General features: G+C 71.8%; 45 protein-coding genes and 2 pseudogenes (2 of these 47 running past the window's edge). 12 read left to right on the plus strand and 35 right to left on the minus strand.

All coding sequences use genetic code 11. From position 1 onward, the window contains the following. The 4 genes from pglY to ACGRHY_RS05990 all read right to left on the minus strand — a co-directional run. Nucleotides 1–1319: the start of a BREX-2 system ATPase PglY gene (gene pglY / locus ACGRHY_RS05975; protein WP_394634358.1), read on the minus strand. It extends 2569 nt beyond the left edge of the window; 1319 of the gene's 3888 nt are visible here — the first part of the coding sequence; the start codon lies at nucleotides 1317–1319; its stop codon lies off the left edge, out of view. 95 nt (nucleotides 1320–1414) lie between these two features. Then, nucleotides 1415–5035, minus strand: a complete 3621-nt coding sequence (pglX, locus tag ACGRHY_RS05980) for a BREX-2 system adenine-specific DNA-methyltransferase PglX (protein ID WP_394634359.1) — start codon at nucleotides 5033–5035, stop codon at nucleotides 1415–1417. Next, complete coding sequence (gene pglW / locus ACGRHY_RS05985) at nucleotides 5032–9738, minus strand: BREX system serine/threonine kinase PglW (RefSeq protein ID WP_394634360.1); 4707 nt, start codon at nucleotides 9736–9738, stop codon at nucleotides 5032–5034. The genes pglX and pglW overlap by 4 nt, the downstream gene beginning before the upstream one ends. 166 nt (nucleotides 9739–9904) lie before the next feature. After that, nucleotides 9905–10030: a hypothetical protein gene (locus ACGRHY_RS05990; RefSeq protein WP_394634361.1), complete on the minus strand. Its 126-nt coding sequence runs from the start codon at nucleotides 10028–10030 to the stop codon at nucleotides 9905–9907. 788 nt (nucleotides 10031–10818) lie between these two features. Between ACGRHY_RS05990 and ACGRHY_RS05995 the strand changes: the two genes are divergently transcribed. Beyond that, nucleotides 10819–11031 carry a hypothetical protein gene (locus ACGRHY_RS05995; RefSeq protein ID WP_394634362.1) on the plus strand — a complete coding sequence of 71 codons (213 nt, stop codon included), beginning with the start codon at nucleotides 10819–10821 and terminating at the stop codon, nucleotides 11029–11031. Nucleotides 11032–12248: 1217 nt separating this feature from the next. Here ACGRHY_RS05995 and ACGRHY_RS06000 read toward each other — a convergent pair. The 8 genes and pseudogenes from ACGRHY_RS06000 to ACGRHY_RS06035 all read right to left on the minus strand — a co-directional run. After that, nucleotides 12249–12506 (minus strand): annotated as a pseudogene (locus ACGRHY_RS06000) (integrase core domain-containing protein); the annotation flags it as partial. Nucleotides 12507–12549: 43 nt separating this feature from the next. Further along, a pseudogene (locus ACGRHY_RS06005) lies at nucleotides 12550–12888 on the minus strand (SUKH-3 domain-containing protein); the annotation flags it as partial. A 355-nt stretch (nucleotides 12889–13243) separates the two neighbouring features. Next, a complete protein-coding gene (locus ACGRHY_RS06010; RefSeq protein WP_394634363.1) occupies nucleotides 13244–13636 on the minus strand; it encodes a type II toxin-antitoxin system death-on-curing family toxin in 393 nt (130 codons plus the stop codon). Further along, a complete protein-coding gene (locus ACGRHY_RS06015; RefSeq protein ID WP_069170265.1) occupies nucleotides 13633–13827 on the minus strand; it encodes a ribbon-helix-helix protein, CopG family in 195 nt (64 codons plus the stop codon). The genes ACGRHY_RS06010 and ACGRHY_RS06015 overlap by 4 nt, the downstream gene beginning before the upstream one ends. A 152-nt stretch (nucleotides 13828–13979) precedes the next feature. After that, nucleotides 13980–14423 carry a PIN domain-containing protein gene (locus ACGRHY_RS06020; protein ID WP_394634364.1) on the minus strand — a complete coding sequence of 148 codons (444 nt, stop codon included), beginning with the start codon at nucleotides 14421–14423 and terminating at the stop codon, nucleotides 13980–13982. Continuing rightward, complete coding sequence (locus ACGRHY_RS06025; protein WP_394637937.1) at nucleotides 14420–14680, minus strand: ribbon-helix-helix domain-containing protein; 261 nt, start codon at nucleotides 14678–14680, stop codon at nucleotides 14420–14422. The genes ACGRHY_RS06020 and ACGRHY_RS06025 overlap by 4 nt, the downstream gene beginning before the upstream one ends. Before the next feature lie 488 nt (nucleotides 14681–15168). Beyond that, the gene (locus tag ACGRHY_RS06030; RefSeq protein WP_394634365.1) at nucleotides 15169–16548 is read right to left on the minus strand and encodes a class I SAM-dependent RNA methyltransferase; all 1380 of its coding nucleotides are present in this window, start codon (nucleotides 16546–16548) and stop codon (nucleotides 15169–15171) included. Between the two features lie 67 nt (nucleotides 16549–16615). Beyond that, nucleotides 16616–18673: an APC family permease gene (locus ACGRHY_RS06035; RefSeq protein ID WP_394634366.1), complete on the minus strand. Its 2058-nt coding sequence runs from the start codon at nucleotides 18671–18673 to the stop codon at nucleotides 16616–16618. A gap of 140 nt (nucleotides 18674–18813) precedes the next feature. Here ACGRHY_RS06035 and ACGRHY_RS06040 point away from each other — a divergent pair, with 140 nt between their 5' ends. Continuing rightward, nucleotides 18814–20526, plus strand: a complete 1713-nt coding sequence (locus ACGRHY_RS06040; protein ID WP_394634367.1) for an SDR family oxidoreductase — start codon at nucleotides 18814–18816, stop codon at nucleotides 20524–20526. Here ACGRHY_RS06040 and ACGRHY_RS06045 read toward each other — a convergent pair. Then, on the minus strand, nucleotides 20423–20965 hold the full coding sequence (locus tag ACGRHY_RS06045) for a MarR family winged helix-turn-helix transcriptional regulator (protein WP_394634368.1): 543 nt from the start codon (nucleotides 20963–20965) through the stop codon (nucleotides 20423–20425). The two genes, ACGRHY_RS06040 and ACGRHY_RS06045, sit on opposite strands and share 104 nt — an antisense overlap. 96 nt (nucleotides 20966–21061) lie before the next feature. Here ACGRHY_RS06045 and ACGRHY_RS06050 point away from each other — a divergent pair, with 96 nt between their 5' ends. From ACGRHY_RS06050 to ACGRHY_RS06060, 3 genes are all read left to right on the plus strand, one after another. Next, nucleotides 21062–23170, plus strand: coding sequence for an MMPL family transporter (locus ACGRHY_RS06050; protein WP_394634369.1), 2109 nt, complete (start codon nucleotides 21062–21064; stop codon nucleotides 23168–23170). Between the two features lie 147 nt (nucleotides 23171–23317). Next, a complete protein-coding gene (locus ACGRHY_RS06055; protein ID WP_394634370.1) occupies nucleotides 23318–23986 on the plus strand; it encodes a potassium channel family protein in 669 nt (222 codons plus the stop codon). Between the two features lie 207 nt (nucleotides 23987–24193). After that, entirely contained in the window at nucleotides 24194–24877 is a 684-nt protein-coding gene (locus tag ACGRHY_RS06060; protein WP_394634371.1) for a potassium channel family protein, read from the plus strand. A gap of 96 nt (nucleotides 24878–24973) precedes the next feature. Here ACGRHY_RS06060 and ACGRHY_RS06065 read toward each other — a convergent pair whose 3' ends face one another. The 8 genes from ACGRHY_RS06065 to ACGRHY_RS06100 form a co-directional block, all read right to left on the minus strand. Beyond that, nucleotides 24974–25747: a DUF3159 domain-containing protein gene (locus ACGRHY_RS06065; protein WP_394634372.1), complete on the minus strand. Its 774-nt coding sequence runs from the start codon at nucleotides 25745–25747 to the stop codon at nucleotides 24974–24976. Nucleotides 25748–25750: 3 nt separating this feature from the next. Next, complete coding sequence (locus tag ACGRHY_RS06070) at nucleotides 25751–26158, minus strand: OB-fold nucleic acid binding domain-containing protein (protein WP_394634373.1); 408 nt, start codon at nucleotides 26156–26158, stop codon at nucleotides 25751–25753. A 146-nt stretch (nucleotides 26159–26304) separates the two neighbouring features. After that, nucleotides 26305–27015 carry an ABC transporter ATP-binding protein gene (locus ACGRHY_RS06075; protein ID WP_394634374.1) on the minus strand — a complete coding sequence of 237 codons (711 nt, stop codon included), beginning with the start codon at nucleotides 27013–27015 and terminating at the stop codon, nucleotides 26305–26307. 76 nt (nucleotides 27016–27091) lie between these two features. Further along, nucleotides 27092–27691 (minus strand): hypothetical protein, encoded by a 600-nt coding sequence (locus tag ACGRHY_RS06080; RefSeq protein WP_394634375.1) that lies wholly within the window; start codon nucleotides 27689–27691, stop codon nucleotides 27092–27094. A gap of 12 nt (nucleotides 27692–27703) precedes the next feature. Beyond that, nucleotides 27704–27889, minus strand: a complete 186-nt coding sequence (locus ACGRHY_RS06085; RefSeq protein ID WP_394634376.1) for a hypothetical protein — start codon at nucleotides 27887–27889, stop codon at nucleotides 27704–27706. Between the two features lie 145 nt (nucleotides 27890–28034). After that, nucleotides 28035–28823 carry a DUF3710 domain-containing protein gene (locus tag ACGRHY_RS06090; protein WP_394634377.1) on the minus strand — a complete coding sequence of 263 codons (789 nt, stop codon included), beginning with the start codon at nucleotides 28821–28823 and terminating at the stop codon, nucleotides 28035–28037. A 1-nt stretch (nucleotide 28824) separates the two neighbouring features. Next, a complete protein-coding gene (dut, locus tag ACGRHY_RS06095; protein WP_394634378.1) occupies nucleotides 28825–29385 on the minus strand; it encodes a dUTP diphosphatase in 561 nt (186 codons plus the stop codon). Continuing rightward, nucleotides 29382–29966 (minus strand): PaaI family thioesterase, encoded by a 585-nt coding sequence (locus ACGRHY_RS06100; protein ID WP_394634379.1) that lies wholly within the window; start codon nucleotides 29964–29966, stop codon nucleotides 29382–29384. The genes dut and ACGRHY_RS06100 overlap by 4 nt, the downstream gene beginning before the upstream one ends. A gap of 58 nt (nucleotides 29967–30024) precedes the next feature. Here ACGRHY_RS06100 and ACGRHY_RS06105 point away from each other — a divergent pair, with 58 nt between their 5' ends. After that, on the plus strand, nucleotides 30025–30480 hold the full coding sequence (locus tag ACGRHY_RS06105; protein WP_394634380.1) for a DUF3093 domain-containing protein: 456 nt from the start codon (nucleotides 30025–30027) through the stop codon (nucleotides 30478–30480). 46 nt (nucleotides 30481–30526) lie between these two features. Here the strand turns inward: ACGRHY_RS06105 and ACGRHY_RS06110 are convergent, their stop codons facing one another. The 4 genes from ACGRHY_RS06110 to ACGRHY_RS06125 form a co-directional block, all read right to left on the minus strand. Then, nucleotides 30527–31363, minus strand: coding sequence for a hypothetical protein (locus tag ACGRHY_RS06110; RefSeq protein ID WP_394634381.1), 837 nt, complete (start codon nucleotides 31361–31363; stop codon nucleotides 30527–30529). A gap of 14 nt (nucleotides 31364–31377) precedes the next feature. Beyond that, on the minus strand, nucleotides 31378–31677 hold the full coding sequence (locus tag ACGRHY_RS06115) for a DUF4193 domain-containing protein (RefSeq protein WP_093662716.1): 300 nt from the start codon (nucleotides 31675–31677) through the stop codon (nucleotides 31378–31380). A gap of 453 nt (nucleotides 31678–32130) precedes the next feature. Then, nucleotides 32131–33408, minus strand: a complete 1278-nt coding sequence (locus tag ACGRHY_RS06120) for a sensor histidine kinase (protein WP_394634382.1) — start codon at nucleotides 33406–33408, stop codon at nucleotides 32131–32133. 7 nt (nucleotides 33409–33415) lie between these two features. After that, complete coding sequence (locus ACGRHY_RS06125; RefSeq protein ID WP_101255039.1) at nucleotides 33416–34069, minus strand: response regulator transcription factor; 654 nt, start codon at nucleotides 34067–34069, stop codon at nucleotides 33416–33418. 402 nt (nucleotides 34070–34471) lie between these two features. On the opposite strand from ACGRHY_RS06125, the gene ACGRHY_RS06130 reads away from it, so the two are divergent. After that, nucleotides 34472–34645, plus strand: coding sequence for a hypothetical protein (locus ACGRHY_RS06130; RefSeq protein WP_394634383.1), 174 nt, complete (start codon nucleotides 34472–34474; stop codon nucleotides 34643–34645). 101 nt (nucleotides 34646–34746) lie between these two features. On the opposite strand, the gene ACGRHY_RS06135 is transcribed toward ACGRHY_RS06130, so the two are convergent. Both ACGRHY_RS06135 and ACGRHY_RS06140 read right to left on the minus strand, forming a co-directional pair. Continuing rightward, nucleotides 34747–35547 (minus strand): inositol monophosphatase family protein, encoded by an 801-nt coding sequence (locus tag ACGRHY_RS06135; RefSeq protein WP_394637938.1) that lies wholly within the window; start codon nucleotides 35545–35547, stop codon nucleotides 34747–34749. A gap of 100 nt (nucleotides 35548–35647) precedes the next feature. Next, a complete protein-coding gene (locus ACGRHY_RS06140) occupies nucleotides 35648–36760 on the minus strand; it encodes a ferrochelatase (protein ID WP_394634384.1) in 1113 nt (370 codons plus the stop codon). Nucleotides 36761–36904: 144 nt separating this feature from the next. Between ACGRHY_RS06140 and ACGRHY_RS06145 the strand changes: the two genes are divergently transcribed. Together ACGRHY_RS06145 and sepH are read left to right on the plus strand one after the other, a co-directional pair. Continuing rightward, on the plus strand, nucleotides 36905–38248 hold the full coding sequence (locus tag ACGRHY_RS06145; RefSeq protein WP_394634385.1) for a D-arabinono-1,4-lactone oxidase: 1344 nt from the start codon (nucleotides 36905–36907) through the stop codon (nucleotides 38246–38248). Between the two features lie 426 nt (nucleotides 38249–38674). Then, a complete protein-coding gene (gene sepH, locus ACGRHY_RS06150; RefSeq protein ID WP_394634386.1) occupies nucleotides 38675–39736 on the plus strand; it encodes a septation protein SepH in 1062 nt (353 codons plus the stop codon). A gap of 76 nt (nucleotides 39737–39812) precedes the next feature. On the opposite strand, the gene ACGRHY_RS06155 is transcribed toward sepH, so the two are convergent. Next, complete coding sequence (locus tag ACGRHY_RS06155) at nucleotides 39813–40700, minus strand: sulfurtransferase (protein WP_394634387.1); 888 nt, start codon at nucleotides 40698–40700, stop codon at nucleotides 39813–39815. A 251-nt stretch (nucleotides 40701–40951) separates the two neighbouring features. Between ACGRHY_RS06155 and ACGRHY_RS06160 the strand changes: the two genes are divergently transcribed. The 3 genes from ACGRHY_RS06160 (at nucleotide 40952) to ACGRHY_RS06170 (ending at nucleotide 43416) form a co-directional block, all read left to right on the plus strand. Continuing rightward, nucleotides 40952–41764: a VOC family protein gene (locus tag ACGRHY_RS06160; RefSeq protein WP_394634388.1), complete on the plus strand. Its 813-nt coding sequence runs from the start codon at nucleotides 40952–40954 to the stop codon at nucleotides 41762–41764. Nucleotides 41765–42163: 399 nt separating this feature from the next. After that, nucleotides 42164–42688 carry an ATP-binding protein gene (locus ACGRHY_RS06165; protein ID WP_394634389.1) on the plus strand — a complete coding sequence of 175 codons (525 nt, stop codon included), beginning with the start codon at nucleotides 42164–42166 and terminating at the stop codon, nucleotides 42686–42688. A gap of 110 nt (nucleotides 42689–42798) precedes the next feature. Beyond that, complete coding sequence (locus tag ACGRHY_RS06170; protein ID WP_394634390.1) at nucleotides 42799–43416, plus strand: TetR/AcrR family transcriptional regulator; 618 nt, start codon at nucleotides 42799–42801, stop codon at nucleotides 43414–43416. Nucleotides 43417–43805: 389 nt separating this feature from the next. Here ACGRHY_RS06170 and ACGRHY_RS06175 read toward each other — a convergent pair whose 3' ends face one another. The 7 genes from ACGRHY_RS06175 to ACGRHY_RS06205 form a co-directional block, all read right to left on the minus strand. Further along, nucleotides 43806–50822 carry an RHS repeat-associated core domain-containing protein gene (locus tag ACGRHY_RS06175; RefSeq protein ID WP_394634391.1) on the minus strand — a complete coding sequence of 2339 codons (7017 nt, stop codon included), beginning with the start codon at nucleotides 50820–50822 and terminating at the stop codon, nucleotides 43806–43808. A gap of 206 nt (nucleotides 50823–51028) precedes the next feature. Further along, a complete protein-coding gene (locus ACGRHY_RS06180; protein WP_394634392.1) occupies nucleotides 51029–51562 on the minus strand; it encodes a COG4315 family predicted lipoprotein in 534 nt (177 codons plus the stop codon). 486 nt (nucleotides 51563–52048) lie between these two features. Further along, the gene (locus tag ACGRHY_RS06185) at nucleotides 52049–53170 is read right to left on the minus strand and encodes a methyltransferase domain-containing protein (RefSeq protein ID WP_394634393.1); all 1122 of its coding nucleotides are present in this window, start codon (nucleotides 53168–53170) and stop codon (nucleotides 52049–52051) included. Nucleotides 53171–54025: 855 nt separating this feature from the next. Further along, complete coding sequence (locus tag ACGRHY_RS06190) at nucleotides 54026–54676, minus strand: thymidine kinase (protein ID WP_394634394.1); 651 nt, start codon at nucleotides 54674–54676, stop codon at nucleotides 54026–54028. Nucleotides 54677–54781: 105 nt separating this feature from the next. Continuing rightward, entirely contained in the window at nucleotides 54782–55981 is a 1200-nt protein-coding gene (locus ACGRHY_RS06195) for an alkaline phosphatase family protein (protein ID WP_394634395.1), read from the minus strand. Continuing rightward, a complete protein-coding gene (locus ACGRHY_RS06200; RefSeq protein ID WP_093851244.1) occupies nucleotides 55981–56574 on the minus strand; it encodes a DUF5998 family protein in 594 nt (197 codons plus the stop codon). The genes ACGRHY_RS06195 and ACGRHY_RS06200 overlap by 1 nt, the downstream gene beginning before the upstream one ends. A 28-nt stretch (nucleotides 56575–56602) precedes the next feature. Then, nucleotides 56603–57671: the 3' end of a bifunctional acetate--CoA ligase family protein/GNAT family N-acetyltransferase gene (locus tag ACGRHY_RS06205; protein ID WP_394634396.1), read on the minus strand. It continues 1724 nt past the right edge of the window; the window shows 1069 of its 2793 coding nt (coding positions 1725–2793); its start codon lies beyond the right edge, outside the window — the gene reads right to left on this strand; its stop codon occupies nucleotides 56603–56605.

The raw sequence follows: 57671 nt of genomic DNA on the forward strand, positions 1-57671 counted from the left end.
GTGTCCATGAACGCCGGCGAGAAGGGGTACGTCAGCCGGAACGACTCCTCGTCCGCGCCGGTGGTGCCCTTGTCGGAGCCCAGGAGGGTGTCCCAGACCTGTGTGCCGGTCCTCTTGGTCTGCGCGAACGCCGCGTCGATCAGCCTGGCCGCCTCGTCGTCCCTGGGCTTCAGGAGGCGGGCGTGGGCGATCTGGGGGAGGTTGCGGTCCTCCAGGGTGATCTTGTCGAACCGGCCGGAGGCCAGGTTCAGGGTGTCCTGGATGGACGACTCCGCCGCGCCGGACACCTCCTCGCCGACCAGCTCGCGCAGGTCGCGCTGGCGGGCGATGAACGACACCACGGGGATGGCGCGACGGGCGTCGCCGCCCTCCACGAAGTTCGTGATCTTGCTGGCCTCGCGCGCCACGAACTTCTGGTCGTGGATGAGGGTGGCCAGCCACAGGATCAGCTCGTCCATGAACAGGATCAGCCCGTCGTAGCCGAGCGACTTGGCGTGCTCGGCGATCACGGACAGGCCGGCGTCCAGGGAGACGAAGCCGTGCTCGTCCTCGGCGGCGTTCCTGGCGAAGCCGGGCAGGAGGTTGGTGCTCGCGTCGTTGACCAGCTTGGCGCGCAGCTCGGCCGGGGCGGAGGGGTTCTTGAGGTTGAGCGGGGTCTCTCCCTCGTGGTCCTCCTCGGCGGCGAGCGCGGTTTCCAGCAGTTGCGGGGTCCAGGCGAAGCCCTCGCCCCACTCGTCCTCCTCGCCGTCGTCCGCGTCGCTGCCGCCCAGGCCGCGGATGACGGCCTCGTCGCCCATGTTGGCGCGCATGGCGCGGATGTCCTCGAAGAGGGAGTCGGTCCGGTACACCTGCGGGGTCGGCGCGTCCGGGTGCAGCTTCTTGACGTGGTGCACATAACCGCCGAGGACACGCTGCTCCAGGGCCTTCGCGCCGAGCATGTGGTACGGCACGAGCAGAAACCTCTTGCCGTCCGTGCTCAGCCACTCGTGCCGGGTCAGCACCGGGTCGAGCTCGGTGCGGGCGCGGGCGGCCGGGTCGCCGCTGAGCAGCGCGTAGAGGACGGCCATGAAGTGCGACTTACCGGAACCGAACGAGCCGTGCAGATACGCCGCCTTGGAGCGGTGGCCGTCCAGCGCGGACTTGATGAGGGCCAGCGCCTCGTCGAAGTTCTCCAGCAGCCGCTCGGTGACGACGTAGTCCTTGAGCGCGTTCTGGGCGCCCTCGGGCGTCGTCGCCTCGGCGAGGGACAGCACGAAGTCCGAGGTGGAGATGGACTCCTTGATGTCGATGACATCGCGGAGGAGGGGCTGCTGGGCCATTGCGGTTTCTCGCTCTCCTTGCGGACGTGCGGTGTGCGGCTGTGCGGTGTGCGGGCGGGCCGGGGCCGGAGGCCCCGGCCCGCTTTCGGTTTCTGCTACTTCTTCGCGGCGGTGCGGCGGCCCCGGGTGGCGGCCGGGGGCCGCCAGGCGCGCAGGTCGTCGTCGGTCAGGCCGTGCTCGCCCTGCTTCTGTTGCCGGTAGCCGGCGAAGAAGTCGGCCGGGGAGCCGCTGTAGAGCATGTCGAACTCGTTGTGCCACTGCTCCAGCCACGGCTGGAGCTCCAGCAGGCCCGCGAGGAAGGGGGTGATCTCCTCGGTGGACAGCGCGGTGTTGGTGAAATAGGTGGCCAGCGCTTGGGCCTGCTCGCGGTGGTCCCAGCCCGCCCAGCCGTACAGCTCGGGGGTGGCGGCGTTGGTCTGGGCGTAGGAGATGAACCGCTCCTTGGGCACGTCCAGCTTCCCGCGCGCCTTCCAGTAGGAGGGGCGCAGGAAGTCGGCCGAGGTGTACTTCGGCGGCACCGGGATGGAGTCGCGGATCTTCCGCTTGGCGGGCTCGTCCGGGGCGGCGTCCTCCCGGCGCTGGAGGTCCCACACATGCTCCCAGTCCGCGCGCTTCTTCAGGCCGCTGGGCTTGTAGCGCAGCGCGGCCAGGAACGGCACATGCTCGCCGCTGACCAGCTCCGCCACCACGGCCGGCAGCTCCTTGCGGGGGGCGTAGAGCTTGGCGACGGCGGTGAAGTCCTCATCACGGGAGAGGGCGTCGGTCAGCCGGGCCAGGGCGAGGAGGGCGGGCTGGCCGCTCTCGTCGAACCACAGCTCACGGGCCTCCATCCGGTCCAGCAGCCAGGCGCGCAGCGCCTTCTCCTGCATCGCGTCCCAGCCCTCGGTGGCCCACCGCCGCTTGTACTCCGGCCGCTCCACCATCCCGATCGCCCGGTTCGACTCGATGACCTCGATCCGCCGCTGCACCACCGCGCGGTAGGCGGCCGGCCAGTGGGCAGGGATCTCGGTAATCGGAGGGAACCGGTGGTTGTGGTGCTCGAACCAGGTCGTGGCGACCTCACCGCGGGCGACCTTGCGGGCCAGCACGATCGCGAAGGCACGCTCAGCGGGAGCGATCTCCGGGACCTCTTGGGCGGGTGCCGTGATCTCCTCGTCCAAGAGCCCGTAGAGGGCGTAGACCTGCCAGTCCAGCTCCTCCTGCAACGCGACCATCCGCGCCCGGGTGGATGCCCACTTCTCACGCCCGGCGCGCAGGGCGGCCGCGGTGGGCACCCCGGCGGACACGACGGCGGACGGGACGGCGGAGGCGAGTTCCCGGGCGAGGCCGTCCAGCGCGGTGCCGAGTTCCGTGGGGAAATCGGCCGGGAGCGGGAATTCCTCCAGCTTGGTTCCGGTGAACTCGAAGCGGTGCTCCCACGGCTCGTCGGCGCCCGCCACATCCGCACCGGGCCGCCCCTTGTCGTGACTGACCTGCCGGAGCCAGAAACCGGCCGTGGAGCTGTTGAGCAGCCCGAGCAGCCGCAGGTGCTCCTCCTCGCTCGCCCCCTCCCGCAGCTTGATCACCGGAGCGGACTGTTTGAACACCTTCCCGCCCCGGTCCAGCACGAAGTGATTGTGCGTGGCGACAAATGCGAACGGGATCGCCCACTGGTGCGCCCCCTGGTCCCTGGGAAGCTGGTGCCACTCCCACCACGGCCGGCCGTCCGTGAAATATTTTCCACCCGAGAATGTGGCACGATTTCCCAGTTCGGTCCGACGCGGCCATAGCCAAGTGGCCAGCCCGGGAAAAGCCTCCGGGTGCACCAATTCGTGTCGATCGTCATACGGATGAAAGGCGTCATCCCCGTCCGCAAACCGAAAGTCACGCACCTCGTCACCCACGACAAGGCGTCGGACGTATTGAGGCTCGGCGTTGACCATCTCAAAAGTACGGGGAACAGCACTCATAGCGTCGTCTGCCCCCATGATCCCGTAGAACCCGATCCGGTGCAGGTCACGCTTCAGAATTCCCTGACGGGCCGTGTTGATCTGCTCAAGCATCTCCTGGCCACCATCGGCGAGGACCCACGGCTGCCTGGCAAAGTACTTCTCGCGGTCCAGGTCATCCACAGACACCCACCGGCTCACCGAACCAGGCTTGTCGATCTGGTCCACGATCGCTTGCCAGACCAGGCCCTCTCCGGCCCTCTCCGGCGCTGTGGGTTCACCCTGCACACCGCGTACGGTTCGGATGACCGGCGATCGCTTGTCGCCACCTCGCCGCCTACCCACGAGAATGACCGTCGGGGTCCCGTGTCCGGGAATGTACGCACCGGAGGTGTCGATCACCTCGGTCAACTCCACCGCGTGCCCGAAGTATCCCTCGATGAGCTTCGCCCCGAACTCCCGCTTCATGAACGAATTGGCGGTGATCTGCCCGACCGTGCCGTATCCGCGCCCCTCAGCATCTCCGCGCCTGGCCAGCTCGAAGAACCGCTGGGCGAACGGCACGGACAGCGCATACTTTCCCGTGCACGCCGGATACAGATCCCGGTAAAGAGTATTTAGGGTCTTGTCCTTGACTGTGATGTACGGCGGGTTCCCCACCACCACGTGATACCGCCCCGGCCGCAAGATTTCCGGGTACTCGTGCACGTCCTCAGTGGCGTACTTGAACTCGGCCAACTCGTCTGCGAAGTCCTCGTCCGCCCCACCGAAAAGGTGGCCCTGCTGGGAGCGGCGGGACTTGATCAGCGAGTCACCGACTGCCAGGGACACCGGCCAGTCGTACCTCGCCGCCGCGGCCAGCGTCCGCACACCCGCAGCCGCCATGGCGGCGACCAGCAGGCGGAAGCGGGCGATGGCCACCGCGAAGGGGTTGATGTCCACCCCGTGCACCGAGTCCAGCGCGGCCCGCACCCGCTCGTGCACGTCCGTGCCCGGCCGCCTCTCGCCCCACAGCCGCACCAGTCGCCGGAAGGCGCCCAGTACGAAGTGGCCCGACCCGCAGGTGGGGTCGATCATCCTCAGGCCTTCGCAGCCGAACTCCCGGACCGCCGGGTCCATCGTGCGGTCGAGGATGAACTCCTCCACGAACTCCGGGGTTTGCAGCAGCGCGTACGTCTTCCGGGCCGCCTCGCTGAGGTCCTGGTACAGGTCGCCCAGGAAGCGGGTGTCCCACCCGGACGTGCCGTCCTCGCTGAGCGGGTCGGTGAAGTCGTGGACCAGCGCGCCGGCCTCATTCCTCCGGCGCCAGAACTCCACCAGCTCGCGCGCGCCGTCGTGGGAGAGCGGGATCTGGTACAGCGGGTTGTGCCGCCGGCCGAACAGGAGCCGGCCGGCCTGCCCGGCACCCAGCTCTCCGAAGGCGCTCTCCAGCCAGCCCCGGTAGGTGGGGTCGGCGTCCGTCTCCGCGTAGTGGTCGTAGCGGGTCTCGGCCAGCTCGCGCCGGCCGGCGTCCGGGCCCGTGACGTACGGCTCGGGGATCAGGCGGTTGTCCTCGCAGAACCGCACGAAGACCGTGCCCAGCACCCACGCCACCGCGACCTGCGTGACCCGCTCGTCCAGCCACGAGGTCCACGTCGCCGCCGTACGCCCGAGCTTGCGCGCCCGGTCGTACTCGGCCCGCAGTCGCGCGCCGACCTCGTCCAGCGCCCCCACCTGTCGCCCGAGGTCGGTCTCGACCGCCTTGACCTGCTGCTTGAGGTCGTCCAACAGAGTCTTGCGGTCGATCATCCGACGTCTCCCCCGACACCAATCGCCACGATCCCGCCGGACCCCCGGTGGGCGTTGCCCACCCACGTGTCCGGGAGCTGGATCCACTCCCCCAGACCGGCCTGGTACGGCACGGCCACCTGCCCGAGCCTCGGCTCGCGCGAGGGGTCGGCCTGCGGAACCAGGAGCCACAGGCCCCGCCCGCCCCGCCGGGCCGCCGACGCCAGCCGGTCCAGGACCCCCATCGCGTCGTACCGGGCGAACACCCCGGCCTCCGTCAGCAGGACGGGTCCGGCCGCGGCGCCGCCGCCGTCACCGCCGTCGCCCAGCAGTTCCACGATCCGGGGCTCGACGGACCCCCACGCCGTCCGCGCGTACTCCGCGAACCGCACCGCGCCCTTCGTGCCCGGCTCGGCGGCGTCCGCCTTGAGCAGGGTCTCCCAGGTCGGCTTGGTGCCCGGCGTGACCTGCCCGTGCAGGGCCTGGAGGAACAGCTCGGTCACCGACAGGACTCGCGCCCCCAGCCGTTCGGCGCCCAGCTCCCGCACCGCGTCCCGTACGAGCTGCTGCCGTACGGTCAGCACCCGGTAGCCGTCCCGGCGGGCCGAGGCGACGAGCCGTTCCTCCGCGCGCACCGCGCCCGCGAGCTGCGGGTCGTCCGCGTAACGGGTCACGGTGCCGACGCGGGTGGACTGCCGCCGGGCGCCCGTCGTGAGGTAGCTGGAGGTGTCGTCCACCCGCGTCGGCAGGTAGCGCAGCGTGCCCGTGTCCTCGCGTGTCTTGAGCGACAGCTCGAAGCCCGCGTCGCGCAGCGCCTTGGTGAGCGGACCACCGGTCGGCAGGTCGTGCGTCGTGCCGCCGCGCCCGTCCGGGACGACCAGCTCGGGGAAGCGGGCGCGGACCCGCTCGTGGACCTCCTCGCCGGTCAGGCCGGGCTGCCTGCCCTCGGGCACACCCGGGTTCCAGCGGACGAGCCCGGCCTGGGTCAGCCGCAGGGCGCGGACGAGCGGCAGGTCGCGCGGGTAGATCTCCAGGCGCGGGGTGGCGGCGGCGTTGACGGACGCGGCGGCGGCCAGTTCGACCATGCGCCGCTCGTCCCAGTCGACCGTGCCGGGCGGCACGGTCACCGCGCCCAGTTCGGCCAGCACGGTCGCGGCCGTCGGCAGGGTGTCCGGCCCGGTGAGCCGGTCGGCCGTCCTGCCCAGCCTGGCCGCGTAGTCCAGCAGACCGGGCGCGGTCGGGGTGTCCGGTGCGTCGTCCTCGCGCACGTCCAGGGCCAGCAGGCCCGCGCCGAGGGACTCCTCGGTGGCCTTGCGGTTGGGCTGGTGCTGGAACTCCGCCTCGTCGGGGGCGAGTTGCTCGGCCTCGACCACGGCGCGCACCGCCGCCAGCGCCAGCGCGCGCCGCTGCTCGCGCTCGGAGAGCTGGCTGCCGCGCCGCACCGCGAGGGCGTCGGCTATCTCGACGGCGGAGGCGACCCGCCCCATGCCCGCGAGGAGGTCGAGGATCTCGGCGCGCAGGGCGCGGACGGCCGGGTCGGCCTTCCAGCGCTTGCGCTCCTCCCTGAGTATCTGCGGGATGCGCCCGGCGCTGAGGCCCAGCACCTCGGCGACGTCCTTCTGCTTGGGCCACACCCCGATGTCCGGCAGGACGCCGCGCTCGTCGGGCAGGCGCAGCAGCAGCCGCACCATCTCGGCCTTGTTCCGGTTGGAGCCGTTGTTGTTGACGACCGGCACGAAGATCGTGGCGAGGGCGTCGAGGCTGACGGCGCGCAGGGCGCGGGCCGAGAGGCCGCCGCCGGCGTCGGTCGTCGCCAGGTCGCCCGCGAGGGCGGACTCGGCGGCGGTGAGCTGGTCCAGCTCCTCCTTCGCCTCCGCCCGGCCCTCGGGCGTGAGCGGCGAGACGGGCGTGCCGCGCAGCCTCTCGCCCCACTCCCGCTGCCGCCGCTGCACCTCGTTGCGGGTCTTGGCGCCCAGGCCCGGGGCGTTGACGAGCTTGCGGCGGCTGTAGTCGAGGAGCTCGCCGACGGTGCTGATGCCCAGGCCGTAGAGGAAGGACTGGGCCGCACCCGTGAGACCGGAGACGGTCAGGGGGGTGTCGCGGGTGACCTCGGCGGCGAGGCGGTCGCGCTGCTGCTCGGCGGTCTCCGGCTCGGCGTCCGCGATAACACCCCGGGGGGCCGCCTGCGCCGCGCCGGGGCCCGCGGCGGGACCGGCGCCGGCCGGGGCCGGGTGGCGGGTGCGGTGGCTGGAGGGGACGGTCTGCGAGGCGTCGAGGAAGACCTTGCGCCAGGCGTCCCGCATCGGCTTGAGCTCGGGGAACCGCTTGCCCACGTCGCGGTGCAGGGCCTTCCGGAAGAAGGCGACCAGCCCCTCGCGCACGGCCGGGTCGAACGCCTCGGCCGCGATGGTCGGGTACGGCCACTCCTCCGGGTCGGTCATGCGCGGCGGGACGCTGCCGTCGCCCCATCTGGGCAGCTCGCGGGAGGCCATCTGGTGCAGGGTGACGGCCACGGCGTACCGCTCGGCGTGGGAGTCGTAGCTGCCGCGCGTGATGACGTCGACGAACGGGTCGAGGTAGCCGTCGGTGCCCGCATCGGTGTTCTTCGCCGGGTATCCGGCGAGCGAGAAGTCGATGAGGACCAGTTCGCGGGTGCGGTTGGGGCGGATGCGGACGGCGATGTTGTCCGGCTTGATGTCGCGGTGCCAGACGCCCTCGCCCTCCAGGAAGTCGACCGCGCCGAAGAGGTAGTCGCCGTACGCCTCCAGCTGGTCGACCGGTAGCCGGCCGTCGTCGCGGAGCTGGCGGGCGACGGTCTCCTCGCGGCGGCGGGGCGCCTTCCGCTCGCCCGGCTCCCCGCCGTCGTCGCGCTCGTCGCCCACGTATTCCAGCGCGAGGACGGTGCGGCCCGCGATGCGCAGCGGCTCCGGTTCGACGAGGCGGATGATGCCGGAGTGTGGGCGCAGGCGGCCCATCACCTCGGCCTCGCGGACGAGGATGTCGCCCCGGCTGTCGGACAGGGCCACCTTCAGCACGGCCAGCGGGCGGGTCCTGCGTGTCCCGGCCCGGAGGTCGCGGACGAGGAAGGCGCGGCTGGTGGAGCCCGTGCCCAGCCGGCGGCGGACCTCCCAGCGGCCGTCGAGCACATCCCCGGGGACGGCCTCCAGCGGGTCCTTCCCGGGCGCACCGGCGGTCTCGGAAGCGGTGTCGGACGCGGCCTCGGAGGCGGGGGCTGTGAGGGAGTCCTCGACGACCTCCAGCATCTCCAGGAAGTCGTCGACGCCGGCCAGGCGCCGGTCCGGGCTGTAGGCCGTGGCCGCCTGCACCAGTTCGTCGACGTCCTCCGACAGGCCGTCCACCAGGGAGCTGGGCCGCAGCCCCTCCCCCGCCTCCAGGCGGGCCCGCAGCTCGCCCTGGCTGGCGGCCGGGGCCCGGTCGGTGACCAGCAGGTAGGTGAGGACGCCGAGGCCGTAGACGTCCAGGGAGACCGGGTCGGGGCGGAGCGCGGTCAGCTCGGGCGCGAGGTAGGGGTCCTCGTCGTCGGCCAGGTTCATCGCGGACAGGGCAGTCGGCGCCAGGCGCGTGGCGCCCCCGCCCGGGGAGGAGTCCGCGCTGCGCTGGGTGGCGATCTGCCAGTCGGAGATCTGCAGCCTCGGGCTGAGCCAGGCCGCCTCCTCGCCGACCGCCTTCCCCGGTCCGCCGTCAGGGCGGGGCAGGACGTGGACGGAGCGGGCGGCCAGGGCCCTGTGGTGGATGCGCCGGGCGTGCGCGGACCGCATGGTCTCGGCGAGCTGGCGGACCAGCGCCATCCGGCCGAGGATGTCCAGCTTCGCGCCGTACTGGACCAGGTACTCGTCCAGCTTCATCGTCCGCCGGTCGTAGTCGAAGACCAGCGCGGGGCCCGCCGGGTGCCCCGTCGGGAAGTACTGCCGGTAGGGGACGACGCCCGGATGCCGGAAGCGCTGCAGGACGGCCGCCTCGCGGCGGGCGGCGTTCTCCACGGACTGCCGCAGCGAGGAGTCCGAGCCGCGCTCGCTCAGATAGACGCGGACCCGGGCGCGCTCGGGCAGCTCGCTGTGGTGCGCCTCGTAGTCGGCCCAGGTCTGACCGGAGTCGAAGGGGCGGCGCTCCAGCTCGTACGGGCCGACCTTGTACTCGGCGTCGCTGCGGCGAATACCGGTCTTCTCCAGTGCGGCTCTGATCCGGCGGGAGTCGCCCGGGGAGATCCTGCTGCGCTCGTCACGCGGGGGCCGCTTGAGCAGCTCGACCAGCTCGGCGACCGTGTGGACGCCGTTGCGGTCGTGGGCGGGCAGCCGTACGCGCAGCGAGTCGTCGGTGAAGCAGACGGCCTCGCCGACCCAGATCCGCCTGCCGAGCCGTCCGGCCTGCCCGAGCAGTCCGGACAGCTCCTTGGCCTTCTTGTTGACCAGGTGCAGGGGGTTGGAGTGGGTGCGGCGGTGGCCGCCGGGCGTGGTCTGCACCCAGGTGCCGCCGGCGGAGGTGACCGAGCCGTGCCAGTCCTTCAGCTCGATCATGTAGACGCCGCCGGGGGCTGCGACGAGCAGGTCGACCTCGCGGACGTGCCCGGTGCCTGCGGTGAAGGTGAAGTTCGACCATGCCCGCCACGGATCGGCGTCCGGCAGTTTCTCCCGGATGGCCTCCAGGCCGCGGCGTTCGTGGTCGAACTCGGACTCGGTGACCGTGGTCCACCGGCCTTCCCGCATGTGCTGTCCTCGCTCGTCGTTTCCGCTCCCCCGGCCTGCCGGGGCCACCCGCCCCGCAGGCCGGTCCCCGGGCGGGATCCTAACGGGTCGGCCCGACATGGGTGGAGGAATCACGGATCACACCTATGAGACATTCGCCCTGGCCGGCAGGGGCGCCGGGCCGGGATCAGCGGCGGCGCCCGAGGGTGGGCAGCCCGCCCGAGACGGTCCGCACACTGCTGCCGCGCTCCGTGATGTCGCGGAGTTCCTCCCGGAACTCCTCGGCCGCGCGGTCGTCGCCGTACAGGAACACGCCGTCTCCCGGCGGGCGCACGGGGTACGACCGCTCCCCGCCCTGCCGGACCCCGGCCCCCGGGATCCGCCGGGCCACGACCGGCTGCTCCCGCCACCCCTTCCCCGGGGAGGGACAGGCGCATCCCATGCCGATCAGAAGCTCACACCGCGTGCACCTGGTTCCGCTCACTCGACCCCACCCCCGGGACGCCCCTTGACACCGACATCACGTCGACCGCCACCACCAGCCTACGCAGGCGCCCGCGAACGTCAATCCCTTTGACTGAGTTTTCACCCACCTTCTCGTCGGGTGTGCTCACCGCCTGGGGCGACGGCCGAGGCCGTCCCGACATGCCTGTGCGGCGGGGCCGGCCCGCCGTTCCGGAGCGTCCGGCTCCCCGTGGAACTCCAGAAGATGCCGACCGGCGCAACGGCGGAGCGTGCGGGTGCGGGATCTGAGGAGAAGGGTGTGGCCGGCGCCGACGAACGCTGGGCCCATCACCTCGCGGCCGAGCTCGCGCGTGGCGACATGGTCGATCTCCGCAAGCAGCAACGGTGTCCCACCGGACGTGGAGAGCTGCATGTCAGGCGCTGTTTCGAGGACTCTTCGGCGGGCGCTGCGGGCCCCTTGCGCATCACTGCCCGTGGTACATGCGGTGCAGGTCGACGAGCTCGACGTCGCCGCGCCGGTCGGCCTCGCGCCGAAGGTCGTCGGTGAAGCCGGAGCGGGCGAAGAGCAGCAGCTAGCGCACTGCCTCACAGGATCAGCCGGATCCGGCTGTGGCGGTCCTTCAGGACGGGCGTCACATGAGCGTCGAGATCCTGGACAATGCCTTCGTGCCGCGTCGGCACGAAGGCTGCTTCACCTCGAAAGTCCAGGTCGGGTCACCTCCGCAAGCGAAGTGGCCGTTCCACACAGTGGATGGCCGGAAACAGGTCGAACGTGATGCCCGGCTCGGTGAAACCGCAGGTCAGGAACGCTTCTCCGCAGGCTTGAGGATGGCGACGCACTCCACGTGATGGGTCATCGGAAAGGTGTCGGCCTGAGAGGGCATCGAAAAAACCAGCTCAGAGCCTGTTTCTCGGTCCCCTGGCCCGCGTGCGGGCGCCCAGAGCGTCAAACGAGCGTCACGACCAAAAGCCCACCCCCCTCCGGCTCGGGGCAGGGCATGCCACCAAGACCACGCCCCTGCACGAGTCCGCCCGCGTTCGCTCCGGACACCGGCTCCCACATCATGTCCCGCACCGCTTCTCCGGCCGCCACAATGGAACCAAGCCCTCCAGCACGCGGCGCCCCGCCTCCGTTCCGGAGAACCTCTCCGGAACGGAGGCGGGGCGGAGGCCCAGGACCTCACGCCATACCGGGGGAAGTTCCAGCGGCGTCTGCCAGAGTCGCTGGACGAGTTGCAGAGCCCCACTTCGGTTTCGGTGCTGCGCACCCTCGTCGGTCGCACCGTGCGCGTCGTGAAGGAGGACGCCTTCCGCCGGTTCGCCTCCCGCAGCAGCCGGGCAGCCGCGTGACGGACATGCCGGAGCTGCAACACACGGCTTCTGCCGGATGTGACCGCGTTCGGCTTCCCGTACTCCCCTGGTTCTTCCCCGTGGACACGCCGTGCGAGCGCACCGCCTCACGAACCGTCCCGGCCAAGACCTCGACGTCGCCAACGAGGGCCCGGCGCCCACAGCCGACACCGCAGCCACACTCCACAGCGGTATCGAAGCGCGGGGATGGCCGACGTACACACTGGAGACCGCCCCGCTGTCCGCCCGCTTCCCCGTGTCGGACCCGGCGACCGCAGGACTGCGAGGTCGACATTCTCAAGGGGATCTTGACCAGGGCGCGCTATCCGGCTCCGAAGCGTGTGCGGCGCCCTGCCACACGTCGCCGATGACGAACTGGCCTTGTCCACGAGAACGGACAGCCCTGCCCGGTGCTGTTCGATTGCGGCAGCTCCGGGAAGTGGAACCGGCACGCTCTCCGTCAGGCTAGAAAAGGCCGGTGCGCATGTGGTGCGTGAGGTTCTCGAGGGCCTCACGCAGCCACGGGCTACGGACGGCCGGCAACCGGGCCAGCGTGCGCTGGAAGGTCCCCGCGTCGCCCCGGAACAGGTGGCGGGGCGCGGCGGGGGCGGGTCGTCGCGGAGGACGCCGTCGGCCAGGGGTCCGGAGTCGGGGAGGTGGGGGTGCGACTCGGGGAAGGCCATCCACGGGCCTTGACCCCGAATCCTGGACACGGGTTATGCGGCTGGCGTCAGCGTAGTTGATGTGGTCCGGGACGCTGCTTCGTAGGCGATGGGGCTGCGGTGCCCGAGGCTGGAGTGGCGGCGTCGGGTGTTGTAGCGGTGCAGCCAGCGGAATGCGCCGAGGCGGGCCTCGCGCTCACCGGACCAGCTCTTTCGGCCCTGGAGGGTCTCGCGTTTGAACGTCGCGTTGAAGGACTCGGCGAGCGCGTTGTCCGCCGAGCTGCCGACCGCGCTCATGGACTGCCGGACGCCCGCTCCTGCGAAAGCGAGTCCTGGTCTACAGGTGACCGACGCGTCAGGGCGGCCATCCCTCTGGCTCATACCTCTCGTCGATTCGGCGAGGAGCCACGCCGAGAACCAAGCTCTCCATGGCGTAAGGCATCGGTCCGAAGCTCGCAACCCAGGTCTCAACGAGATGGATCACGCCTACTTCATCAATGCCCAGGAAGAATCGACCGTGGTCCAGTTCGCCGAGCGGGTACAGATGGCGCCCGATCTCCTCGCACCACTCCGTGAATCGGTCCTCCTCGCCCCAGACCAGCTCGGGGTTCAACTCGAACGGCGTGCGTGCGCAACTGACCCCTGGTCCGCTGACGTTCACGGTCAAACCGCCGAACTCTTGCAGGAAGGCTTCCGCAGCATCGTGCTTGGCGAGGCCGGCTGCTTAGAACATGGATCGCCAGCGGGTCGTGTCCACCTTCCGTTCAGGCGTCCATCCCGATGCCTCCAACACCTCATCCACCTCTGGCGACCAGCTACTCATCTGGGCCCGGACCCCTCAGCCATGGGTGAGCAGTGGTCATCTCGGCGACTGACGTCACTGAACAGTGTGTGACCGCTTCACGGAAAGCGAGCCAGAACCCGTTCTCGTGGACAAAGCCATCGAACCGACCAGTCAGCGTCTACATCCCGATTCCGGCCTGATCATGATGAGCTGGGCAATGCGTGAGGGCCGGGCGCGCGAGCGTCCGGCCCTCAGTCGTCGTGCGTCAGGAAACGGGGAACCAGGCCAACAGGCGCTTGGCGATGACCGGTACATCGATGTTGTCCTGCGCGACTTCCTCGACGAACGGGCCGGCGATGGAGACGTGCGGTGAAGGGATGCCGGCGCTGACACCGTTGAGCCGCAGGAAGACGCGCATGGCGAGCCAAGCGGTGCGCTTGTTGCCGTCGATCAACGCGTGATTGCGGGCAACGGAGTGCAGCAGGGCAGCCGCCTTGTCGTGCAGTGCGGGATACAACTCGGCCCCGAACACGTTGGTCCGGGGCCGTTCGATCGCCGAGACCAGTAGTCCCATGTCGCGTACGCAGTGCTCGGTACCGTTGGCCTTGCGAGCGATGGCCAGGATCTCGTCGATCTGGATGTAACGCACTTCGGTCACTTCAGGTAGTCCAGGATCTCCGCGTCGCTGTCCATGAGCTCGGCCAGAACGTCATCGACCCTCAGCTCGGCCCGGTCCTGGGCATCACGGATCGCCTCGATGGCGAGTTCCTGCTTGCTGCGGCCCTCACGACGAGCGCGCTCGGTGAGCTTTGCGTCAAGGTCGTCGGGGAGTCGGAGTGTCATCGCCATACGGCGATGATACCTGGATGGTATCCAGGCTGCGAGGCGGTACCAGCCACTCAAGACCTCGGACCACCTCTGCCGAGAACCCACCAGCACCGCGAGCGCCATACGGGCGTCATGGCCCACGGGATCGACGACACGGCCGACACCTTCCCGCGTCAGATCGGAAGGTCGTCGGGCAGGACCCGGAACGCCTTGAACCGGCCCAGCGGACGCACAGCCCGGAAATCACGACGATCGAGCGTGAGTACGGCATCGGTGTCGTACTCGGCGGCGAGGGCCACGTTCACCGCATCCGCGAGGTCCAGGCCCAGGTCGCGGTACCGGACACGCACCGACTGGGCGACATCCAGATGGTCTTCCGTGATCTCGGGCAGAGCGATACGGCCTCGACGCACCCAGTGCCGGATGTCGTCGACCGCACTGAGCGCCGCTCCACGGCCGAGCTCGCGAGTGGCGACGTGGTCCATCTCCGCGAGCAGCAGCGGGGACATCACCAGGAGCCCAGCTGCCATGATCGCCTCGTTCGACGCGTGGTGCTCGGGATGGGCTGAGTCGAGCGCCGCGAGGAACCCGGAGGTGTCCGCGATGACGATGATCACGCAGCGGTCCCGGACTCGGTCTCGCGACTCACGGCGTCGGCGACGGTGTCACGCACCTCACTCTTGCCGGGAGTACGGCCTGCCCCCCGGAAGGTACGGGAGAAGAGGGGCTCGTCCCAGACACGGTTGGCCATGGCCGCGAGATGGATGCCTTGGCGGATGATCTCGGCCTCGCTGATGCCGCGCCGCTTCGCGGCTTCCTTGATGATCGCGAGATCCTCTGGATCGGCGTAGACGTTGGTTCGCTTCATAGGCATGTACCACGAATAGCACATGTACCACAGCGGTGTATACATGCCGCGGTCGGCGCCTGTGCACGGCGCGACCGCCACGAACGACGTCATCATCTGCTCCGGCAGGCCAAGGACCTGGAGTCCGGAGAGCAGGTGCGCCGGTGTACTGCTCGGCCGCCCCCGCAGTGTGCGGGCCATTGCGTGTTCAATCTCAGTAGTCGAGATCGGCGGGGAGGGCCGTCGGCAACGAGTGCTGCGGAGCCGTCTCGGCGGCTCCGCAGCAAGGCCGTCGCGCACATCACGGCACGCCGCTTCCGTCGGCCCTGCCGTGGGGAGCCGGGCGTCATACGGGCGTCAGGATCCCGGGCGAGACCCTCGTACCACAGTGGGCACGAGGGGCGCTTCGCTACAGAACCGCAGGTCAGGTCGCTTTCGTGAGTGGAGCGGCCATTCCACCCGGTGCATGACCGGAAACAGGTCGAACGTGGTGCCCGGCTCAGCGGAACAGCAGGTCAGGGGCGCTTCGGGGCGGGCTTGAGGATGGCGACGCACTCCACGTGGTGGGTCATCGGGAACAGGTCGAAGGCCCGCAGGAAGTGCGGGACGTAGCCCTCCTCGCGGAAGTAGGCCAGGTCACGGGCGAGGGCGGCCGGGTCGCAGGCGACGTAGGCGATCCGGCGCGGGCCGAGGGAGGCCACCTGCCGCACCGTCTTGCGCCCGGCGCCGGAGCGGGGCGGGTCGAGGACGACGATGTCGGCCTCGGTGATGCCGGTGCGCGGCAGGATCTGCTCGACGTTGCCGCGCTCGACGCGGACGCGGTCGAGGTCGGCGAGGTTGTGGCGGGCGTCCTCCACCGCGCGCTTGGAGGATTCGATGCCGAGCACCGCACCCTTCTCCCCGACGCGCTCGGCCAGGGCTCCGGCGAACAGCCCGGCGCCGCAGTACAGGTCGAGGGCCATCTCGCCCCTGCGCGGCGTCAGGCCGGTCATCACGGCCTCGACCAGCAGTTCGGCGGCCCTGGGGTGGACTTGCCAGAAGCCGCCCGCGCTGATCCTCCAGGTGCGGCCGATGGCGCGCTCGCGGACGAAGGGGCGGCCGTGCACCCGGTGCACGGTCCGCTCGCCGCCGCGCTCCGCACCGCGTCCGCGGGGCTCCTCGCCCCGCAGCACCGACACCGGCCGGTCCAGTTCCACCAGGGGCAGGCGTCCGCCGGGGCGGGGGGTGAGCACGACCTGGCGGTCACCGGAGCCGGTGGCGGCGGTCGCGTCGACGGTGGCGATCTGCGGCCACCGGCGCTTCTCGACACCCAGTTCGCTCACCTCCGGCGCGGCGATCAGGCAGCGGTCGACCGGCTGCACCTCATGGGAGCGGTGGCGCAGCAGCCCCGCGCGGCCCTCGTCGTCCACGCTGTAGTGGACGCGGGTACGCCAGGCCGGGACCTCGCCCTTGGGTACCTTGTCGCCGGGGGCGGGCTCGACGGTGCCGTCCCAGCCGGCGTCCTCGGCCGTGATCCCCGCCAGCCGCGCAAGCTGCTCGGCGACGACGGAGGCCTTCAGCCGCCGCTGGGCTCCGGGGGCGGCGTGCTGCCAGTCGCAGCCGCCGCACAGGCCGGGGCCGGCGAACGGGCAGGGCGCCTCGACGCGGTCCTTGGAGGGGTCCAGGACCTCGACGGCGTCGGCGCGCAGGAAGCGGGAGTCCTCCCGGCCCTCGGTCACCTTCGCGACGACCCGCTCACCGGGCAGGGTGTGGCGCACGAACAGCACCCGCCCCTCCTCGGTGCGGGCGATGCAGTGGCCGCCGTGCGCGACGGGACCGATCTCGACCTCGTACTCCCGGCCCACCAGCGACGGGGCGGTTTCGGGGGACGCGGCGGGGGGTGTTGCGGGGGGCATGGGGAACGGCTCCAACGGACGGCGGGGCGCATGGACGGCAGTCCTCCAGCCTACCGGTCCGTCCGGGTCACTCCTCCCGCTCGTCGCCCTCCCCCCGGCCCGCGGGCCCGGCGGGGCCGCGGCGCACCGCGCCGGGCGCGCTCCACTCGGAGCGCCTGCGCGCCCTCAGCCCGGCGCGCTCGGAGGACTCCAACTGGTAGGGCACGGAGGTGACCATCACGCCGGGGGTGAACAGCAGGCGGCCCTTGAGTCGCAGGGCGCTCTGGTTGTGCAGCAACTGCTCGTACCAGTGGCCGACGACGTACTCGGGGATGTAGACGCTGACCACGGCACGCGGGCTGCTGCGGCGCAGGCCCTTGACGTACTCCACGACCGGCCGGGTGACCTCGCGGTAGGGGGAGTCCAGGGTCTTCAGCGGGATGTCGATGCCGCGCCGGTTCCACTCCTCGAACAGGGCGCGGGTCTCCTCGGGGTCGACGTTGACGCTGAGGGCCTCCAGGACGTCGGAGCGCATCATCTTGGCGTACGCCAGCGCCCGCAGCGTCGGCCGGTGGACCTTGGAGACCAGGACGATGGAGTGCACCCGCGAGGGCCTGGCCATCTCCTCCCGCCCTGCCTCGGCGGGCAGCGCCAGCTCCTCGGCGACCCGGTCGTAGTGGCGGCGGATGGCGGTCATCATCGCGTAGAAGACCGCCATGCCGATGAGTGCGACCCAGGCGCCGTGGCTGAACTTGGTGACCAGCACCACGACCAGGACGAGGCCGGTGAAGAAGGCTCCGAGGGCGTTGATGGCGCGTGAGCGCTTCATCCGGCGGCGGGCGGCGGAGTCGCTCTCCTGGGCGAGGTGGCGGTTCCAGTGCCGGACCATGCCGGTCTGGCTGAAGGTGAAGGAGACGAAGACGCCGACGATGTAGAGCTGGATCAGCCGGGTGGAGTCGGCGTCGTAGACGTGGACGAGCACGCCCGCGAAGACGGCCAGCAGCACGATGCCGTTGGAGAAGGCCAGCCGGTCGCCGCGGGTGTGCAGCTGGCGGGGCAGGCAGCGGTCCTGGGCGAGGATCGAGCCGAGGACGGGGAAGCCGTTGTAGGCGGTGTTGGCGGCCAGGAAGAGGATGAGCGCGGTGGCCGCGGCGACCAGGAGGAAGGGAAGCGACCCGTAGCCGAAGACGGCCGCGGAGACCTGGGCGATGATCGGGTCCTGGTGGTAGTCGGGGCCGGCCGGTCGGCCGTCGATGAGGATGTCGGTGGCGGGCGTCTCGGACATCTTCACGCCGGTGGCCAGGGCCAGGGCGACGATGCCGCCGAACATGGTGGCGGCCAGGCCGCCGAGCAGGGCCAGGGTGGTGGCGGCGTTTCGGCTCTTGGGGCGCCGGAAGGCGGGGACGCCGTTGCTGATGGCGCCGACGCCGGTGAGGGCGGCGCAGCCGGAGGAGAAGGCCCGCAGGAGCAGGAAGAGCAGGGCGAAGCCGGTCAGTTCGGCGGTCTCGGCGCTGACCTCGTATCCGGCGCTGGGGGCCGACATCTCGTCGCCCAGGACCAGGCCGCGGAAGGCGCCCCAGGCGATGGTGCCCAGTACGCAGGCGACGAAGAGGTAGGTGGGGACGGCGAATATCGTGCCGGACTCGCGTACGCCGCGCAGGTTCAGCACGGCCAGCAGCGCGATGACCGCCACCGCCGTGCCGGTCTTGTTCTCGGAGACGAACGGGATGGCCGAGGCGAGGTTCTCCACCCCGGCGGCGACCGACACGGCCACCGTCAGGACGTAGTCCACCAGCAGGGCGCCGGCGACGGTGAGCCCGGCACGGGGGCCGAGGTTGACGGTGGCCACCTCGTAGTCGCCGCCGCCGGAGGGGTAGGCGCGGACGTTCTGCCGGTACGACGCCACCACCACGAACAGGAGCACGACGACGGCGAGGGTGATCCACGGCCCGAAGCGGTAGGCGGAGAACCCGGCGATGGACAGCACCATCAGGACCTCGCCCGGGGCGTACGCGACCGACGACAGGGGGTCGGAGGCGAAGACCGGGAGGGCGATGCGCTTGGGCAGGAGCGTCTGGGTGATCCGGTCGCTGCGCAGCGCACTGCCGATCAGGATCCGTTTGGACACGTCGGTCAGCTTGGACACGCAGAGGATCGTAAGCCTCCCCCGGCCGGCCCACCCAACCGCCGCCGGGCCGGAGTGCGGCAGGCCACGGAGGGAAGGCGCAACCTGGGCGCTCGTCCCCGCGAGTTGCGGGAGGTGGGGGCGGGGCCAAGCATGGCCGTATGGCGGAGAGGACGGGCCGGCACATGGACGGCGGTACGGGCGGTACGGGCGGCACCGGCGGTACGGGCGGGAACGGGAACACCGGCGGGGAGGGAGGAGGGCGGACGGGCCGGCCACTGCGCTGCCTGGTCACCGGGGCCACCGGCTACATCGGCGGACGGCTGGTGCCAGAGCTGCTGGCGGCGGGCCACACCGTGCGCTGCCTGGCCCGCACCCCGGCCAAGCTGCGCGACCATCCCTGGAGCGGGCAGACGGAGGTGGTGCGCGGCGACGTCACCGACGCCGCGTCGGTGCGCGCGGCGATGGAGGGCGTGGACGTCGCCTACTACCTGGTGCACTCCATGGGCGGCGGCTCCCGCTTCGAGACCACCGACCGCGACGCCGCGAGGATCTTCGGCGAGCAGGCGCGGGCGGCCGGGGTGGGCCGGATCGTCTACCTGGGCGGGCTGACCCCGGCCGGGGTGCCCGAGGAGGAGCTCTCCCCGCATCTGCGCTCCCGCGCCGAGGTGGGGCGGCTGCTGCTGGCCTCCGGCGTGCCGACGGCCGTGCTGCGGGCGGCGGTGATCATCGGCTCGGGTTCGGCGTCGTTCGAGATGCTGCGCCATCTGACCGAGCGGCTGCCGGTGATGGTCACCCCGAGCTGGGTGCGCACCCGGCTCCAGCCGATCGCGGTGCGCGACGCGCTGCGCTACCTGGCCGGCTGCGCGTCGCTGCCGGCCGGGGTGAACCGGACCTTCGACATCGGCGGCCCGGAGGTCCTCACCTACCACGACATGATGCAGCGCTACGCCGCGGTGGCCGGGCTGCCCAGGCGGATCATCATCCCGGTGCCGGTCCTCTCCCCCACCCTGTCCAGCCACTGGATCGGTCTGATCACCCCCGTCCCGCGCGCACTGGCCCGGCCGCTGGCGGAGTCGCTGCGGCACGAGGTGGTCTGCGCCGAGCACGACATCGCCCGCTACGTCCCCGATCCGCCCGGCGGTCTGCTGGGCCTGGACCAGGCGCTGCGGCTGGCTCTGAAGCGGATCAAGAACGCGGAGGTGGCCACCCGCTGGTCCTCGGCGTCCGTCCCCGGCGCGCCCAGTGATTCGCTGCCCACCGACCCGAACTGGACCGGCGGCAGCCTCTACACCGACGAGCGTGAGCGCACCGTGGCCGCCTCACCGGAGGCGCTGTGGCGGGTGATCGAGGGCATCGGCGGCGAGAACGGCTGGTACTCCGCGCCGCTGGCCTGGGCGCTGCGCGGCTGGCTGGACCGGCTGGTGGGCGGGATCGGGCTGCAGCGGGGGCGGAGGGACGCCGAACGGCTGCGGGCGGGCGACTCGCTGGACTTCTGGCGGGTGGAGGAGATCGAGCCGGGGCGGCTGCTGCGGCTGCGGGCCGAGATGCGGCTGCCGGGCCTGGCCTGGCTGGAGCTGGTGGTGGACCGGGGGCCGGCCGGGGAGACCGTCTACCGGCAGCGGGCGCTGTTCCACCCCCACGGCCTGCTGGGGCAGGCGTACTGGTGGGGCGTTTCACCGTTCCACGCGGTGGTGTTCGGCGGGATGGCCCGCAACATCTCCTCGGCGGCCGAGGCGGGGGCCGGGGGTGTCGGGCGGCGGCGTGCGGTCACCTCCGGGGCGGGCTCGCGTCCGGGTGGTGGCGCAACGCGGCCATCTCCTCGTTCATGGCTGCCAGGAAGCGCACGACGGCGCGGAGTTCCGCGTCGCTGAAGCGCTGCCGCACGGTGTCGGTGGCATGTGCGAGGGGACGGAAGTACTCACGGGCCACCTCCCGGCCCCGGGGGGCGTAGTGGAGGTGGACGATCCTGCGGTCGGCCGAGTCCCGGTTGCGCCGGATGTGGCCGGCGCGCTCCAGGCGGTCCAGGCAGGCGGTGACCGCGCCGGAGGTGAGCTGGAGGCGTTCGCGCAGCAGCCCGGGGGTGACGGGCCCGTCCCGCTCGCCGTCCAGGATCTCCACCAGGGCCTGGACGTCGGTGGGGTGCAGGCCGTGGGAGTGGGCGAAGTCGTGCGCCATACGGCTGAACTCGCCGTTCATGCGCCGGAGCAGCACGGCGAACGCCTGGAGCCCGGCCGGATCGGCGTCGGGGCCGGCGAAGGGCTCGGTGGGGGCGCCGGCGGGTCCGCCGGCGGGGTCGTCTGAGTCGCGCACTCCCCCACGATATACAGTCTCGATCGCCAAGTTTCTCAACGAGAAAGATTTATGCCCGCACAGGCGGTGCCCACGTCCTTCGGTTCAGGGGAGTCAATGAAACCCACACCGCACGTCCTCAGGTGGCTGGTACCCGCCGCGCTGATCGTCGTCTGGCTGGCGGTCGGCGGCGCCTTCGGCCCGTACGCCGGGAAGATCGGCGAGGTCTCGACCAACGACCAGGCCTCCTTCCTGCCCGAGAGCGCCGAGTCGACCAGGGTGATCGAGGCGCAGGAGGACTTCAGAACCTCCGAGACCGTGCCCGCCATCGTCGTCTGGGAGGCCGACGAGGGCGGCATCGACGCCGAGCAGCGGCAGCAGGCCGGCCGGGCGCTGGCCGAACTGGCCCAGGCCCCCGGCGTCGCCGGCCGCCCCTCCCCCGTACAGCCCTCGGAGGACGGCGAGGCCCTGCAGGCCGTCCTCCCGCTCTCCTCCGACCTCGACGAGGGGATGGGCGATGTCGTCGACGCCATCCTGGAGACCGCCGGGCAGGTGGAGGGCACCGAGGCGTACGTCGCGGGCCCGGCCGCGACCCAGGCCGACCTGTCCGAGGCGTTCGCCGGGATCGACGGGCTGCTGCTGGGCGTGGCGCTCAGCGTGGTGCTGCTGATCCTGCTGCTGGTCTACCGCAGCGTGCTGCTGCCACTGGCGATCATCCTCGGCTCGGTGTTCGCCCTCGCGCTGGCCACCGCGATCGTCTACTTCCTGGCCGAACGGGACGTCGTACGGGTGGACGGCCAGGTGCAGGGCATCCTGTTCATCCTGGTCATCGGCGCCGCCACCGACTACGGGCTGCTGCTGTCGGCCCGCTTCCGCGAGGAGCTCGCCCACAGCGGCGACCGCATTGGCGCCGCGCGGACCGCGCTGCGCCGCTCCCTGGGCGCCATCGTCGCCAGCGGCTCCACCGTCGCCCTGGGCCTGCTGGCCCTGCTGCTGAGCGATCTGCGCAACAACCAGGCCCTGGGCCCGGTCGGCGCCATCGGCATCGGCTGCGCGATGCTCAGCGCCCTGACCTTCCTGCCCGCGGTGCTGGCGGTGCTCGGCCGGTCCGCGTACTGGCCCGCCCGGCCCAAGCCGCCCGCGGACCCGTCCGACCCGTCCTCCGCCCGGGGAGTGTGGGGCCGGGTGGCGGCCCTGGTGGACCGCTCCCCGCGCCGGGTGTGGGCGGTGTCGCTGGCGGGCCTGGCCGTCGCCGCCGCGTTCTTCCCGGCCCTGTCGTCCACCGGCGTGCCGACCAAGGAGATCTTCGTCGGCGGGGCCCAGTCCGTCACCGCCCAGGAGAGGCTCAACGAGCACTTCCCCGGCGGTTCCGGCAATCCTGCCGTGATCATCGCGGACGCCGGCCGGGTGCAGGAGGTCACCGCAGCCGCGCAGGACACCGAGGGGGTCGCCTCGGCCACCCCGGTCACCTCCTCGGGCCGCCCCGGCGGGGACGATCCCCTGGTCGTCGACGGCCGGGTGAGCGTCCAGGCCACTCTGTCGGCCGGGGCCGACTCCGACGAGGCCCTGGAGACCGTCGAGCGGCTGCGTGAGTCGGTGCAGGCGGTGGACGGCGCGGACGCCCTGGTCGGCGGCTACACCGCCCAGCAGCTCGACAGCCGCGACACCGCCCGGGAGGACCGCGCGCTGATCATCCCCGTCGTCCTGGTGATCATCCTGATCATCCTGATCGGGCTGCTGCGGTCGGTGGTGATGCCCGTGCTGCTGGTGGCGACCGTGGCCCTGAACTTCCTGGCCACCCTGGGCATCGCCGCCCTGGTCTTCGAGGGCCTCCTCGGCTACAGCGGCACCGACCCCTCCATCCCGCTGTACGGGTTCGTGTTCCTGGTCGCCCTCGGAGTGGACTACAACATCTTCCTGATGACCAGGGTCCGCGAGGAGACCCTGCTGCACGGCAACCGGATGGGTGTGCTCAAGGGCCTGACCGCCACCGGTGGAGTGATCACCTCGGCCGGGGTGGTGCTGGCCGCCACCTTCGCGGCGCTGGTGGTGATCCCGCTGTCCTTCCTGGTGCAGATCGCCTTCATCGTCGCCTTCGGCGTGCTCATGGACACCATCCTCGTGCGCTCCCTGCTCGTCCCGGCCCTCGCCAGGGACATCGGGCCGGCCGTGTGGTGGCCCAGCGCGCTGAGCCGCCGCGGCGAGGAGACGCGGACACGGCCCTGAGGGGACCGGGAGGGGCGCCCCGCGCCGGATGCCGGGTAGCGTTACGACGCAGGACAGATCGGCAGGTGCCCCGGCCGGGGCGGGAAGGACGACGCACGATGCGGGCCCGGGTCGTCATGGCACAGGAAGGCACGGGGTAGCGGCCTCATGCACATCGTCATCATGGGGTGCGGGCGCGTGGGCGCCGCGCTCGCCCGGACCCTGGAACAACGGGGTCACACGGTTGCGATCATCGACCGGGACGAGGCGGCCTTCCGCCGCCTTGGCTCGTCCTTCGGCGGGCGCCGGGTGGAGGGGATCGGCTTCGACCGCGACACCCTGCGCGAGGCGGGCATAGAGGAGGCCGGGGCGTTCGCCGCCGTCAGCAGCGGCGACAACTCCAACATCATCGCGGCTCGCGTGGCGCGCGAGATGTTCGGCGTGGAGAACGTGGCCGCCCGCATCTACGACCCCCGCCGCGCCGAGGTCTACCAGCGGCTGGGGATCCCGACCGTGGCCACGGTCCGCTGGACGGCCGACCAGATGCTGCGGCGGCTCCTGCCCTCGGGCGCGGAGCCGCTGTGGCTGGACCCGACCGGAGGTGTCCAGCTCGCCGAGGTGCACGCCTCCACCGCCTGGGTCGGGCACCGGGTGAGCCGCCTCCAGCAGGAGACGGGCACCCGGGTCGCCTTCATCACCAGGCTGGGCGAGGCGATGCTGCCCACCTCCGAAACGGTGATCCAGGAGGGTGATCTGGTGCATGTGATGATGCGCTGCGACCGGGTCGGCGACGTGGAGGCCGCGTTCTCGCGCGGCCCCGAGGGGGAGGCCCGATGAGCCGGGGGCACCTCCCGGCGGCAGCCGGGGGCGCACACGCGGCCACCGGGCCGCAGGAGACACACGAGGCCGCACCTCTTCACCGCGCGGGCGGAGAAGCGAACGAGGAGGCACCGTGAGCGACGCACACGCGGCCACCGGGCCGCAGGAGACACACGAGGCCGCACCTCTTCACCGCGCGGGCGGAGAAGCGAACGAGGAGGCACCGTGAGGGTAGCGATCGCCGGGGCCGGCGCGGTGGGCCGTTCCATCGCCGGAGAGCTGCTGGAGAACGGCCACGAGGTGCTGCTGGTCGACAAGGCGCCCGGCGCCATCTCGGTGGAGCAGGTACCGCAGGCCGAATGGCTGCTGGCCGACGCCTGCGAGATCACCTCGCTGGACGAGGCCGCGCTCCAGCGCTGCAACGTCGTGATCGCCGCGACCGGTGACGACAAGGTCAACCTCGTGGTCTCCCTGCTGGCCAAGACGGAGTACGCCGTACCGCGGGTCGTGGCGCGGGTGAACCATCCCAAGAACGAGTGGCTGTTCAACGAGTCCTGGGGGATCGACGTGGCCGTCTCGACCCCGCGGCTGATGTCCGCGCTGGTCGAGGAGGCCGTCAGCGTCGGCGATCTGGTGCGGCTGCTGCGCTTCAGCCAGGGCGACGCCAACCTGGTCGAGTTGACCCTGCCCCCCGAGTCGGCGCTGGCCGGCACGCGGGTGGGCGATGTGCGGTGGCCCGAGGACACCTCGCTGGTGACGATAATCCGCGGCAGCAGGGTCCTCACCCCGGGCCCCGAGGACTCCCTGGAGCCGGGCGACGAACTGCTGTTCGTCGCCGCCCAGTCCCGCGAGGAGCAACTGGAGGAGCTGCTGTCGGTGCGGCGGGAGCCGGAGGAGGAGTCCCGGTAGCGGCGGGCTCCGTACGAGGGCGGCGGCCCGGTCGGTGTCGACCGGGCCGCCGCCCTTGCCGTGTGCCGTACGGCCGCCGCGGGGACGTGAGGGGACTCAGGGGTCCGTCCGCGCCTCGCCCGCCACGCGCTCGCGTTCCCGCTCCTTCTTCCTCTCCGCCTCCGCGGCCTCTTCCGCCTCCAGCTCCGCGATCACGTCGATCGGCGGCGGAGCCTTGGCCAGGAAGACGTAGGTCAGATAGACGCACAGCAGCAGCGGCGGGATACCGAGCGCCACCTTCACCCAGCCGAGCTGGGTGGCGTCGCCCCAGAAGTAGATCGGGAAGAGGATGGCCGACTTGGCCAGCAGGACGGTGCCCCAGGCCCAGGTCGCCTTGGTGTAGGCCGCCAGGCGGCCGGGGTTGCGGGTGCGCCAGGAGAGGTTCTCGCGCATCAGCGGCCCGAGCAGCACACCGATCAGCGGGAAGCGCACCATCGCCGAGAGGCAGTACGCGACCGCCAGCCCCAGGGTGTAGAGCATGCCCGGCAGGTAGAAGTTCTTGGCGTCGCCCGACATCATCGCGAAGACCGCGCCGATCCCGACTCCGAAGACACCGCTGAAGGCGTGTTTGAGGGTCTCGCGCTGCACCAGTCGGGCCAGCGCGAGCAGGACGCTCAGGCCCAGGGCGGCGACGGCCGCGAGGTGGATGTCCCGCCTGATCGTGTAGACCAGCACGAAGACCAGCCCGGGCACGGTGGTGTCCACCATGCCCCGCACTCCGCCGAACGCCTCCATCAGCGCCTTGTCCGTGACCGTCGGACCGGGCGCGCCGGCCTCGGCCCCGGGCCCGGCCCCGTCCACGCCGGCGGCCGGCTTGTCGAGAGAGGTCACCCGCTACTCCTGTCCGCTGTCCTGTCCGATGGGTCGCAGCTCGTACTTGGGGTTGAACAGCACCGGACGGCCGCGGTTCATCGCGATCCGCCCGTGGGCGATCAGCCTGCGGCCCGGTTCTATGCCCGCGATGGACCGGCGGCCGAGCCACACGACGTCCAGCGGGGCGGACCCGTCGAACAGCTCCGCCTCCAGCGCGGGCACGCCCGCCCTGGGGCGCTGCGTCACCGTGCGCAGCGTACCGGTCACCGTGACGATCTGCCGGTCGCCGCAGTCGCAGATGCGGGTGCAGCCGCTCTCCTCGGCGTCCTGCCGGAGTTCGGCGGAGAGCAGATCCTCCTGGGAGGAGGCCAGACGCCCGAGGAGTCGCCGCAGCCGGCCGCCCTTCTCGAGTCGGGTAACGCCACTCATACGGCCAGCCTACCCGCGCCCGTCACCCCCCGTAATGCCCCGGAGGGCCCCGGAACCGGATGTGACCGAAGGCTCTCCCCCGATGTCCCCGGTGGCCCGGGTGTCCCCGGCGCCCCGCGACACACACCGGGCTCGCAACTCACAGCTCAGGGCCGGGCCGGCAGCGGACGGAGCTCCGGGCCGGCCTCGCGCAGCCGCCCGTCGCGCAGCTCCAGGACACGGTCGGAGCGGGACAGCAGCCAGGGGTCTCGGGTGGCGACCAGCGCGGTGGCGCCGCGGGCGCGAACGGCGGTGTGCAGCAGTTCCAGCACCCCGGCGGCCTCGCCGGGGCCGAGCAGTGCGGTGGGTTCGTCGGCGACGAGCAGCGCCGGCCGGATGGCCAGCGCGCGGGCGACGGCGACACGCCGACGCTGGGCGCCGTCGATCTCGTCGGGCCGCCGTCCGGCCAGCCCGGCGAGGCCGGCCTCGGCCAGCAGCCGCGAGACGCGTTCGACGCGCTCGTACACGGGCACGTTGCGCAGGCGCAGCGGAACGCCGATGTTCTCGGCGACGGTGAGGACCGGCAGCAGTCCCGGGGAGGGGAAGACGATGCCGATGCGGTCCCGGCGCAGCCTCAGCCGGTCCTGTTCCCCCAGTTCGTCCAGCCGCACGCCGTCGACGGTGATGCGGCCGGAGACGGGGGTGTCGAGTCCGCCGGCAAGGCCCAGGAAGGTGGTCCGGCCCGCACCGGGGAGCCCGGTGACGGCGACGAGCTCGCCGCGCCGGACGGTGAGCGACAGGCCGCGCAGTACGTGGACCGCAGCGGGTCCGTGGCCGTAGGAGTGGTGCAGATTCTCGGCGACTACCACGGCACTCATACGGCCTCCCCTTCCGGAAAGCTCCGGACGGTGCCGAGCCTAGCGCCCCCGCGGGCCGCTGCGGCCGGGCCGGGCGCTACTTCTCCCATGTGACGATGTCGGCCAGGTAACCGCTCGCCGTGCGCTGCTTGAGCCGGACGAAGGCGGTCCTGCCCTCGTCCGTCCGCGCGCAGAAGGAGGTGCCCTCCCCGGTCCACTCCCGGTCGCCGGCCTGAACGGCGAACCTGGAGAGGTACTCGTCGCACTGCGCCCGGGTGGGCTCGCGTTCCCCCTCCCACTGCGCCGTCGTCACCTTCGGCGCCACGCCGCTCATCGACCGGGGGTAGAAGTAGATGTCGACGTTGGGGGAGGTCAGGTAGCCCCCTGTGGCGTACCGCCCAGGCGGATCGGGGTCCAGGTCGAAGTACTCCCCGATCAGCGCGTCCCCCGAGAAGCGGACCGTCTCCGGCGCCTGGCCGCGCTCCTGTCCGCCGGCCTCCGTCCCGAACCCGCCGGGCAGGCCGCCCGGCCCCGTCCCGCCGTCCTGCTCACCGGCCTCACCGGCGCGCTCGCCGCCGAGGGCGTTGCGGTCGTTGTCATTCCCGCAGACGGCCGAGCCACTGCAGTTCGTGCAGCTCGCCAGGACCAGGCAGAACGGCACCAGGCAGGCGGCGGCCGCGGTTTTCGCTGAGAGCATGCCCGGATCCGCTCACTCGTCCGAGCCGGGCACGTTGACCGTGTTGTCGCGGTTGCCGTCACCGCAGACCGCTCCGCCGCTGCAGTTGTTGCTGCCGATGGTCTGCTGGACGGTGAAGATCCCCACGACCGCCAGCGCCACCGTCCCGACGACTCCGACGACGTACATCCACAACTTCCGTCGGTCGGCCCCGCTCATGGGCATGGTCTCCCCCAGTCCCCACAGATCCCACGAATTCTCGACGTGGGCTCATGGTGGCAAACCCCGCGGCCCGCCGGCAGGGGATCACCGGACGGCGCGGCCCTGCCGCTCCGCACAACGGCAGGGCTCCGTCCGGATCGGGTCAGCGGACCTCGGTGATCTCCGGGCCGCGCTGGAGCTTGTCGATGCCGCCGGCGAAGCGGGAGCCCTCCTGGGCCTCCTCCTGCTGGACGCCGTCGGGCACCATCTGCGCGTCGTCGGGGAGCTTGAGGACGATCGGGTCGCGGGGCGCCATCGGGGAGTCCCCGCGCACCACGACCGTGTCGCGGAAGATCTGCTCCAGCAGCCCGGCGGCCTGCGGCTGCACCGCGCCCTGGCCGGAGATGACACCGCGCAGGAACCAGCGGGGGCCGTCCACGCCGATGAAGCGCACGACCTGCATGCCGCTGTTGCCGTCGGGCAGCCTGACCGGCACCTGCGCGCGCAGCTCCCAGCCCAGGGAGCCCTCGACCTCGTCGATGATCCCGCCCTTCTGGGTGATGCCCGAGGCGATCTCCTCGCGCACCTCGTCCCAGATGCCCTCGCGCTTGGGGGCGGCGAACGCCTGGAGCTGGACGGCGCTGTCCTTGAGCACGATCGTCGCGGCGACGATGGCGTCCCCGGCGACCTCCACCCGCAGCTCCATGCCCGGCACTCCGGGCACGAACATGCCACCCAGGTCGACCCGGCCCTCGCCCGGGGCGTGCAGCTCGCTCACGTCCCAGGGGCCGTCCGGCCGGGGGGCCGGGGGGAGCTTGACCCGGGACTGCTCGCCACCGGTGCCGTCGGCGGACCCGCCCGACGCGTCGGTGCCCTCGTCGGACCGTTCCGTCTCGAACTCGTCCGAGGCGCCCTCGGGCCCTACCTTCTTCTTGCGACGACGTCCGAACACGTCACTGTCCCTTCAGGTCGGCAGCCTCGTCGGCCGCGACCGCAGCGTAATGGTTGTGCTGTGCAGCGTGGTCCTGTGCGGTGCCGTCCTGTGCGGCGTGGCCCCCCGTGGAGCCGAAGCCCCCCGCCGCTCGCGCCGATCCCGGCAGTTCCTCCACCTCGTGGAAGCGCACCTTCTCGACTTGCTGGACGACGAGCTGGGCGATGCGGTCGAACCGCTCGAACCGCACGCTCTCACGCGGATCCAGGTTGGCCACGATCACCCTGATCTCCCCACGGTACCCGGCATCGACGGTTCCGGGGGCATTCACGAGGCAGACCCCGCAGCGGGCCGCCAGACCGGAGCGCGGATGCACGAAGGCGGCGTACCCGTCGGGCAGTGCGATGGAAACCCCCGTGGGCAGAACGGCCCGTTCCCCGGGGGCCAGTTCGGCCGCCTCGGTGGTGACCAGATCACAGCCCGCGTCGCCGGGGTGCGCGTAGACGGGCAGCGGCACCCCGGGGTCGAGGCGGCGGATCAGCACCTCGACGGGCTCACGCCCGGGCAGGCCGGCGGGGCTCACGGGTTCACCTCGAAGGCGCGGGCCCGGCGGACGGTGTCGGGGTCGGCCATCGCCGCCTCGATCTCGTCCTTGCGGCCGTGATCGACGAAGTGCTCGACCTTGACCTCGATGAAGAGGGCGTCGGCACGCACCGCGAGGGGGCCGTCGGGGCCGCCGACGCGTCCGGTGGCGGTGCAGTAGATCTTGCGCCCGTGCCGGGCGGTGACCCGCGCCGTCAGGTGCAGCACGGAGTCCACGGGAACGGGCTGGAGGAAGTCGGTCTCCAGGCGCCCGGTGACCGAGATGGTGTGCATCAGCCAGTTCAGGGAGCCCAGGATCTCGTCCATGGCGGTGGCCAGCAGTCCGCCGTGGGCGAGGCCGGGGGCGCCCTGGTGCTCGGGGCGGACGGTGAACTCGGCGGTGACGCTGACCTCCTCGCCCGCCCGGGCGTCGATGTGCAGTCCGTGGGGCTGCTCGGTGCCGCAGCCGAAGCACTGCGCGTAGTGGGCGCCCAGCGGCTCTCCGGGGGCGGGGGCGTCGGGGTGACGCACCGGGGGAACGGCGTCGTCCGGCGGGGTCAGGGATGTCTTGGTGGCACTCACGGATGCTGACCTTACCGCCGGGTCAGTGAGCCGGTCGCGGGCGTGCCAAGCTGGGGACATGCTTCCTCCCGGCGTGCTGTACGACGAGCGGCTGACCGCACCCCGCCTGTGGTGGCTGATCGCCGCCCTGTCCGGGGTCTGCCTGGGCCTGATCCTGCTCCCCCTGGGCCTGATGCCCCTGCTGGGTGGTCTGGTGGTGGGCACGGCGCTGGGCACGGTGGCGGTGAGCGCCTACGGCTCGGCCCGTATCCGCGTGGTCGCGGACTCGCTGGTCGCGGGGGACGCCCGGGTGCCGGTCTCCGCGCTGGGCGGGACGCATGTCCTGGACGAGGAGGAGGCCCGTGCCTGGCGCACCCACCGCGCCGATCCGCGCGCCTACATGCTGCTGCGCGGCTATGTCCCCACGGCGCTGCGCGTGGAGGTCACCGATCCAGCGGATCCCACGCCGTACCTGTACCTGTCCACGCGGCGCCCGCGGGCGCTGGCCGACGCACTGGAGACCGCGCGCCGGTAGTGCGGCCGGGGCCCGGCCGTACCGGGCGGGCCGGGAGCGGCGGGCGTCAGCCGTCCTCTTCCGGGGCACGCTGGAGCTGCGAGGGGATGACCTTCCCCGGGCGGTCCTCCAGGGGGACGGCGTCCCAGGGGATCCGCCGTCTTCTCAGGTCGCCGCGGATCGTCTCCGCCAGCTTCCTGGTGTCGTGCCGGTTCATCAGGGCGCCCACAGCCGCGCCGATCATGAAAGGCGTGAGGTTGGGAAGGTTGCGCATGGTGCGTTTGAGGAGATTCTGGCGCAGCTGCCGTCTCATGTGGCTGCCGAACGCCGCGCCGAACGTCGCGGGCGCGGCCAGTTCTATCCCGCGCTCCTGGGTCCACTCGGTGAGGTACGCGGCGGCCCGCTCCCGGGCGTTGCCGGGCGGGCGCAGCCCGTAGACCTCGTGCAGCTCGGCGATGAGCTTGAGCTCCACCGCGGCCACCCCGACGACCTCGGCGGCCAGCTCGGCGGGCATCGCCGGCGGTACGGGGAGCATCGCCGAGGCGCCCACCCCGGCGCCGACGGTCGCGCTGCCCCTGATGGCGCCCGATATCAGCCTGTCGGCCACCTCCTCGGGGCCCAGGCCCGGGAACTGCCGGCGGAGCGTGGCCAGGTCCCTCACCGGGATCCTGGGAGCGAGGTCGACGATACGGTCGGCCACCACCCCCAGGAACGCCCTGACCGTGCCGCGCTCACGCGGCTCCTGCGCACTCCCCTCGCCCGCGCCGTCCGGCCGGCGCGGGCGGAGCCGCCGCAGCCCGCGGCCGAGGGCGGCTGCGGGCGCGGATCTGGGTGCGGGTACGGGCGCGAGCGAGGCCTCCCCGTCCTGGCCCCGCTCGGCGTCGCGTGCTTCCTCGGCCGTCATCAGCCGGCCCCGGCTCAGGCCGCGCAGTCGCGGCAGATGGGGTGGCCGTTCTTCTCCGCCGCCAACTGCGAGCGGTGGTGGACCAGGAAGCAGCTCATGCAGGTGAACTCGTCGGCCTGGCGGGGCAGCACCCGCACGGACAGCTCCTCGTTGGAGAGGTCCGCTCCGGGCAGCTCCAGGCCCTCGGCCTGCTCGAACTCGTCGACGTCGACGGTCGAGGCGGACTTGTCGTTCCGCCGGGCCTTCAGTTCCTCGATGCTGTCCTCGTTGACGTCGTCATCGGTCTTGCGTGGAGTGTCGTAATCGGTCGCCATGTCGCTCTCCCCCTCTGGGTATCTGTGGTGTCTCCAGCGCACGTAACGCGCGAGAGGCCGGACTTGTGCCCGACCTGAGGCGGAGATTTTGCCTCACATCAAGCCCTGTTACTCAATCGACACCCAACCGCGCCCCTGATGGGGTGACCGAGTCGGCCGTCGACCGAGGGCCCGGGACGGCCCTCGTGTCCACTTTGCGCGCACCGCCTCCCCTCTTTTCCACGATCGCGACCTGCGAAAACATGGATTTTCCGGTATTTTTCGGCAGGCCCTGGAGCGTCGTGCGCGCGTGACCGAAAAATCGCGTGTGTGATCGATCACAACCGGGTCGAACCATGGAGGAATTCCCGGATTTCGCCCCATAACGCCGGGCTCCGCGGAGATATTCCATGATCGTCCTTTCCGGCCTGCCCCGCCCCGTCTCCCCGCGCCCGCGCCCGCGCCTCCTGAGCGTCAGACGGGGAGCGTGACCCGCACCACCAGGCCGCCCTCCTCGCGCGGCCTGGCCGTGACCGCCCCGCCGTGGGCGCGCACCACCGATCGCACGATCGACAGCCCCAGGCCGACCCCCCTGTCGCTGCCGGTGCGCTCGGTGCGCAGCCTGCGGAAGGGCTCGAAGAGATTGTCCACCTCGTACGCAGGGACCACCGGACCGGTGTTCTCCACCACCAGCACCGCCTGGCCCGGCTGGGCCCGGGTGTCCACCGAGACCCAGCCGTCGCCGGGCACGTTGTAGCGCACGGCGTTCTGCACCAGGTTGAGCGCGACCCGCTCCAGCAGCACCCCGCTGCCCTGCGCGTACGCGGGCTGGCGCACGCCCCGCAGTTCCACGCCCCGCTCCTGGGCCTCTCCGCGCGCCTGCTCCACGGCCTGGGAGGCGACCTCGGCCAGGTCCACGGGCTTGCGGTCCACGATCTCGTTCTCGCTGCGGGCGAGCAGCAGCAGACCCTCCACCAGTTGCTCGCTGCGCTCGTTCGTGGCGAGCAGCGTCTTGCCGAGCTGGAGCAGCTCGGGGGATGCGCCGGGGTCGGAGAGCTGGACCTCCAGCAGGGTGCGGTTGATCGCCAGCGGGGTGCGCAGCTCGTGCGAGGCATTGGCGACGAACCGCTGCTGGGCGGTGAACGCCCGGTCCAGCCGGTCCAGCATCTGGTCGAAGGTGTCGGCCAGCTCCTTGAGCTCGTCGTCCGGTCCGTCCAGCTCGATGCGGCGGTGCAGGTCGGAACCGGCGACCCGCTGGGCGGTGCGCGTGATGCGCTCCAGCGGCGAGAGCACCCGGCCGGCCATGACGTAGCCGAAGGCGAAGGCGGCCACGGCCAGGCCCAGCAGGGCCAGCAGGGAGCGGTTGAGCAGGGCTTCCAGGGCCACCTGCCGCTGGTTCTCCATGCACTGCTGGACGGCGGCGGTCAGCTCCTGGGGTGTCAGCTCCCCGCCGTCCGCCCGGCTGGGCAGGCTGCAGACGGCGTCGGTGGTCTGGTCCCGCACACCGATGATCTGGAAGGGCAGGTGGCTGCCGTCCTTCAGCGCCTGGGCCGCCAGCAGGTAGATGATCGCCAGCAGCACCATCCCGGCGATCAGGAACATCCCGCCGTAGAGCAGGGTCAGGCGTATGCGGATGGTGGGCCGCAGCCAGGGGTGGGAGCGGCCCGGCTGGAAGGGGTCCCAGGTGGGCTTGGGCGGGGCCGCCGGGGGCGGGGGCGGGGGGCCGGGGGTACCGGGCGTGCTGGGTGTCATGGGGGGCTCAGATGCGGTATCCGGAGCCGGGCACGGTGACGATCACCGGCGGCTCGCCTAGCTTGCGGCGCAGGGTCATCACGGTGACCCGTACGACGTTGGTGAACGGGTCGGTGTTCTCGTCCCAGGCCTTCTCCAGGAGCTGCTCGGCGGAGACCACCGATCCCTCGCCCCGCATGAGGACCTCCAGCACCGCGAACTCCTTGGGGGCCAGCTGCACCTGCCGGCCGTCGCGGAAGACCTCGCGGCGGTTGGGGTCCAGCCGGATGCCGGCGCGCTCCAGCACCGGCGGCAGGGGGGCGGTGCTGCGGCGGCCGAGCGCCCGTACCCGGGCGGTCAGCTCGCTGAAGGCGAAGGGCTTGGGCAGGTAGTCGTCCGCGCCAAGCTCCAGGCCCTCCACCCGGTCGCTGACGTCGCCGGAGGCGGTGAGCATCAGCACCCGGGTCGGCAGGCCCAGCCGGATGATCTCGCGGCACACGTCGTCACCGTGGACCAGCGGCAGATCGCGGTCGAGCACCACCACGTCGTAGTCGTTGACCCCGACGCGCTCGAGGGCCGCGGCGCCGTCGTAGACCACGTCGACCGCCATGGCCTCCCGGCGCAGTCCGGTGGCCACGGCATCGGCCAGCAGCTGCTCGTCCTCGACGACGAGTACGCGCACGGGCGGTGTCCTTCCTTCGGTTCGCGGGGCGGGGGACCGTCCGGGCCGTTCGAGGACGGCGCGGGAGCGGTACGGAGCCGGGCGGAGGCGCGCCCCGGCCCGGCTGGCCGGGACGCACACCGCCCTGTTCCATCATGTCCATCGTGCCCGCGACCTCAGTAAACGGGCCGTAAGGGACTTCCGTCGCAGCCGTTCACCGAATTTTCGTCCTTCTTGAGGTTTCTCTGAGGTTTGAGATGGGGAGGACGGCAGTACACCCGCGATCACGCCCTGTAGACGGCATGTCACGACCCCTCTCCCCAGCCCCGGAAGGGCCGTCGGCCGACCGCTCGGGGAACACACCGTGATCGCCCCACCCCCGGCACACCCCCGTGCCGACGACCCACGACGAGGGGGCGCACCATGGACGCGTTCACCGCAGGCATTCTGCAGCGCATACGGACCACGGAGTCCGACCTGATCCGCGCTCGTGAGTCGGGCGACGACTTCCTGGTGGACGTCGAGCAGGCCGAGCTCGAGGATCTGCGCCGTCTGGCCGCCGAGTACGGAGTGGAGGTCGGCGCCACCAGCGTCTGACCGGCATCACACACCGGCGCCCCGGGAGGGAGAACCTCCCGGGGCGCCGCCGTGCGGGGCGCACGGGGGGCCGGTGCCCCTACTGCCCGGGCCGGATCCCTTCAGTCGTGCCAGGCGCCCAGTTCCTCCAGCAGCGGCTGGAGCGCGCCGAAGACCCCGGGCGAGGCGGCCACCGTCAGTTCGCCCGTCGGCGGGGAGCCGGGCCGCCCGCCGGTGAGGGCGCCCGCCTCGCGGGCGACCAGATCGCCCGCGGCGAAGTCCCAGGGGTGCAGCCCGCGCTCGTAGAAGCCGTCCAGCCGCCCGCCGCCCACGTCGCACAGGTCGATGGCAGCCGAGCCGGAGCGGCGGATGTCGCGGACCCCGGGCAGCAGGCGGCGGGCCACCTCGGCCTGGGCCCTGCGGCGCTCGGCGACGTAGTTGAAACCGGTGCCGATCAGCGCCTGCTCCAGCGGCGGCGAGGGGCGGCAGCGCACGCGCTCCCCGTTCAGCCAGGCGCCGCCGCCGAGCACCGCGTGGTACGTCTCGGCGCGCGGCGGGACGTGGACCACGCCGACGACCGTCTCGCCCCGGTGCTCGGCGGCGATCGAGACGGCCCAGGCGGGCTGCCCGTAGAGGTAGTTCACGGTGCCGTCGATCGGGTCGATCACCCAGCGCACCCCGCTGCCTCCCTCGGTGGAGGCCCCCTCCTCCCCCAGGAAGCCGTCCCCGGGGCGGTGGTCGGCCAGGAAGCCGGTGATCAGCTTCTCGGAGGCGAGGTCCATCTCGGTGACGACGTCGACGGGACTGCTCTTGGTCGCGGCCACTCCCAGATCGGCGGGACGGCCCTCGCTCAGCAGCGCACCCGCCCGGCGGGCGGCCTCCAGCGCGAGGCCCAAAAGTTCCCCCCCGAGCGGATCCGACACGGCGGCGGTCGCTCGGTCGGTCTCCGCACCGGTCCCGGCGGGGATCCCGGTGGGGCTTGCGGCGTCGGTCACGGCTCTCCTCGGCGGTGTCAGGCGGGTGTCAGGCGTACGGGCTGTCGGCGCCCGCGGCGGCGGGCCTCGGCGTACGGGCCGGGCAGCAGCCCACCGGGCACACGTCGTGGCTGGGGCCCAGTGCGCCCAGCGCGCACCGCTCGGGGTGCTCGCCGCGCTCGGCGGCGGCGCGCTCGGTCACCAGATCGCGCACGGCCGCGGCGAAGCGCGGGTCGGCGCCGACGGTGGCCGACCGCACCGCCGGCAGGCCCAGCTCCCCGGCCTTGGCCATCGCCTCGGTGTCGAGGTCGTACAGGACCTCCATGTGGTCCGAGACGAACCCGATGGGGACCATCACCGCGGCCGGCGCGCCCTGCCCGTGCAGCGCCTCCAGGTGGTCACAGACGTCCGGCTCCAGCCAGGGGACGTGGGGGGCACCGCTGCGGGACTGGTAGACCAGCTCCCAGGGCCTGTCCACCCCGGTCTCCCGGCGCACCGCGTCGGCGATCACCCGCGCCGTGTCCAGGTGCTGGGCGACGTACGCGCCGCCGTCGGGACCGGAGGTCCCGGCCTGGGAGAGGGGGATGGAGTGGGTGGTGAAGACCAGGTGCGCCCCCGCGCGGACGTCCCCGGGCAGTTCGGCGAGGGCGGCCAGCACTCCGTCGGCCACGGGGCGGACGAAACCGGGGTGGTTGAAGTAGTGCCGCAGCTTGTCCACCCGCGGCACCTCCAGCCCCTCGGCATCGAGGGCGGCCAGGGCCTCGGCGAGGTTCTCCCGGTACTGGCGGCAGCCGGAGTACGAGGCGTACGCGCTGGTGGCCAGCACCAGGATCCGGCGGCGGCCGTCGGACACCATCTCGCGCAGGGTGTCGGTCAGGTACGGCGCCCAGTTCCGGTTGCCCCAGTAGACGGGCAGGTCCAGTCCGTTCGCGGCGAAGTCCTCGCGCAGGGCTGCGAGCAGCTCGCGGTTCTGGGCGTTGATCGGGCTGACGCCGCCGAACAGGTAGTAGTGCTGCCCGACCTCCTCCAGCCGCTCCCGCGGGATCCCCCGTCCGCGGGTGACGTTCTCCAGGAACGGCACCACGTCGTCGGGACCCTCGGGTCCCCCGAAGGACAGCAGCAGCAGGGCGTCGTAGGGGCGGGCGTCAGTTGCGTCGGACATGTCTCGATCCTGCCATCCGGCTCCGGAGCCCACCGCCCGGACCCGCGGTGGGCCCGGGAACGGCCTCACGTGAGTATGATCCCCCTCCGGCCGGTGGGGTCCACCGTCCGCGCGGTACGCCAGCCATGGGGAGGGCCGTCAGCGATGACCACGCGCACAGCACGGCGTACGGAGCGGCCCGCGCCGCCGACGTGGCGCAACTGGGCGGGCAACGCCACCGCCCGTCCGCTGCGGACCTCGGCCCCCTCCACCACCGAGGCGCTCGCCGAGGTGGTGCGCCGCGCCGCTGAGGACGGTCTGACGGTCAAGGCCGCCGGCACCGGGCACTCGTTCACACCCGTGGCCGCCACCGAGGGGGTGCTGATACGCCCCGACCGCCTCACCGGTATCCGCCGGATCGATCACGGGGCGGGGACGGTGACGGTGGCCGCCGGGACGCCGCTGAAGCGGCTCAACGAGGCGCTGGCGGCCGAGGGGCTGTCCCTGGCCAACATGGGCGACATCATGGAGCAGACCGTCTCCGGCGCTGTCGGCACCGGCACCCACGGCACCGGCCGCGACTCCGGCTCGCTCGCCGCCCAGGTCCGCGCGCTGGAGATGGTCCTGGCCGACGGGTCGGTCCTGCGGTGCTCGGGGGGCGGGGCCGGCGAGAATCCGGACGTCTTCGCGGCGGCCCGCATCGGTCTGGGGGCGCTGGGAGTGATCACCGAGATCACCTTCGCCGTGGAGCCGCTGTTCCTGCTGACCGCGCGCGAGGAGCCCATACGCCTGGACGCGGTGCTGGAGGATTTCGACCATCTGGTGCGCGGCAACGAGCACTTCGAGTTCTACTGGTTCCCGCACACCGACCGCTGCGTCACCAAGCGCAACAACCGCAGCGACCGCCCGGCCGACCCGCTGCCGCGCCTGGGCGGCTGGCTGGAGGACGAACTCCTGTCCAACGGCGCCTTCCAGGTCGCCTGTTCGGTGGGCCGGGCCTTCCCCGCCGCCGTCCCCGGCATCGCACGGATCGCCGGCCGCGCCCTGTCGGCCCGCACCTACACCGACATCCCCTACAAGGTGTTCACCTCGCCGCGCCGGGTGCGCTTCGTGGAGATGGAGTACGCCCTGCCGCGGGCGGCCGCGGTGGAGGCGCTGCGCGAACTGCGCGCGGTGGTCGACCGTTCGGGACTGCGGGTGAACTTCCCCGTCGAGGTGCGCGTCGCACCCGCCGACGACATCACGCTGTCCACGGCCTCGGGCCGCGACACCGCCTACATCGCGGTGCACGTGTACCGGGGCACCCCGCACGAGCGGTACTTCACGGCCGCCGAGCAGATCATGGTCGCGCACGGCGGGCGCCCCCACTGGGGGAAGCTGCACAGCCGCGACGCCGGGTACCTGGCCGGGGTCTACCCGCGCTTCGCGGAGTTCACCGCACTGCGTGACCGCCTCGACCCGGACCGGGTGTTCGGCAACGACCACCTGCGGCGGGTGCTGGGCGACTGAGCCGTCAGCCCGCCGCCCCGCACGTCCCCCCGCCGGGCCGGGTCGCACGTATCTTCCTCCCCGCCACCTCGGGGCGGTTTCCGGCCAAAGTGGTGGTTCCGTTTCAGTGGATTCCGTGAAGATCCACACCTTCGATGCCGTCTTTTTACGGCCGGCGCGGTGTTCAACTCCCCGCCGCTGTGAGAACTTGGGCGGCGTGCCGATCCAACGGCGTGGCCCCAATGGAGTAGTGTGGCGAGCCCTGACCCCGGCCCCGGTCAGCCGGTACCACGGAAAGTCACCGCTCCGGTCACTTTCCGTGGTCAACGGGCAACCGTGCCACAGTGGCGGATCAGGGCGCGGGCCCGACACGCCGAGCAGGTCGGCAAGGTTGTGGCAGGCTGCGCCCGGGCACGTCACACTCGTCCAGCGGGAGCAGCGACGCACGTGACGTCGGCAGGCACCACCCGGGAGGTTCCCATGCCCGAACTGCGTGTCGTGGCCGTCAGCAACGACGGCACACGGCTGGTGCTCAAGGCTGCCGACAACACGGAGTACACACTCCCGATCGACGAGCGGCTGCGCGCCGCCGTCCGCAACGACCGCGCCAGGCTCGGCCAGATCGAGATCGAGGTCGAGAGCCACCTGCGCCCCCGCGACATCCAGGCCCGCATACGGGCCGGAGCCACCGCCGAGGAGGTCGCCCAGCTCGCCGGCATCCCCGTGGACCGCGTACGGCGGTTCGAGGGGCCGGTGCTCGCCGAGCGCGCGTTCATGGCCGAGCGGGCCCGCAAGACACCGGTGCGCCGTCCCGGCGAGAGCACCGGTCCGCAGCTCGGTGAGGCCGTGGCCGAGCGGCTGATGCTGCGCGGCGCCGACAAGGAGACGGTGCAGTGGGACTCCTGGCGCCGGGACGACGGCACCTGGGAGGTACTGCTCGTCTACCGGGTGGCCGGCGAGCCGCACTCGGCGAGCTGGACGTACGATCCGCCGCGGCGGCTGGTGCAGGCCGTGGACGACGAGGCGCGGGCGCTGATCGGCGAGAGCGACGACACCCCCGAGCCGAGCTTCCCGTTCGTGCCGCGCATCGCGCGGCTGCCCCGCGACCGCTTCGACCGGACGGAGCGTTCCGACGACCCCGAGTCCGAGCCGCCGCAGACCGCGGTTCAGGACGGGGTCGGTGAGCGGGACTCGCTGACCAGCCTGCTGGAGGCGGTACCCAGCTTCCGGGGCGATCTGGTGGTGCCGGAGCAGTCCTCCTCGCCCGACGGCGTGCCCGAGGACGAGGCCGAGGAGCCGGAGGCGGTGGAGCCGCCCGCCCCCGCGGCGAGCGCGGGGGCGGCCTACGCCGATGTGCTCATGCCGCGCTCGGTCGCGGGCCACCGCGACCGGCTCACGGGCAGCACCGATCGCCAGGCCGAGGCGGACGGCGTCCGCCCGGGCCGCCGTGCCGCGGTCCCCAGTTGGGACGAGATCGTCTTCGGAACACGCCGCAAGAAGCAGGAGTGACGGGGCCCGGGAAGCGGGCCGGAGGGCGGCGGGGCCCGGCCCCCGCCGCCCTCCGGCGTGTGCGCCGGACCGGCCCTCAGCCCGGCTCGGGGCCCGTGGCCACCGGGCGTGAGGGGTCGGCCGACCAGTGGGACCAGGAGCCCGGATACAGCGCGGCGTCGATGCCCGCGACCGCCAGCGCCAGGACCTCGTGGGCCGCGGAGACCCCCGAACCGCAGTAGACGCCGACCTCGGTGCCCGCGTCGATGCCCAGTGCGGCGAAGCGGGCGGCCAGTTCGGCGGCGGGCCGGAAGGCACCGGGGGCGCTGCCGGAGGTGTCCCGGGGGACGCTTCCGACGGCCTTCTCGACCGTGTTCCCGGCGGTGGGCGCCGACACGGCGCCCGGGATGTGCCCGGCGACGCGGTCGATCGGCTCGACCTCGCCGCGGTAGCGCTCGCCCGGGCGGGCGTCGAGCAGCACCCCGGTGCGGGCCAGGGCCGCCGCGCCGTCGGCGTCGAGCACGGGAAGCGAGCCCGGCCGGGGCGTGAAGTCGCCCTCGGGCGGGTGCGGCACCTGACCGGTCAGCGGGCCCTCCCAGGCCGCGAGGCCGCCGTCCAGCACCCGTACGTCCTCGTGACCGGCCCAGCGCAGCAGCCACCAGGCACGGGCCGCGGCCCATCCCCGGCCCCCGTCGTAGACCACCACCGGGTGCCCCTGGCGGACCCCGGCCCGGCGCATGGCCGTCCCGAACACCTCCGGGTCCGGGAGCGGGTGACGGCCCGTCCCCTCCCCGACCGGACCGGCCAGTTCGGTCTCCAGGTCGACGTACACGGCTCCGGGCAGGTGCGCCGCCTCGTAGTCCGGGTGCCGGGAAGGGCCGGTCAGCTCCCAGCGGACATCGAGCAGTGTGGGCGGGGTATGCGGTGAGGAGGGCGAACCGGTGAGTTCGCGCGCGAGTTGGGTAGGGGAGACGATGACTGCCATGGCCGTATCTTCGCGCGGCCGTTCCCGTATGTCCTCGCCGCCGCCCGGCGCGGCCCGCCTGTGCCGGCGTGCGGAGCGGGGGCCGTGGGCGAGACCGTCCGCTGCTCTCCCCGGGGGCCGCCTCGCCCTCTTCAAGGGCGGAACGGCCCCGTGCACGGCATGGGCGCCGAATGAGACCATGGCCACCGACAGTGCACGGAAGATCACCGGACGACCGCATCGACGACGGTCCCGAGGAGAGAAGTGAACAGATGACCGAGGCAGTGGCACGACGCGCTCCGGGCACCCCCTCCTGGCTGAGTCTGCTGGCCCACGACCCGGCGGCGAGCCAGGAGTTCTACCACGAGTTGTTCGGCTGGGACTACCGGCAGGGCCCGGGGGCGGGGTCGGCCGGCCCGCACTTCCGCGCGCTGCTCGACGGGAGCGAGGTCGCGTGCATCGGCCAGATGCCGCGGGGGCGGCAGTGCCTGCCCGCCTGGCTGCCGTATCTGTCGGCCGACGACGCCGACAAGGCCGCGGAGCTGGTCCGGCTGTGCGGCGGAACGGTCGGGGTGGGGCCGCTGGACATGGAGGGGACGATGCGCGTGGCGATCGCGGCGGACCCGGCCGGGGCCTCCTTCGGGATACGGCAGACGGACACGCGGCCCGGGGCCCGCATGGGCGGCGGTCCGGGCACGGTGGTGTGGAACGAGCTGATCACCCACCGGGCGTCGGCGGTCGAGAAGTTCTACCGGACGGTGTTCGGCCTGGAGAGCGAGCCCGCCGGGGGGCACCGGGTCGCGGGCGGCACGGACGGCACGGACGCGGAGCCGGATCACCTCACACTGACGGCGCACGGCCGGATCGTCGGCGGCATCCACGGCGTCGGGGACGGGCTGCCGCACGACCGCGGCTCGCACTGGCTGATGTACGTCGAGGTGGCCGACACCGACGCGGCGGCGCACCGGGTGACCGAACTGGGCGGGCGCGTCCTGCTCCCGCCGCAGGACTCGCCCCGCGGGCGGCTGGCCCGGGTCGCCGACCGGGAGGGAGCGCCCTTCGTGGTGATCAGCCCCCGGCGGTGACCGGCCCCCGTTCGCAGGCCCACGACCGGGCCGGGCGGACGGGGGCTCGGTCATCGGCGGGGGCGTTCGCGTCGCCCAACGGCAGCGCGTCCGGTGACGGCGCGCCCCACCCGGGCCGCGCACGGCCGGGGCCCCTCCGGCCGGAAACCCCCGCGGTTGACTCGCACAACCGAAAGTTCTACAAATGGAGAAGACCCGGGTTCCTCCAGTCACGCAGAGAGCTGGAGCTGAGGTCGACGGGCCGGCTCTCCGGACTCGCGGACCACCGGAACGCCCGCGGAGACCGTCCCGGTCCGGGCGCTGACCGCGCGCAGGCACGGTCGGCGCGATCCCTCCGGCAGTGAGGAGCGTGCCGTGAATGCGGCAACCCCGCGTCGTGGTACCCCGACCGCGGAACCCGTGGACGAGTTCTTTGCGCGGGCGGCCACGGCCCCGGTCTCCGGCTCCCCCCTCGCGGTGACCCGGTCCGCCTCCCACCTGCTGGCCGACGACCCCCGGTCCGCCGGCGTCGCACGCCGGCGGACCGCCCGCTTCTGGAACCGGGAGGAACCCGGACTTCTCGGGACGGTGCGGCTCATCGTCTCCGAGCTGGTCACCAACGCACTGGTGCACGGTCATCCTCCACTGCGGCTCGTGCTGATCGAGGGGTTCGCCACGACCGGGAAGCCGTTGCTGCGCATCGAGGTGTGGGATCGGGGCCGGGTGGACGCGGTCACGAGCACCGACCCCGACCACGACGCGGAGTGCGGTCGCGGCCTGATGCTGGTCGCCGAGCTCGCGGACTCCTGGGGTGTCGTGCCGGCCCCTGCACGGGGAGGGACGTGCGCGTGGGTGGAGCTCGGCGTTCCCGGGGCCGTGCCGGGGTGTTCCCGCACGGAGCCGCACACGGCGGCGGCTCCGCCCCGGGCCGGACTGCCCCGGTGACGTCGACTCCATTACCCCGTTTGGCCGGGCGCCGGTGCCGATGTATGTGTTCTGCAGGCGGAGAAGGAATCTCCACGTGCGGAACGGCACCGGAAACAGGGAGGAACGGCATGGCCTCGAAGGAAGAGGGCGCGGAGCACCGGACGGCGACGGCGCTGATGGACGCGGCCGAGCGGCTGCTGATCACTCGGGGCCAGGCCGGCGTCTCGACGCGGCGCGTCGCCGAGGAGGCCGGTCAGCCGCACGGTCTCGTGCGATACCACTTCGGTTCGCTCGAGGGCCTGATGCTCCGCACACTGGAACGGGCCACCGCACGGATCACCGACCGCCAGCGCGCCCTGTACGGCGGGAACGAGACCTTCCTCCGCAAGTGGCGCACCGCCATGGGACTGATCGACGAGGACCTCGAAGAGGGCTTCCCCAAGATCGTCGCCGAACTCTTCGCCAAGGCGTGGAACGAGCCCGTGTACCGCGAGGGCCTCACCCGGACCATGAACGACTTCACGGACCTGCTCACCGATGCCGTCACGGACGCGGCGAGTGAGTACCGGCACGAACTGCCGGCCCAGGACGCCCGGGCTCTGGCCACGCTCATCCGTACGTTCCAGCTCGGCATCCTCATCGAGCGCCTGGCCGGGATCGACATCGGCCACGCCGAACTGCTCGCGGCGATCGACCGCCGGCTGGCGGACGAGCAGAAGGAGGACGAGGCCCGCCCGACGGCCTGACGCGACCGGTCCGGTGAACCGGAACGGCGCCGGGACCGGCGAGCGGCAGCCTCGTCGAGGTGATCGGCCGCCGCAGGGCGTCGGTGCCGTCCGGCAGCGGGCTTGACGCGGCCGAACGAGAGGGGCTCGGGTGACCGCGCGGACTCGCCACCACCCGGGCCGGGACGATCGAGATCCCGGAAAAGCACTTCCGGCTGTCCGTCTCGGGAACTTCACGGCCGGGAACGCCGGAAGGCGGGCATCCGAACGGATGCCCGCCTTCATGTCGTCCCCGCCCGGATCAGCCCCCGGGCACCGGGACCTCGCCATGAGCGAGCCGGCGTCCTGCCGGGCCCGGTGCCCCGCCCGGCGACGAGCGGGGCACCGTGGCCCGCGGGACGGCGCCGGTCCTACTGCAACGGTGCCGCAGCCGCCGGAGGAGCGACGGCCGGTGCCGGTTCGAAGAAGTCGGACTCGTCCACCGGGTCGATCAGCACAGTTCCACAGTCATCCCGTTCGCACATCGACTGCTGGGGAAGGTGGCTGCCGCTGCCGGCAACCCTCTTGACCGCTTCCTTCTTCAGATCAGCGACCCTCTCGGCGAACAGGCCGGCCTGATTGGGAAAGACGGCCGCCCACTCGTCCTCCTCGAGCATCTGCCCGACGATGCCGTCCACGGCTTTCTGGGACTCCCGGTCCAGCTGGAAGTCGAAGTGGCCCGGCACCAGGTCGTGGTCGGCGGCGTACTTCTTGACACCTGCTCGATAGATGTCCTCCAGGTACTTGGCCTCGGACTTGTCCGTCCTGTCGATACGCGCCTGACTTTCTTTGAACATTTTGTCGACGGTCAGCTCTCTGACGCCGCTGCCGATCCCGGTGCCGGTTGTCCAGCCGACGACACCCACCGCAAGGTGAGCCGCTCCCGGTGTTGCTATCAGGGTCTGCACCGCTGCCGGAGCAGCGGCCAGTTTCACGGGATCGGAGACGACCCCGTGGAGATACTTGGCGCCCGCCAGCACGGCGGCGTTGTTGACCACGCCCTCCTTCACGATCAGGTTCTGGTCGACCCAGGTGGCCCCCTGGTTCATCGTCTCCAGGAGGTCGAGACCGTCCGGGTCGACGTAACCGATCGGGTTGTTGCCGGTGTAGGTGTAGAGGTTGGCCCTGCGCGGGCTGGTGAGGTCCGCGTCGGGCACGAAGCGGTACTTGGGGTCGCTGCTGGTCCACCGCAGGGCCACCGGGTCGTAGTACCGGTGTCCGTAGTAGTGCAGACCGCTGTGCGCGTCGTACTCCTTTCCGTTGAACTCGCGGGTGTACTTGTCGGCCTCGGTGCCGTCGGCGAGCCGCTGGGAGATCACCTCGCCGAACGGGCCGTAGGTGGTGGCGCGCATGACGGCGCCGTCGGTGGCGTTCAGCGCCAGCACCTCGTGCCCCTGGGGGCTGGTGTAGCGGTACTCGAGCGAGGCTTCGTCCATCCCGCCGTCGATCCGGCCGACGGTACCGTCCAGGATCAGCTGCTCCCGGTACTCGGGGTCGCCGTCGGGGGTGTAGACGGTCTCCAGGGCGCCGAAGGTGCGGCGGACCTCCACGCTCCGGCCGTCGGCGTCGGTGCGCAGGGCCGCGACACGGGCGGAGCCGTCGTAGAAGTACGTCTCGGCGGAGCCGTCCTCGCGGGTGACCCTGGCCAGGCGGCCGCGGCCGTCCCAGCGCTGGGTGACGGTCTGGCCGTCCACGGTGCGAGTGGTGGTGTTGCCCGCCGGGTCGTAGGCGTAGTCGGCGTAGCCGGTGCCGTCCGGTTTGGTCAGCTCCTCCAGGCGCTGGGGGTTGTCGGGGTCGTAGGTGTAGGTGACGTTGCGCGGGTGCATCCGCACCGCCGGCGCGTAGCTCCCCACGTTCGCCGAGGCCAGGCGGCCGCCGTCGGTGTAGGTGAAGTACCCCTGGTAGTCGATCGCGGTGCCGTAGTCGCCCGCCGCGACAAGCTGGTTACGGCGGTCGTACATGTACCCGAAGAGGACGGACGGGCCGTCACCGAACTGCTGCCGGGTGGTCAGGGCCCTCCCGTTGGCGGAGAACTCCGTCACCTCGTGGCCGTACAGTTCGGCGCCGCCCTGGGTGACCTCCTGCTTCTTGAGCTGCCCGGCGGTCGTGTAGGTGTAGTCCTCCCGGATCGAGGTGAAGGCACTCGCCGTACCACCGGGGTTGGCCTGTCTGCGGGTGACCAGCCCCGCGCTGTTTCGGGTCAGTTCGGCGACGGTGAGCATCGAGCCGTCGATCGAGGTGCGCAGCTGGTACGGCTGGCTCGCCTGGTCGTACCCGTAGGAGCGGCTCGCGCCCGAGTGCCCGCCGGTGGTGATGAACGTGACGTTCTCCAGCGTGCCGGTGATTCCGCTGTTGACGACCCGGTGCTGGGTCTCACCGGTGGCGGTGATGCCTCCGATCCCGGCCAGGGTCTGGCTGACACCGGCCGGGTTGCCGAAGCGGTCGTAGCGGTTGACGGTGGTGGCCACCGGACTGGTGGTGTAGGACAGCCGGCCGATCTGCTGCTCGGTGTCCGCACCGGTCAGCGAGGGGTGGGCCTCGTCGTAGAAGTACCGGGTGACACCGGTCTTGAACGCGGTCTGCTCCTCGGGGGTGAGGTCGCGCACCGCCGGGGTCTCGGTGATCGGACGGTCGAGGTCGTCGTAATCGGTGGTACGGGTGTAGGCCTCGTCGGTCTGTCCCTCGGGGTGCGGCTCGGTGATCGAGGTCAGGTTGCCGTTGAGGTCGTAGCCGTAGGACCAGGTGTCGCCCGAGGAGGTCACCGAGACGCGGTTGCCGAGCCAGTCGTGGGCCATCGTGGTGACGGCGCCGTCCGGATCGGTGACGGAGGCGAGATTGCCGTTGCCGTCGTAGGCGTAGGCGGTGGTGGCCCAGGCCGCCTCCGCCGCGCCCTCCTCGTCGGTGCGCTCGGCGACCTCGACGGTCTGTCCGACCGCGTCGGTGGTGATGGTCTTCTCCGCCGCCGGGGACAGGCCGTCGGTGACGGCCTCGCGCGTGGTGGTGCTGAACCCGTCGTGGACGGCTTCGGTCAGCAGCACCTCGGCACCGGTGTCCCACTGCGGTTCGGGGCCGTAAAGTCTCACGGCCCGGCCGAGCGAGTCACGCTCGAAGCGGTGGACCACCGTGTCCGTGCCCCAGGGGCTGGAAGAGATGATCTTCTTCAGACCTCCCTGCTCGGAGTAGTCGTAGCTGGTCTCCATGGCCGGGTGCGGCGCCTGCTGGGTGACCGTGCGGATCGCCCGTCCCAGGCCGTCCGTCTCCGTGACGGTGTGGGAGAACTTCCCGTCTCCGCCGAGGCTCTCGACCGTGGCGGACGCCGGGTCGGCGCCGCCGGAGTTGTAGGAGGCCGCGTCGTCGTAGCTGGCGCGGGCCACCACCTCGTCGGGGAGCAGGCGGACCGGGGACCGCGTGGTGGTCAGCGCCCGGCCGAAGCCGTCCAGCGTATGAGTGGTCGCCTCCCTCTTCTCCGCCTGGTCGAACGAGCAGCTGTCACTGCCGTCCTCGCAGACGTAGTTCGGGCCCTGGGTGACCATCGTGGCACCGGTGGAGTAGTCGGTCAGCGTCCGGATGACGTGGCCCGCGGGGTTCGTCGCCTGGACGGGGTACAGACCGAAGGGGTCGTACTCGTACTCGGTGTACGCACCGCCGGGGTAGTCGGCGGACTGCTCCGGCTTCCACACCCGGTAGGGCTGTCCGGCCGGCGGGCCCCCCAGGTAGTACAGGTAGCGGGTGGTCGCGGTGCGGCCGTCACCGTCCTGAGCGGTCTCGCTCAGCAGGTTGGTCAGGGAGTTCTGGTCGTAGACCCAGGTCTGCGAACCCGTCTGCTCGGTGGAGTCACCGATCTGCCGCTCGCTGACGCTGGCGCTGAGCACGATCTTGTAGTCGACGCTCCTCCACAGCGTGTCGTGGGTGAGCTTGGCCCGGCGGATCTCCAGTTGCCCCTGCCCGTTGACGAAGGACGTCTCGGTCTTGTCGGCGATCTCGCGGAGATAGGAACCGGAGACGGAGAGCGGCTTGTGGAAGACCTCCTCGGTCCTGCGCTTGGCCGGCGTCAGGCAGGCGGTCAGCGACTCGCCGTCGGCCGTCGCACAGGTGTACGTCTCCGTCTTGCGTGGCAGTACCACGCGCAGCGGGAAAGCACCGTCCATCTTCGGAGGCCGCGTCGAGTCCAGACTGCGCATCCGGTAGGTGCGGTCCTCCACGGAGACCACATGTGACCCCAGTGACGCCGTCCCGTCCGGGTAGGCGCTGCCGTCCAGCGAGGTGACCGTCCGCGTCGCGCGTCCCCGGTAGTCCAGCCCGTAGTCGAACCGTGTCACCGCGGAGCTGTTGTCCTCGTCGTCGAGGGAGTGGTTCACGTTCAGCCGGGCGACCTCGCCGAAGCCGCGGAACGCCCAGTTGCCGTAGGCGTCGGCGGTCCGCTGGGGCTTGAGGTAGGAGAACCTGCTCTGCCGTGCGGGCTCGCCGTGGCCGGGGTGGACGGTGATCCGGGAGGCGACCCAGCGACCGGCTTCCGGTGCGCGCCGGTAGTCGACCATCGTCTTGGCGCCGTACCCGTTGCGGACCGTGCGCATCAGACGGTCGGGGGCGTGGTTGTCCGCGGTGCTGCCGTCCAGCCGCGCGTCGGCGTAGCGCACCTCCGGCCGGTTGTCACCGTCCAGGTCGCCGAAGAGGTCCACCAGTCCGTCGCCGTTGAAGTCCATCGGCTCGGCGCTGAGGACCACCGTCTCGTTGGCGGTGTTCGGGTACCAGTACGGCGATGAGTCGGGGTCGTTGGAATCGTAGTCGGAGTTGGACACCGGTACGGTTTCCTGGTCGACGGACGTCTGACTCAGAGCGCCCGTCAGCTGCTTGGCCAGGGCGTTGCCGGTGAAGTGAAACTGGTCCACCCAGTGGGAGCCGCCGTTGAAGTGCACCGGGTGGAGGTCCCTGGAGGTGTCGCGGCCGATCACATCCACCAGCCCGTCAGCGTCCATGTCCCGCAGCACGCGCAGCATGTCCCGGTGACCCACGTAGGAGCCGAAGGAATCGCTGAGGTCACGGGCGCGGCTCTCCCACAGCAGGCCCGCCTTCGGGCCCCAGCCCGCGCCCAACTGCCCGTCGGGGTTTCCGGGTCCGGTGCCGAATCGGTCGCCGCGGTTGAGGTAGACATCGCTCCTGTTCGAGCCGGCTTCCATGACGAGCTGGTCCGCCAGTCCGTCGCCGTTGATGTCGAACAGACCGTTCCGCTGCTCGTAGAAGTAGTGGCCCGAGTCCTTGGAGGCCGTTCCCGACTTGTTGAAGTGGGGATTTCCCAGGGGCCACTGATCCACGTGGACATCGAAGAGGGCATCTGAACCGCCCTTCGGGTCCTGTCCTCTCGCGAGTGCCGAGAGATCGTCGTTCAGGTCCCCGAGCGCGCCGTCGTTCTCCAGTATGTCCGCCTGCCCGTCGCCGGTGACGTCGATCACCGAGGTGCCGCGCGTTTCGGTGAATTCGTCGGGTGCGCTCATTCCGGCGAGAATGCTCGCCTGGGTGACGGTGTACGGCTTGGCCGTGGCCGAACGGGATCTGGGCGGCTTGACCACCGGGGTCTTGCTGAAGGCGTTCCCGGTGTTCAGGTAGACGTGCCAGTACTGCTGAATCCGGCCGTCCCTTCCATCCGTGTACCACACACTGCTGGACTTGTCCGTGGGCTTCGCCAGTCCCCGCGTGCTGGTGTACGGGGAGCGCCAGTCGTACAACACCGGCTGCGAGACGAGGTCGGGCAGACCGTCACCGTTGATGTCGCGGAAACTGTGCAGCACCTCCGTCCGGTGCCTGCCGTTCACACTGCTGAGCGAACGGTTCAGGCCGCACTCCAGTTCACCGGCACCGTCGGCCGGAACTCCTTCGCTGCGCGGCACATCGGCGAGGTAGTCGGTCAGGTTGAAGTTCGAGAACTCCGTCGGGTTCTTCTCGAAGGTCTCGTCTCCTCGGTTGAGGAGTACTTCGATCGTGCACCCTCCGGACGGGACCCCTTCTTCCAGGTTCGGCGTGGTCGGGCGGCGCAGGAAGTCCGGAAGGCCGTCCCGGTTCACGTCCAGCCAAAGGCCCGTCCGCAGTTCACCGGGGGCGAGTCCGTACCGGTCCCGGAAAACCTTCCAGTCCAGTGAGTTCATTCCTTCTTCGGGATTGACCTGGAACACATAGGAACGCGACAGCTCTGTGGGGCCGCTGGACACCTCCCGGGCCGTTCCGTAGTCGCTGTCCTTGAGCCGGGGCCGGGCATCGCCGTAGGTGAACTCCACCGGCGGCTTGACGGTCGAGTACCCCTCCTTCCCGAAGGAGACGCTGGGGGAGAGAGCCGTCTCCTGTACCGACGTCAACTGCCGGTAGGGGGTTCTGTCCGCGGAGCACTTCTCGGTGTCCGCGTCGTAGACGAGGTTGTACTCACGTGACTGGCGCTGCCCGCCGGGCGGAGGCGTACCGGGCTTCAGCGTCTCGGCGGTGTTCTCCTGGGCGACCCAGGTCGAGACGTACTCCAGCCTGCGGCTGCCGGTGAGGTGCCCGAAGCCCATCCGGTAGTCCAGGAGACTGCCGACCGGGTTCACTCCCTCGTCCTGGTCGGTCCCGCCGCAGTAGGTGGGATCGTTCCTCCAGGTCAGGGCGACCCTCGCGTACTGGTCGCCCTGGGGGTTCTCGTAACTGATCGAGGTCAGCTGGAACCCGCGCGGCTCGGAACCGGTCACCGCCCCGGTCGTCCGCCCGACCGTGTTGTAGCCGTAGGTGAGCGAGTCACCGTGCGAGTTCGTCTCCCGCACCAGCGGCGCGTACGTGACCGGGTGCTGGTCCCTCTTGCCGTAGTAGCGCGTTCGGCCGTCGTCGTACAGGGCCCGCCACCAGTAGTGGCTCGCCGTTCCCGTGGTGATGTCGCCGAGGTACTCGAACCGCACGTAGCTCTGGTCGTGGGCCGCCCGGAAACCCCGGGTTCCCGTCTGGACCTGCATCGCCGGGTCGGCGACCAGCTCGCCTTCCGGAGCGATGGCGTGGATGTCCTCGTCCCAGGCCTGGGCGCCGACGTTCGCGTCCGTGCCGGCCCGCACATCGGCCTTGATCACCGGGAGGTCCAGCGACCATCCCGAGGCGATCCCGCCGTGCACCGGGTTGGCGGAGGAGTAGTTCAGTCCCAGACCCGGTGTGAAACCCATCCTGCCCTTGGGCAGTGTGAACGGGTACCGGTAGGTGAAGTCACCGGTCTGCTGGTTGATGTCGCCGTCGCCCGTGGCGAGTTGCACGGCGTCGGGTGCCGATTCGGCCATCGTCGGCGTCGTGACCGGAGCCACCGGGTCCGTGGCCGCGGCGGCGGGGGCGGCGGTGAGCAGCGGTGCGACCATGCACGCCAGTGCCACGGTCGCCGCTGCTCTCACCGTCCTCCGCCTCCCGGGTCTTTCAGGTATCGCGTTCTTCCCCACTCATGCGCTCCTTTGAGGCATTGACATACGGCACCGACCGGAAGACCGGCGTTCCCGTCTCCCCCGGCGGTGCTCTCGAAGGGCTCCTGACCGCCGCGGATGCCCGGGCGGGCAGAAGGGGTCCGGGAGTCCGGGATCTCCGGCTCCCGAAGATCGGGTGACTACTTCTTCGGCTTCTTCTCGGCGGCGATGCCGCCGTCCGGCGCCACGGCGTGCCAGGTGCCCTCGACACCATCGCCGTTGGTCTGCCTGGGCGCGGTGTCGCCCGTGTAGCGGTAGAGCGGCCAGCCGCCGAGAGTCACCTGCTTGGTCTTGTCCTCGCGGACAAGGATTCCGAGGTCGGCCGGGGTCACTCCGGGCAGAGCGATCGGCATGCCGTCGGACGCGGTCAGCGGCTTCCACGTCTTGGCGCACTCACCGTCGCAGTGCGAGGCCGACGGCTTCTTCTTGTCCTTGTCGAAGCGGTAGAGGGTGAAGCCCTCGATGTCGACCGCCACCTCGCCCAGTTCCGCCTCGCCCGAACCCACCGCGGCGACCGGCCGTGTCTCGGCCGAAGCGAAGACCCCCGGGGTGGCCACCGCCTCCTCCTCCGGCTCGGACTTCTGCCCACCGCATCCGGCGAGCGCGGCGACCAGACCGGCGCAGAGGACGACGGAGGCCGTACTCGCTCCGAAACGTTTTCCGTGGAAGGGCATCTCATTGACTCCTGAATGTGTGCTCATGTCGGTGTGGGTTGCCGAAACGCTCCGGCCGCCGTGTCCCACAGGGCGCACGGCCTCGCGGTGAGACGCGTCGTGGGAACGGACCCGTCCGCGGCGACCGTCCGCGCCACCGCAGGCCCTCTGCGGGGCCTGCCGGAAAACAACTCATCGCGATCCCGCACCGGTGGTCCCGCACGGAGAGGTCCCCGCACGTTCGCGTCCCGGCCCACGACCGCTCTCCGTCGCCCCCGCCGGAGACCTAGTCCGGGTTCCCCGCCTCCTCCGGCCGGCGTGACGGTGCCCGAAGGGCGCCCACGGTCCGCCGGCCGCACGTCCGGGGCACCGCTTGCGCGGCATTCCGTGCGGGAACCCCTGAGGCCACGGGCCTCCGTCACCGACGCTTCGCCGTGCGGGACTCGCCGGTGTGACAGGGCCCCGGGGGCATTCGCGGCCGGCCACCGCACGCTTCGGGGCATGCGCTTACTTGGTCGCGGTGATCACCATGTTCGCCCCGGTGTCGGCGGCCAGGGAGGCGTCGCGGAAGCCCGCTTCGGTGAGCAGCGCGATGCGTTTCGCGGGCCCGCCCTGGGTGCCGAGGGCGTAGCGGCCGGGCTGGGCCAGGGAGCCCGGGGTGCAGATGGAGGTGGAGGCCGAGTAGTCGATCCGTACCGACGGATTGCCGATGCCGTCCTCCAGCCGGTCCGTGGACCAGGGCTCGACGGCGATCACGATCCCCCCGTCGCTGAGCACCTCACGCGCCCGGCGCAGCGCCGCGGGCGGATCGCCCATGTCGTGCAGGGAGTCGAAGAAGACCACCACGTCGAACGGTCCGGGCCCGATCTCGCCGACATCGGCGACATGGAACGCGACGTTGCCGGGACTGCCCGCTTCGACCGCCCGGGCGCGGGCCTCCGCGACGGACGGTTCGTGCCGGTCGAAACCGGTGACCGTGGACGCTGGCCAGGTACGGCCGATGATCAGACTGGCCACTCCGTGACCGCATCCCACGTCGGCCACTCTGACCCCGCGCTCCAGCCGTTCGAGGAGGCCGGGCACGGCGGGGAACCAGGTGGCCGTCAGTTCATGGACGTACGCGGTGCGGAAGAAGCGCTCCACTCCGCTGAACATGCAGTCCGGCAGTGATGCGTAGTCGAGCCCGCCGTCGGCGCGGAAGGCCTCCTCGAGCCTGCTGAGCGTGAGGTACTGGCCGACGATGATGTCGGCGGCGCCGATGACATACGCGGGGGACTCCACCTCCGCGAGCACGGCCGCGTGCGCGTCGGGCAGTCGGTACGTACCGGCTGCCGGATCGTAGGCCACGTACTCGGAGACGGTCTGCGCCGCGAGCCACTCGGTGACCAGCCGCGGTTGCAGCCCGGTCCGCGCCGCAAGGTTCTCGGCGGTCAGCGGGCCGGCACCGGTCATGGCCCGGTAGAGGCCGAGCCGGTCACCGAGGGCCGTCATCACCGTGCTCGCCGCACCGGCGAAGTCGCCCAGCAGGCGGTCGAGGAACTCCGATACCCGGGCATCGGATGTCTCGGCGGCCGGAACGGGGCCGTTGACCTCGTCGGCCGCCGTGAGGCGGGGTTCTGCTGTCGTCATGCGCTCTGCTCTTCTTCTGCGGTTTCTTTTCGGCGGATCGATCAGTCCACACCGACTGTCCGCGGTGCGTCGCCGCGCACACCGACGGTCACGTCGACGATGGCGTTCCGCCCTGCACAGGGCTGCCGGGGCGGCGGTGCTCCGCTCATCCGCCCGGCTGCCGCCGGCCGTGAGAGATCGACCTGCCTGCCCTCCCCCCGGCGGCGGGAGGACGGCCCGGGCTCCGGACCCTTTTCTCCTCCACTTGGAGAAGTATTCTCCGAATGTAGAAGAACGGGTCGAGTGCGTCAACCTCCTGATATCGGACCGTGTCCACCTCAGTCGGCCGGCGCGGCTTCGAGCCGGCTTCGTAGGTGTGGTGGGCGGCTCCGGGGCCGACGCCGCGGAGACAGGGGACGGCGAGGTGCCGTCCGCGTCCGGCGGTCCTCTCCACGGACACCGCGCCGGAGCGGGAAGTGTGGTGCGGACGGCGCCGGGGGATGCCGGTGCGGTCCGCACAGCGGACGGCGTCCATCAGGTCGCACGGGCCCGGAGGCGCTCCGGGCGGCGCGCAGCCGAGCACGCGCTCGTGTTCGTGCTCGTACTCGTACTCGGAACAGGCGGTGCCGTCCGGCTCCGTCCCTGACGGACATCGAGACGTCAGGAGGCCGGGTCCGGGGCCGGACCGGCGATCAGCCCGGAGAAGGTGGAGGCCGCGGCCCCCGGACTGGTGAGCCTGTGCGAGCAGGCCGCGGTCAATGCGTCCGCGCTCCCAGGGCGATGCGCCACGTCGCCCCGCGGCGATGAGCCGCAGCCTTCTGCTTCCCCGCCGACACCACCGGGTTCCCCGGCGCCGCCGGTGTCACCGGCGGCGGGTCAGTCCGACGTGACCTGCAGCATGTCGGGCGACAGGGCCGCCGCCCGCGCCACCGCACCAGTCATCCGCTCGCGGTGGTGACGGCGGCACAGAACCTCGTACCCGACGGTCTCCGCGGCCACGCCCACATCCCCCACCACGACCTGCTCGCCCTCGACGACCATTTCGCCGCCCACCGTGCGGGCGTTGTGGGTGGCCCGTGCCCCGCACCAGCACAGCGCCTCGACCTGGAGGGACTCGATCCGGTCGGCCAGCTCGATCAGCCGCTGCGAGCCCGGGAAGAGCCTGGTGCGGAAGTCGGTGGTGATGCCGAAGGTGAAGACGTCGATGCCCAGGTCGTCGACGACGCAGGCGAGTTGGTCGACCTGCCCGGGGGCGAGGAACTGCGCCTCGTCCGCGATCACGTAGTCCGTGTGCCCGCCGGAGGTCAGATGCCGCACCAGATGGGCATGGAAGTCGAAGCCCTCGCCCGCCTCCACGGCCTCGGTGACCAGACCGAGCCTTGAGGAGAGCCGCCCCTCCCCCGCCCGGTCGTTGCGGGTGAAGATCATCCCCGACAGTCCCCGCGCCGAGCGGTTGTGCTGGATCTGGAGCGCGAGGGTGCTCTTCCCGCAGTCCATCGTTCCGGCGAAGAAGACCAGTTCGGGCATGGGGAGGCGGAACCTTTCGGCGGTCGGCGTTGGGCGTACGGACAGTGCGCGCGGCGGACCGGTACGCGCGGCTGCGGACGATCCGGCGGGCCTGGCGGCGCCGGGCTACGTGCGGACTTCCAGCAGGGGGACCAGTTGCTCGGCGGGTGTCATCGAGCCGTGCATGCCGATGAGTTCGGACTCCTTGGGCTCGGTCTCGGTGGCGACGACCGCGGCGGTGCCGTTCATCGCGGCCACCACGTCGCCGATCCGGCCGCGCACCCGGTCGTCGACACGCGGCCCGAACCAGCCCAGTTCGATCGCCTCGTCCCGGGTGGCCACCCACGCCCGGTCCGCCAGGACCTCGCGCCAGACGGCGTGGACGTCTCCGGCCGCGCCGGGCACGGCGTACAGATGGCGGGCCCGGCCCTCGCCGCCGAGCCGTGCGACGCCCGCGCGCAGTTCCCAGTCGTGGTCGAAGTCGTAGCGGGCGTCCGGGTCCTGGGGGATGTCCACCATGCCGTGGTCGGCGGTGACGTAGAGCGCGGAGCGCGGCGGGAGCTGCTCGGCCAGGCGCTGGGCGAGGCGGTCGACGTACATCAGCTGGCCGCGCCAGGCGTCGGAGTCCACGCCGTAGCGGTGGCCACTGCCGTCGAGTTCGGCGTAGTACGTGTAGACCAGCGTGCGGTCGGCCGAGCCCAGCCGCTCGGCGGCGAGGTCCATGCGGTCCTCGGCCGGCAGCCGGCCCAGGAAGGAGCCTCCCGACAGGGCGATCTTCGTGAGCGGGGTGTGCTCGAAGTGCGGGGCGGTGACCTGGCAGGTGGCGATGCCAGCGGCGTCGGCGAGCCGGAAGACGGTGGGGTACGGCTGCCACTGGCACGGGTCGGTCCACGGCTGCCAGCGAAGCTGGTTCATCAGCTCGCCGGTGGCCGGGTCGAGCACGGTGTAGCCGGGCAGTCCGTGGGCTCCGGGCACCTGGCCGGTGCCCACGGAGGCGAGCGAGGTGGCGGTGGTGGAGGGGAAGCCCGCGGTGAGGGGCTGTCCGGTGCCGCCGCGGGAGGCGGGCAGCAGGGAGGCCAGGAAGGGGGCCTCGCCGGGATGGGCGGCCAGCAGCTCCCAGCCCATGCCGTCCACCAGGAAGACGCACACGCGGTCGGCGGGCTCCAGTTCCAGGCCCGAGGACAGTCCGGGCACGCCCTGTCCGGCGGCGACGGCGGGCAGCAGATCGGCCAGCGACGCGTCGCCGTAGCGCGGCACGGGCGCGGTGCGCGGATCCAGGGGGGCCGGGTCGTGCGCGGCCGGGCCGTACGGGAGGTACTGGACCATCAGCGGGCGCCGGCGGTCGCCGCGGTGGCCTCGGACAGCGCCTGCGCGAAGGTGAGCGCCTGGCGGACGGTGTCCGGTCCGTCGCCCGCCTCGCTGACGCGCAGCGAGAGGTCGTCGGCGGTCAGGGAGCCCGTGTAGCCGTGGTCGGCCTCGCAGTTGGGGTCGCCGCAGTTGGCGGGCTCCATGTCGAGGCGGGAGACGGCGCCCCAGCCGATGGTGAGGACGACCTCGCGCGGCAGGGTGCCGGGGGTGTACGACTCGGGGTTGGCGACGACACGGCTGAGGACGACCGAGGAGATCCGCTCCAGCTTCACCGACTCGGTGGATGTGGTGGCGTACGGCGAGGGGGAGGTGCCGTCGGCGGGCTGCTCGTCGGTGTGGCTGACGATGAACCGGGTGTCGGTGAGCACGAGCACCGTGACGTGGCGGCGGACCTCGTTGGAGTCGAAGGTCGTCTCCTGGTGGACCACGTACGAGGAGACGGGCTCGCCGCCCACGGCGGACTCGACCGCCTCGGCCACGAGAGCCGGGTAGTAGCCGCTGCGCTCGATGGCCGCGCGCAGCCCCTGGGTCGTCGTACCGGTCTTCGCCATGCGGCCCATCCTACGGGGACCGGGCGGGTCAGTACGCGGGCAGGCGGCGGGGACCGAGGTCGGCCCAGGCGGGGTGGGCCGTGCCGAAGGGGGCGGGCGGCTCGGCGACACGTACGGCCGCGTCCAGAACGGTCAGCCCGCGGGCGGCGACGACCACCGGTTCCAGATCGACGGAGACGACCTCGGGATGGTCCTCGACCAGCCGGGAGACGCGCAGCAGCAGCTCCTCCAGGGCGCCGGTGTCCACCGGCTGGGCACCCCTCCAGCCGAACAGCACGGGCGCGGAGCGGATGGAGCGGACCAGCTCGGCCGCGTCCCGGTCGGTGACTGGGACGAGCCGGTGGGCGACGTCGCCCAGCAGTTCCGAGGGCGGGCCGGCCAGTCCGAAGGAGAGCACCGCGCCGATGGCGGGGTCGACGGTGGCCTTCACCGCGGTGTCCACGCCGCGGGGCGCCATGGCCTGGACGACGGGCCGCAGCTCGGCGGGCTCGCCCAGTTGCTCGGTCATCCTGGCGTAGGCGCGCCGCAGTCCGGCCTCGCTGCCGATGTCCAGCCGTACGCCTCCCAGATCGGGTCGGTGGCGCAGATGGGGGGCGGTGGTCTTCAGGGCCACGGGGTAGCCCAGCCTCTTCGCGGCGGCGCGGGCGGCGCGGGCGTCGGGCGCTGGCAGGACGGGCTGCACCGACACGCCGTAGTGGCCCAGCAGCTCGGCCGTCTCCTCACCGCTCAGGGGGGTGCTGCGGAGCATGCCGCGGTCCGGTTCGCGCACCCGGGCCAGCAGGGCGGCGGCGGACGCCTCGTCGATGTCGTCGTACTCGGGCACCCGGCCGGGTTCGGCCGCGTCGCGCCGCCACTGTGCGTAGCGGACCGCCTCCGACAGGGCGCCCACGGCGCGCTCGGGGGCGGGGTAGGCGGGCAGGCGGTGCTCGGCGAGGGCGGCGTCCAGGGCCTCGATGGCCAGATGGACCACGACCACCGGCTTGGCCGGGGCGCTCGCGGCTCCCGCGCCGCTCCGGCCGCCGTCCCCGCCACCGCTCACGCCGGCGGCCGACTCGCGCAGCGCCCGGGCCAGCGCCTCGGCCAGCAGGGTCGCGCCC

This window comes from Streptomyces shinuiensis (genome assembly GCF_043660855.1).
In the GTDB taxonomy this organism is placed as follows: Bacteria; Actinomycetota; Actinomycetes; order Streptomycetales; family Streptomycetaceae; genus Streptomyces.

Bases quoted from the DNA above. Each gene is read 5' to 3' on its own strand.
- pglX (WP_394634359.1), bottom strand. From the start codon at position 5,035: ATGATCGACCGCAAGACTCTGTTGGACGACCTCAAGCAGCAGGTCAAG.
- pglW (WP_394634360.1), bottom strand. From the start codon at position 9,738: ATGCGGGAAGGCCGGTGGACCACGGTCACCGAGTCCGAGTTCGACCAC.
- ACGRHY_RS05995 (WP_394634362.1), top strand. From the start codon at position 10,819: ATGAGCGTCGAGATCCTGGACAATGCCTTCGTGCCGCGTCGGCACGAA.
- ACGRHY_RS06015 (WP_069170265.1), bottom strand. From the start codon at position 13,827: ATGGCGATGACACTCCGACTCCCCGACGACCTTGACGCAAAGCTCACC.
- ACGRHY_RS06025 (WP_394637937.1), bottom strand. From the start codon at position 14,680: ATGCCTATGAAGCGAACCAACGTCTACGCCGATCCAGAGGATCTCGCG.
- ACGRHY_RS06030 (WP_394634365.1), bottom strand. From the start codon at position 16,548: ATGCCCCCCGCAACACCCCCCGCCGCGTCCCCCGAAACCGCCCCGTCG.
- ACGRHY_RS06040 (WP_394634367.1), top strand. From the start codon at position 18,814: ATGGCGGAGAGGACGGGCCGGCACATGGACGGCGGTACGGGCGGTACG.
- ACGRHY_RS06050 (WP_394634369.1), top strand. From the start codon at position 21,062: ATGAAACCCACACCGCACGTCCTCAGGTGGCTGGTACCCGCCGCGCTG.
- ACGRHY_RS06055 (WP_394634370.1), top strand. From the start codon at position 23,318: ATGCACATCGTCATCATGGGGTGCGGGCGCGTGGGCGCCGCGCTCGCC.
- ACGRHY_RS06070 (WP_394634373.1), bottom strand. From the start codon at position 26,158: ATGAGTGGCGTTACCCGACTCGAGAAGGGCGGCCGGCTGCGGCGACTC.
- ACGRHY_RS06075 (WP_394634374.1), bottom strand. From the start codon at position 27,015: ATGAGTGCCGTGGTAGTCGCCGAGAATCTGCACCACTCCTACGGCCAC.
- ACGRHY_RS06080 (WP_394634375.1), bottom strand. From the start codon at position 27,691: ATGCTCTCAGCGAAAACCGCGGCCGCCGCCTGCCTGGTGCCGTTCTGC.
- ACGRHY_RS06085 (WP_394634376.1), bottom strand. From the start codon at position 27,889: ATGAGCGGGGCCGACCGACGGAAGTTGTGGATGTACGTCGTCGGAGTC.
- ACGRHY_RS06105 (WP_394634380.1), top strand. From the start codon at position 30,025: ATGCTTCCTCCCGGCGTGCTGTACGACGAGCGGCTGACCGCACCCCGC.
- ACGRHY_RS06110 (WP_394634381.1), bottom strand. From the start codon at position 31,363: ATGACGGCCGAGGAAGCACGCGACGCCGAGCGGGGCCAGGACGGGGAG.
- ACGRHY_RS06115 (WP_093662716.1), bottom strand. From the start codon at position 31,677: ATGGCGACCGATTACGACACTCCACGCAAGACCGATGACGACGTCAAC.
- ACGRHY_RS06120 (WP_394634382.1), bottom strand. From the start codon at position 33,408: ATGACACCCAGCACGCCCGGTACCCCCGGCCCCCCGCCCCCGCCCCCG.
- ACGRHY_RS06130 (WP_394634383.1), top strand. From the start codon at position 34,472: ATGGACGCGTTCACCGCAGGCATTCTGCAGCGCATACGGACCACGGAG.
- ACGRHY_RS06140 (WP_394634384.1), bottom strand. From the start codon at position 36,760: ATGTCCGACGCAACTGACGCCCGCCCCTACGACGCCCTGCTGCTGCTG.
- ACGRHY_RS06145 (WP_394634385.1), top strand. From the start codon at position 36,905: ATGACCACGCGCACAGCACGGCGTACGGAGCGGCCCGCGCCGCCGACG.
- ACGRHY_RS06155 (WP_394634387.1), bottom strand. From the start codon at position 40,700: ATGGCAGTCATCGTCTCCCCTACCCAACTCGCGCGCGAACTCACCGGT.
- ACGRHY_RS06160 (WP_394634388.1), top strand. From the start codon at position 40,952: ATGACCGAGGCAGTGGCACGACGCGCTCCGGGCACCCCCTCCTGGCTG.
- ACGRHY_RS06170 (WP_394634390.1), top strand. From the start codon at position 42,799: ATGGCCTCGAAGGAAGAGGGCGCGGAGCACCGGACGGCGACGGCGCTG.
- ACGRHY_RS06180 (WP_394634392.1), bottom strand. From the start codon at position 51,562: ATGCCCTTCCACGGAAAACGTTTCGGAGCGAGTACGGCCTCCGTCGTC.
- ACGRHY_RS06185 (WP_394634393.1), bottom strand. From the start codon at position 53,170: ATGACGACAGCAGAACCCCGCCTCACGGCGGCCGACGAGGTCAACGGC.
- ACGRHY_RS06190 (WP_394634394.1), bottom strand. From the start codon at position 54,676: ATGCCCGAACTGGTCTTCTTCGCCGGAACGATGGACTGCGGGAAGAGC.
- ACGRHY_RS06195 (WP_394634395.1), bottom strand. From the start codon at position 55,981: ATGGTCCAGTACCTCCCGTACGGCCCGGCCGCGCACGACCCGGCCCCC.
- ACGRHY_RS06200 (WP_093851244.1), bottom strand. From the start codon at position 56,574: ATGGCGAAGACCGGTACGACGACCCAGGGGCTGCGCGCGGCCATCGAG.